We start from the raw sequence: 50,794 nt of genomic DNA on the forward strand, positions 1-50,794 counted from the left end.
GCGGCAACATCACCAACCTGTCGGGCAAGGCGCTGGTGATCAATGGCGGCAGCGGCTCTGCGGGTACCCTGACGGGTGGTTCGATCACCAGCACGGGCGCCAATGTGGTTCTGGCGTCGGGCAATCTGCTGCTGGGTGACGCTGTCAATGTCGGGTCGAACAGTCTGGTCAATAGCGGCGCCAGCGTGCAGCTGGCAGGGGCGCTGTCGGTCACCGGCAATTACAGCCAGACGGCGGGCGTGCTGAATGTCGGCAGCAATATCCTGTCGGTCAGCGGTGCGGCGAACATCACGGGCGGGACCATCGCGGCCAACCTGTCGGCGACGGGCAATTATCTGGTGGGCAGCGGCGGGACCCTGGTGTCGGCGGGCGCCGGGTCCAGCTATAGCGGGGCGAGTATCGTTGTCGGCGGTGTGACGGGCCTGAAGGCTGTCAGCACGGTGTCGGGCAACAGCCTTCTGATGTCGTTCGCCAACAATTATGTGGGCGGCAGCCTTTCCGCGATCAACAATACGGGCAGCCTGAGCGCGGCGACGGCGGTCTATATCGCCTCGACGGGTAATCTGGGGGCGCTGAACAATAGCGGGACGATCAGCGGCAACATCACCAACCTGTCGGGCCGGGCGCTGGTGATCAATGGCGGCATCGGCTCTGCGGGTACCCTGACGGGTGGTTCGATCACCAGCACGGGCGCCAATGTGGTTCTGGCGTCGGGCAATCTCTTGCTGGGCGACGCCGTCAATGTCGGGACGAACAGTCTGGTCAATAGCGGCGCCAGCGTGCAGCTGGCAGGGGCGCTGTCGGTCACCGGCAATTACAGCCAGACGGCCGGGCGCCTTGACGTCAATGGTAATGTCCTGTCGGTCAGCGGTGCGGCCAGCATCACGGGCGGCACGGTGGCAACCACCCTGTCAGCATCGGGTAATTATCTGGCGGGTTCACAGACCACGCTGGTCGCTGGCGGTGCGGGTTCCAGCTATGCGGGTGTTGCTGTCAGCGGCAGTGTGACCGGCCTGATTGCCAGCGGGGCCACAAGTGGCAACAATCTGGTCCTGGCCGCCGCCAACAACTATATCGGCGGCAGCCTGGGCAACCTGACGAACAGCGGCAGCCTGAGCGCGGCCACAGCCCTTTACATCGCTGCCAGTGGCAGTCTGGGCACCCTGACCAACTCTGGCACCATCGCCGGTGATATCCTCAACCTGTCATCGCGCGATCTTGCGATTGTCGGCGGGGCGTCGGCAGCGCCTGGGTTGCTCACTGGCCGGAACGGTGCGGTGGGCCGTATCGTCAACCGGTCGTCCGACCTGCGTTTCCTGTCGGGTGATATGCGCCTGAACAGCGCCATCGACGTCGGTACCGGCAATGTCGTGAATGCCGGGGCCACATTGCGGATCGACAGCCCCATCAGCATCACCGGCAATTTCACACAGACGGCCGGCGCGCTGGTCTTTGGCATAGGGTCCAGCACGACATATGGTTCCCTGTTGGTCAGCGGTACATCGGGTCTGTCGGGCGGCACTGTGACACTGACGCCGATTACCGGCACTCCCTTCACGTCGGGCCAAACCTATACAATCGTGCAGTCCGGCGGGGCCATCAGCCTGGGCAGCCTGAGCTTTACGGCGGGGGGCTTCAACATCACGCCCTCCATCGTATCGGCGGAAGGGGGCAACAACCTTATCGTGCAGTTACAATCCAACTTCACCGAGGTTGGTGTTGATACCGGCGGCGCGGCTGTCGGCACCGGCGCGGCGCTGGATCAGATCGCGGCCCTCACCTCCGGCAACACCGCAGCGGTGGCGGTGCAGACGCAGGTGTTGACGCCGTTGGCGCAGTTGAGCGCCAGCCAGCAGCAGGAAGCCATTACCCAGTTGTCACCCAACCAGCTTACGCCACAATTGTCTGTTGTCCTGCCGGCGCCCGCATCCGCTGCGGTGGCGCAACGTCAGCAGGTGACGTCCAACGCATTGGAATCCGGTGAACGTGGTCTGGCGGCCGGTGGTAGCGGGGAGAAAGGGGCCATTTGGGGCCAGCTTCTGGGCAATAATGTCTGGCGGGGTACCTCCGGCAACGCCGCCGGCTATAAGGGGGACACTGCCGGCTTGATCACCGGCGTCGATTGGTTCGCCACCGAGGAACTGGCCGTCGGTGCCGCGTTCAGCTGGATGCGCAGCGATACAGACGGCCGTGGTCCGATGACCGGCAGTTCGACCAAGATCAACTCCTATCAACTCACCACCTATGCCACCTGGCGGCCCGAATGGGCGAACGGACGCCTGTCCGCGGGTGCGCAAGTCGGGGCTGGATACAATGACTTCAACCAGAAGCGTTACATCCAGTTCCTGAACCGCGAGGCAAAGGCCGATTACGGTGGCAAGCAATATCTGGGCAAGGTTGATGTCGGTTATGACCTGATCAAATGGGGCGAACAGGTCATCACCCCGAAATGGAGCTTGCGGTCCGTGCGTCTGGTCAACAAAAGCTATACGGAGACGGGTGCCGGTGCCGCTGATCTGCGGGTGATGAGCGTGCATACCGACGCCCTGACCCAGGAATTGGGCTTCCAGGCCAAGACCGGTTTCAGCAGTGTCCTGGGGCCGACGACGCTGGACCTGGAGACTGCCTGGGTGCATGACTATTTGCAGGGGCCAATCGCCACGACCGGCGTTCTTGCCGGGGTTACCTTCTCCAGCATCAGCGAGCGGCCGGCCGCCGATGGCTTGGCGGTGCGGATTGGCGCCACAGTGGCGCATAGCGACGCGGTGGATTTCCGACTAGAATATGGTGGAGAATGGCGCCAGAAATTCCTCAGCAACACCATCATGACAAGGGCGACCATTCGTTTCTAATCCGGAGCCCAAAGCCTTGCGTTCCTGGTGCACGGCTTTGGTCTGCCGACTATCCAGATGCAACGGTTCCCGATGTCGGTGATCATTGCTCAGGCGGCGTATGAGGCGCGTACACTCATATCCAAGATTATTACTGGAAGAACCATGCTGACGAATCTGAAGTTGACAACGTCCAATCGCAAGCTGGCGATCACCGGGGCTTTGTTCCTGGGTATTGTCGCTGCGGCTATCGCCTTCTCCCTGGCGGCCACGAAGGACCGCGCACCGCCGCCTGCCGTCCCCGCCGCCGAAGGGGCGGCCGCCCCCGCGAATGCCGACCAACTCTGGTCAAAGGCCTGTGCCAAGGACCAGAACGGGGCAGACATCTGCTTTGTCGAACAGTTCGCCGTAGCGCAGCCCCAGAACGTCGTACTTCTGCATGTCCGGATCGGCTATATGGGTCCCGAGGGTAAGCCCCGGATGATCCTGGCCGCGCCGAATGGCGTGTTGCTTCCGGGTGGGTTAACCCTGACCCTTGATCAGAATAAGCCGATCCTGTTGCCGTTCAGCACGTGTGATGCCAGTGGCTGTCTGGCGGCGGTGGATATGGACCGGGATGCCCTTAATCAGTTCACGGCGGGCAGAATATTGATGGTCCGCTATGTGCAGGGAAACAACAGCCCCATTGATATTCCGATGCAGATGGCCAATCTCTCCAACGCATTGACAAATATCTCCGCGAAATAGGCTGGCGTCTCCATGAATACAACTCCTCCGCAGCAGCAGATATCCATGGAGCAGGCGCTGGCCCAGGCGCACGCGCATTGGAATGCCGGTCAGGCCGATCAGGCCGAGCGCCTGTGCCAGCATGTCCTGGCGATCTGGCCCGGACAGGCCGATGCTTCGCATCTGATGGGCCTGATGGCCCATGCCTATGGCAATCTGCCCGTCGCCATCGATCATTTGCAACGCGCTTGTCAAACCCCTCGCGCGCCCGCAACTTATCTAAGCAATCTGGCCGAAATGTGCCGCCAGGCGGGACGGCTTGCCGAAGCGGAGGCGGCGGGTCGGCGGGCCATCGCCATTGATCATGGCCTTGTTGCCGGATGGAACAATCTGGGCATCATCCTGCAGGAGGCCGGCAAGTTCGACGAAAGCCTGACCTGTCTGGAACAGGTTGTGGCGTTGAAACCAGACTATGCAGAGGCGCAGAATAACCTGGCCAACACGCTGAAGCGGCTGGGCCGTCTGGGCGAAGCCAGGCAGCATTATGAGGCGGCACTGCGTCTTGCGCCCAACTATGCCGAAGCCCTCTCCAACCTGTCCAATCTGGCGACGGATATGGGACAGGCCGAGGAGGCGCTGACCTATGCGCGTCAGGCGATCGACATCAATCCGCGCCTGGCCGATGCTTATATAAATGCCGCCGCCGCCGAACAGTCCCGTGGCAATGATGTGGAAACGCTGCGCTGGGTGGACAAGCTGCTGTCCTTCCATCCCCATCATATCGGCGGACTGTTGGTTCGTGCCGTGCCTTTGCGTCACCTGGATCGGCTGGATGAAGCCGTGGAGGCGGCGCGGCGGGCGGTAACGCTGGCCCCGGAGAATGGGGAGGCGCATGTGGCGATGGGGGAGGCCTTACAGGCACTGGGCCGAACCGACGATGCGCTGGCCGCGTATGAGCGTGCCGCCAAGCTGCCCGGACTGGCGCTTGAAAAAGCGATGGTCAATCGCGGCATCTGCCTGATGGAAATTGGAGAGACGGCGGCGGCACGGGTGGCCTTTGAGCAGGCATTGGCGCTGTTTCCCCGGTCGGTCTCGGCGCGGTTCAACCTGTCCGATATTGTTACTTTCCAAGCTGGCGACCCGGCCATTGCGGCGATGGAGGCGTTGTTGACGCCTGATGCGGTTCAGGGCCGCAACGACCGTATCGCCCTGCATTTCGCCCTGGCGAAGGCATGGCTGGACAGTGGCAATGACGAGCGGGCCTTCCATCATTTCAATGAGGGGAACCGTCAGAAACGCGCGACCTTCGCCTACGACGCCGACGCCGTGGAACGCTGGACACAATCCATCGTCCATGCCTTTCCGGCGTCGGTGTTCGCTGACCCGGACATCGGTGCGGGAGAGGCAGGTGATGACCTGCCCGTGTTCGTTGTTGGCATGCCGCGGTCTGGCACCACCCTTGTGGAACAGGTTCTGGCTTCGCATGGACACGTCCATGGTGGCGGGGAATTGTCGACGCTCAACCGCATCCTTGACCGGGTCGGCCCGTACCCGGCCATCGTCGAACAGTTGACCGCCGCTGGCTTCGCGGCCATTGGACGTCAATATATCGATCATGTGCGTCCCCTATCCAACGGCAAGCGCCGCTTTGTGGATAAGATGCCCTCGAACTTCCTCTATGCCGGTATGATCGTCCGATCCATGCCGCAGGCCCGCATCATCCACGTCCGGCGCAACCCGGCGGATACATGTTTTTCCTGCTATACCAAGCTGTTCACGCGCGAGCAGCTATTCTCTTATGACCTGACGGAGATTGGCCGTTTTTATCGTGCTTACGAAAGGCTGATGGCCCATTGGCGCAGCGTGCTGCCGCCCGACCGGTTCATCGAAGTGGATTATGAGGAACTGGTTGGCGATTTCGAGCCGCAGGCGCGGCGCCTGATCGACTTCCTGGGATTGGACTGGGATCCCGCCTGTACCGACTTCTACAAGACGAAGCGCATCATCCGCACAGCCAGCCTCAATCAGGCACGCGAGCCCTTGTTCACGCGCAGCATCGGCCGGGCCGGACGCTATGCTGCCTATCTGGGGCCGCTCTTGACCGCACTCGGCATTGAAGAGGTTCCCGTGATCACGGAGAAGCCGGCGAAGGCAGCCAAGCGGACCCCCCGGCCCGCAAAGGAACCGGTCCGCTCGGCATAGGGGCGTCTCCGTCTGCTTTCCAGCCGAATGACAAATTGCGCGCAGTAGAGATCACCTCATGGATAGTAAAGACATTGAGCTGAAGGTCCAACCCTTGCTGGCGGCTGGCCGAGGCGCGGAGGTGGAGGCCATGGTCGCGCCCATGTTGGCCAATGGCGGCGGACCGGCCCCTTTGTGGGCCATGCTGGCCCAGGCTTTCCGGGTTCAGGGGCGGATCGCCGATGCGGCCAAAATCCAGGAGATGCTGGTCGAAGCCCTGCCAGGGCATGTCTCCACCCGTTTCGATCTGGCCGAATCTCTGTTATTGATGGGGGAGTTCGAGAGGGGGTGGCGTGAATATAGCTACCGCTACAGCCTCAATCATACCTACCGGATCGAGCGCAAGGTGCAGCGTCCCCGGTGGGACGGTCGACCGATACCTGGCAAGGTCCTGCTGATCCATGATGAGCAGGGATATGGCGACACGTTCCAGTTCATGCGCATGGTCGCCTGGGCAAAAGCCCGCAGCGGGGCCCAGGTGATCCTGGAGGTCAATCACGAAACCCAAAGTCTGGCGTCCCGGATGGGTGGCTTCGATGCCTTGACCCTGCGCGGGGAGTTGCCGCCCGCCTTCGATCTGCATTGCGAGATGATGAGCTTGCCCATGGTGATGGGCCTGAAAATGTCGGACCTGCCGGGGACCATCCCCTACCTGTCCCCTGATCTTGATCGTGTGAAGCATTGGCGCAAGCGATTGGCGGGGGTGAAGGGGCTGAAGGTGGCCATGGTCTGGGCAGGGCGGCCCACCCATTTCAATGATGCGAACCGGTCCATGACGCTGGCGGGCCTGGCACCGCTCGCCCAGGAGGGGGTTAGCTTCCTGTCCATCCAGAAAGGGCCGAGCGAGGGAGACGTGGCCCGACCCCCGTCCGGCATGAACATCATCAGTTTGAGCCCCGAAATCAGGGATTTCGAGGATACGGCCGCCATTCTGACGGTCGCCGACCTGTTGATCTCCGTTGACAGTTCGCCCGTGCATCTGGCCGGGGCGCTGGGTCGGCCGGCCTGGGTGATGCTGCCCTTCCTGCCTGACTGGCGTTGGCTGTTGAACCGGGAGGATACGCCCTGGTACCCGTCTGTACGCCTGTTCCGGCAGCCTTCATGGGGGGATTGGCAGGGTCTGCTGCAGGGCATGGCGAAAGCATTGGTGCAGTTGCGTGCCGCCGGGCCGACAGGAAAACGCCCATGATCCGACGGGCGCACGGGCTGGCTATCCTGTGCCTGTGTCTTCTGATCGGGGGCTGCGCCATCCAGGACCGGCAACGGCAGGGACAGGGCCTGGCTTCGGCCGCTGGCTGGCAGTGGCGGACAATTCCGTCCGGCCCCTTTGATCTTGCCACCGCCAGCCGCCCGGCACACGCCCAGGCTGGCACTGCGGCACCGTTGGTCGTCTATATCGAAGGCGACGGCTTCGCCTATCTCAGCGCCACCCGGCCAGCACAAGACCCGACGCCAGTCGATCCCGTGGCCCTGCGTCTGGCTCTGGCGCACCCCGGTGACGGGCCGGTGGCCTGGCTGGCCCGACCTTGCCAATATACGGGCATCCGTCCCCCCTGCGCTTCCACCTATTGGACGGATGCCCGATGGGCGCCGGAGGTGATCGACAGTGCCGGAATGGCATTGGACCAGCTTAAACGCGATGCGGGTGCGGCAAGGCTGGTGCTGGTCGGATATTCCGGTGGCGGTGCCCTGGCGGCCTTGCTGGCCGAGCGGCGCGATGATGTTGTCGCCCTGGTAACCGTTGCCGCCAATCTGGACCTGGACAGTTGGGTGCGCGCCCATGATCTGGCCCCGCTGAGCCGGTCGGTCAATCCAGCGACCGCAGCCGCAGCGCTGGCGTCCTTGCCACAGATCCATATCAGTGGTGGCCGTGATATGGTGGTTGGCCGTGAGGTCTTGAGGGCCTTTATGGATCGGCTGCCGGCTACGGCCCCCGCCCATGTGCTGGATATTCCCGATCAGGATCATGGTGGCGGCTGGGCGGATATCTGGCCGACCCTGAGCCGGCGTTCAGAGTTCCAATCCCTTCCCGGATGGTCTACGCCGCCCGGCGGCGGTTGATCCGTTTCAGGCTGGTTTCTCCTGCCCCTGGATCAGAGCGGCGAAGCCAATAGCCATGAACGGGACCAGATCGAACAATACCCGGGTTTCCGACAGCACGCCGGCAATGGGCAGCGACAGCACGATCAGGCTGTGTGCCAACCCCAGGCCCAGATAGCGGCGCCCGAGCCGCCGGGCCAACAACCCCGTCAACACCAGCGGGGCCAGCAGCAGAACCACGATCAGAATATTGAACTCCATGGTCGGGTGCCGGAAGGCATCGATAAGATAGGTCATGTTGTCTTGCAGATGCGGATGGACACTCCGTCTCGCCATTTCCGGCATCCCGAACAGGTCTGGCCCGATCTCCCGTTGCAGCAAGGCAATCCGCAACCCCTGAACCAGCAAAGCTCCCCCGACCAGACAGGCCAGGCCCGCCAGCGCCATGGACAAACGGGGACGGGCGCGATCCAGGATGGCGACCTGGAATGGGTAAAGGATCATCCAGGCGGCAATGAAAAACGCACTTTCACGGTTCAGGATCGAGACGCAGAACAGCCCTGTCATCCACCGCCAATCCTTATCGGTCAGGACGAAATAGCAGAACAGGGTGAATGATAATAATTCGCCACCATCCCAAATATAATGCCAACGGCTGTTGATCAAGATCATGCAGAGAATGTGAAAGCACAGGAAGGCTATCCACGCCGTCCTCACACCATAAAGCCGGTATGCCGCGACCAGCATCGCCAGCCCGGCCAGGAAATACAGACCGATCGTGTAAAGAACATAGGCAGACTTGAAGCTGCCGATCGGTCCCGACAGCAACTGGACCGCCCACGGACCCAAGATGCGGCTTTGATAAACCTGCCAGTGCGGCATGCCCGCTACCACCCCTTGCGCGGCAGCGATGGAATCGCCGTAAGCGGCCCCGATGATGGTGACAATCATGCGGAACTGGGCGACAGCCCCCAACAATGCCGCCAGGGTCCAAGAAATGCCATGTGCCTCGACAATATGCAGAAAAAGCCGCCGATCCATTCTTCCTCCCGGGGCGCCGTTTTACGGTCGATGGCGCGCGCGAAATCATACCAACGGTGAAAATTTTTGGCCGTTCGTATCCGTGTCGACTGGCGCGGTGTCGGTATCAGATGCCCAAAAACACGCTACGCTATCTCCCTTGGTGTTGCCGTTCAACATCCAATGGTAGGCGATATGCTTGATCACGTCCCTTGCGGTGGTGTGGGAGCGGCGTGATCATCGCGCGATCCGGCTTATCTGGCCGGTTGCATCATGCAGCCACGGCGGACAGCATGATGATGGGATCATCGCTGAGTGGGGCGATTGTTTCCAGTGTCATGTAGCGGGCGCGCTGCAAGGTCCATTCATCGTTCTGTTCCAACAGGATAGCGCCAACAAGCCTTATGATGGCGTCCTCGTTTGGAAAGATGCCGACCACTTCGGTTCGGCGCTTTATCTCGCCGTTGAGCCGTTCGATGGGGGTGGTGCTGTGGATCTTGGCCCTGTGTTCGCGGGGAAAGGTCATGTAGGCCAGCACGTCATCCTCGGCCTCGTCCAGCAGGGTGGCCAGCTTGGGCACCTTTGGTCGGAGCTGGTCGGCGACCTGCCGCCATTGCGCCCTGGTCGCGGTGGCATCGTTCTGGGCAAAGGCGGTGCCGATAAAGGCTGCCACGACACGCCGGCCTTGATGCCCTCGTGGGCGTCAGAAATGACCAGCTTCACGCCCTTCAGGCCGCGCCGCTTCAGCTTGCGTAGGAAATCGGTCCAGAAGGTTTCGGCCTCTGACGCGCCGATATCCATGCCCAGAACTTCGCGCCGCCCGTCATTGTTGACGGCCATGGCGATGGTCACGGCCACCGAGACGGTGCGCTTGTCCTGGCGGACTTTCACGTAGGTGGCGTCGATCCACAGATACGGCCAATCACCCTCGATGGGCCGTTCCAGGAAGGCCTTCACCCGGTCGTCGATATCGGCGCACAGCCGGCTCACCTGGCTCTTGGAAATGCCCGACATGCCCATGGCCTGCACCAGATCATCGACGGAGCGGGTCGAGATGCCCTGGATATAGGCCTCTTGGATCACTGCCGTCAGCGCCTTCTCCGCCATGCGCCGGGGCTCCAGGAAGAACTGCCCTTGCGCAGCTTGGGGATGCGCAGTTCCACCGTTCCCGCCCTGGTTTCCCAGTCCCGCTCGCGGTAGCCGTTGCGCTGAACCAGCCGGTCCGCCGAGCGCTCGCCATGCCCGGCAGCGGTCAGCCCCTGGACTTCCAGCTCCATCAGCCGCTGCGCGGCAAAACCGATCATTTCCCGCAGAACATCCGCGTCAGCCCCTTTTTCCAGCATGCTGCGCAGTGCCATCATCTCTTCGGTCATCGTGGTCACCCTCGGTTGGGCTTGTGTTGTGGTGACCAGACTTTACCGAAGAACCACGATCACTGCCCGCCGGGGCAGACACTCTGGCCGGCTACACCGACCTCCAGGTCTGCCCCGGCGACAGCGCTCATACACCACCCAAAGGGACGTGATCGCCTGTGTGTTTTGATGTACATGAGAATGTGTTGCGTAAATGGGTACAGGAACTTGCATCCGACCCTGGGTTGCCTTTCCGGGCCAAGGCCAGATGAAGCCTTAGGAGTTGGAGATCCAACGTTTAGCGGGGCTGAAAGCGGAGCGCTACATCCTAAAAAATCGGCCGCCTGCTTCGCGAAGGACAATATATGAGGCTCGTCTTCATCGCAAAGTACCGAGGGATCTGCTGGAGGTATGGATGTGCGGGGCGCTCAGTATTTCGCGGAGTGGTTTCCATGCTTGGCTCGTCCCGGCGCGTCTGCGAGTATGACAGGATAGGAGCCAGAGTGCAGGCAAGCCATATCGGCATCGATAGGACTTATAGTGCCTACAGCGTCTGGCGGTACCTGTTGGCCGAGGGAATTGCCTGCTGCCTGCATCGGGTTGAACGACCGATGCAGGCAGCAGGGACTGCGTGCTAGGCCCCCGCGATCGAGGATTGCCGCAAGACCAGGGCGAGCGGACGGTCATTGCCTGCGACCGACCGGATCGCCAGTTTACGGCCGACCGGCCCAACCAGAAATGGGTGGCCGGTGCTGAGACTGGCGGGAATGTCCGGAATCTCAGTCGGTCAAATCCTGCCCCGCATCTAACACTTAAGCCACTGATTCCAAACAGGAATCAGCGGCTTTTTGCTGTCCGCAAAAAACACCCCAAAACATCGCCTAGCTACCATAGCGCACGGCCCGGCCCGAACGGGCGGGCTGGAAAGCTGCAGACAAGACGGCATGGGCATAATTCAATGCCTCCATGTCCAGCCCCAATCCGCCCGCCCAAGCTGCCGACACCTTGCCCGCCGATCTGGGGGCGGCCCATGCGCTGATCCTGACGTTGCAGGGGGAATTGGCGGCGTCGCGCCAACAGGCCGGCGAACGGGCGATCGAGATCGAACGGCTGCGCCTGGCCCTAGCCAAAGCCCGGCGGGAGCTTTACGGCCAATCCTCCGAGCGGGGCCGGCTGCTGATGGAGCAGTTGGAACTGCAACTGGAGGAGTTGGAGGAAACCAGCGCCGAGAATGAGGTGGCCGGCGAACTCAGCATGTCCATTTCCGTCCCCACCCCTGCCGGCACGCCGCGCAAGCCGGCCCGGCGACCGCTGCCGGAGGCGCTACCACGGGAACGGATCGTGCATCCGTGGCCTTGTGTCTGCGAGCGCTGCGGCGGCGATGCCTTACGCAAGATCGGCGAGGATGTGCTGGAAAGCCTGGAATGCGAACCCCGCCGCTGGAAGATCGTACAGCATGTGCGGGAGAAGTTCGCCTGCCGGTCCTGTGAGACGGTGAGCCAAACGCCGGCCCCATCCCATCCGATCCGGATCCCGCAAAGGCCATGGACTATGCCTTGAAACATTGGGGCGCCATGACCCGGTTCCTGGAGGATGGGCGCATCTGCATGTCGAATAATGCCGCCAAACGCGCCCTGCGCGGTATCGCCGTCGGACGCCGGTCGTAAAGTTTGCTGAGCAGAAGGACGCCATCATGGATTGATTTGCCCGGTCTAGCCAAGGGGCTAGGTCAGCCAACGATTGGCGCCGCCCCCTTTGCTGGTCAGGCCGTGAAGAAATCGGCCCGTGCCTGCCCCTGCGGGTCGTAGACCGGTTCGATCAGGTCGACGCGATATTTCCGCGCTTCGGCGGCCGTCATCCCGGCCCTTTGCAGCAAACCCACCATGGTGCTGTAGGCGGGGGCAGCGAAATGGGCACGCAGCGCCGCCTCGTCCCGCCATTCCTCAAACACGTTCACGCGGGCGGTGTTCTTGTGATCGGCACCCCAGCTATATTCCACGCATCCATCCTCCGCCAAGGCCTCCTGGATCAGAGGATCGGCATCGCTCAGGAACTGCGCGCGCAAAGAGGGATCCACGTCCAGCGTGGCCATGATGACAATCGGCATGATGATGTCCTTGATAGGGTGGTCAAAGGCTGGGTGGCGGGGCGGCGGGATCGTCCTTCAGGTAATGATCGACCCAGCGGTGGAAATACTGGTTGCCGCGTTCATTGCGGCCAAAGGTGACATGGTCCAGCGCGCCGGATTCCAGCCCCTTCTGGATGGACAGGCCCAGCACATAATCTTCCTGATTGGTCACATCGCCGAAGAAGCTGGCCATCATGGTCATCTTCTCCCGCTCCGCCTCATCCGCCGGGGCATTGGGCGTGACATAGGTCAGGATGGTGCGGTTCTGCCCTGGCGTTGACCCCGGCAGCAGCAGGGCGATCTGCGCGATCTCCGGGGCGACGAAGATTGACAAGTTGGGGAACAGGGTCCGCACGAAATCGTACCCGTCATTCTGATGCCGGTGCCACTCCTCCTGCGGCACCTCGCGCAGCTTGCCGATGCTGCGCTGGGGGAAGCCGATGCGCAGATGCGGCCCGAACCCCTCGAAATGCATGATGTTGGAAAAGGTGCGCGGATGCACCGTCTCCGGATGGGCGGTCGCGAAATGATAGCCCTCCAGATAGCCATCATAGGCGATTTTCCAGTTGGCCCCGAAAATGTCGCGGTTGCCGCAGAAATGCCAGTTGGCAAAGCCCAGGCTTTCCAGATCGTCCAGCATCCCGCCCAGATATGATTTCACATCGATATCCAAGCCCGGCGTCAGGATGACGAAGATCATCCCGGCCAGTTCCTGACAGGGCAGCTGTTTCAGGCGGTGGCAATTCTTGTCCACCTCCCCGAACTTCGCCCTTTCCGACACGGCGAACAGGCGCCCGTCATTATGGAAGGTCCAGGCATGATAAGGGCAGGAGAAACGGCTGGCCGTTCCCTGGCCCGGCTTGACCAGGGGCGACCCGCGATGGGTGCAGACATTCAGCATGGCGTGAACCTGACCGTCGCGGTCGCGGGTGATCAGGACGGGCACGTCCATCACCTCCATCGCCTTGTAGTCCCCCGGCTTCGGCAACTCTATCGACAAGGCCAGCATCTGGGGCAGGCGCTTGAAGATCAGCGCCATTTCCCGCTCGAACCGCGCGGGGTCCAGATAGTCGCTGGCCGGTACCTTCAGGATGTCCGCCGCCTGATCGGTGGTCTGCGTCTCCACATAGGTGAGCATCGCTTCCACCGACCGGTTGATCTGTTCCGCCAGCGCCGTCATTTCGCTCCCCATTGCGCGCGCCACAGATGGACAGGCAGGGCATGATCCGCCGCGCACGTCACCTGTGATGATTTATGATTCATACGTCATCGTCACCATCGCGGGTGCCCTTGTCAAGCCGGGTTTCGGGTGTTTCCGTGAAATTGCCGGATTGGTCGTAATCGCCCGCTTCGCGCTTGACAGGGCAGGGGTCCTGTGACGAATAATGACTGATGAATCATAAATCGCGTTAATGACTGTTCGTGGGGTCGAAGATGTCTGTCGGCCCCCGCCGGTCATGGCGCCTAAACCGGGAGGATGCCTAAAATGGGTCGTTTGCAGGGCAAGGTGGCACTTGTCACGGGTACGTCGTCAAACCCTGGCCTTGGCCATGCCACTGCCCGCCGGCTGGCGGCGGAGGGGGCGGCCCTGGTTGTCACCGACATGGATGGGGATGGGGCGGCCCGCTGTGCCGACGAAATCCGGGGCGCGGGTGGCGTTGCCATCGCCTTGCGCCATGATGTAGTGTCGGGGGACGATTGGGCCACCGTGATCGCGGAAACCGAAAGCCGCTTCCACCGTCTGGATATCCTGGTCAACAATGCCGGCATCCATCTGACCAAAAGCATTGATGATACCTCGCCGCAGGAATTCCAGCGGCAGCTGGATGTCAATCTGCTCGGCACTTTCCTGGGCGTGAAGACGGCCCTGCCCTTGATGCGGGGGTCGGGCGGCGGGTCGATCGTCAACCTGTCCTCCGTCGCGGGCACGTTGGGCATTCCGGGCCTGTCGGCCTATGCGGCGGCCAAGGGCGGGGTGCGCACCATGACCAAGACCATTGCGGTGGAAAATGCCAGCCATAATATCCGCTGCAACTCCATCCATCCGGGCATGATCTGGACCAACATGATGATGCAGGCAGCCTCCAGTGCGGAAGCGGTGAAGGATGCGCTGATGGCGGCGATCCCCCTGGGCCGCATGGGTGAACCCGATGATATCGCCAATGCCGTCCTGTTCCTGGCATCGGATGAAAGCCGGTACATCACGGGGATCGAGCTTTATGTCGATGGTGGCATGTGGGCGCAGTGACCGGGGGCCAAGATGTTTGATCGCGGATTGAAGGGTGCGCGGGTCCTGATCACAGGGGCCCTGCGCGGGATTGGGCTGGCCACGGCGGAACGGCTGGCGGCGGAAGGGGCGCAGGTGATCGCCACCGACCTTTCGCCGCCCGATGACCCGCTGGTGGGGCAGGTGATAGGCCGGCTGGGACCGGGTGCCACCTATCTGCGGCTGGATGTGACGTCGGAGGCGGATTGGGACTTGGCCCGCGGCTGGGTCGATAACCGCTGGGGTGCCTTGGACGTGCTGGTCAACAATGCCGGCACCGACATGGTCGGCCCGGTCGATCAGGCCAGCCTGGCCGCATGGCACCGGCTGATGGCCGTGAATGTCGACAGTGTGTTCCTGGGCGTACGGACCTTCACGGCGGCCCTGGCCGCCGGCGGGGAAAGGCGGGCGGGCGGGTCCAGCATCATCAATGTCGCCTCCATCATGGGGCTGGTGGGGTTTGCCGAAACCTCGGCCTACAACACCAGCAAGGGGGCGGTGCGTCTGTTCTCCAAGGCAGTAGCCATTGAGTTCGCGCAGGCGCAGAAGCCCATCCGCGTCAACTCCATCCATCCCGGCTTTGTGGAAACGCCCCTGTTGCATGTCGGCATGCAGCGCTGGGTGGATCAGGGCAAGGCGGCTCGGGCGCAGGATTTGATGGATGCGATGGCCGGCATGACGCCGGTCAAGCGTCTGGCCCAGCCGGCGGAGATCGCCTCTGCCATCGCCTTCCTGGCCAGCAGCGATGCCAGCTACATGACCGGGTCGGAACTGGTGGTCGATGGCGGCTGGACGGCACAATAGGGGAGATGTGGCATGAGCAAGGATCTGAATGGCGCCGTCGCCCTGGTCACCGGTGCCGGCGGCGGCATCGGACGGGCCATCTGTGCCGCCTTCACGGCGGCGGGTGCGCATGTGGTGGCGGCGGATCGCCATTGGCCCGCCGATGGTGGTGCCGTGGCCGGGGAAAGGGCCGTGCTGGATGTGCGCGATGCCGATGCCTGGGCGACCCTGATGCGGGATATCCGCAAACGCCATGGCAGGCTGGATGTGCTGGTCAATAATGCCGGCATCCCGCTGGTGGCCAGCATCGCGGAAACGACGCTGGAACAATGGCGGCTCTGTCAGGCGGTGAACGTGGAAGGCACCCTGCTGGGCATGCAGGCGGCCTTACCGCTGCTGCGTGAGGCCGGCGCCGACCGGCCGGGTGGTGCGTCCATCATCAACATCTCCTCCGTCGGGGGCCTGCGCGGCGCCGCGTTCAACGCCGCCTATTGCACGTCAAAGGCGGCGGTGCTGATGCTGACCAAGTCGGCGGCGCTGGAATTCTGCGCCCTGGGCTATCCGGTGCGGGTCAATTCCGTGCATCCGGGTGCCGTGGGCACGGGCATGATCCAGGAGATCATTGAACGGTATGTGGCGCTGGGCGCGATGGCGTCGGTCGAACAAGCAACACAGGCCGTCAACGCCATGCACCCGATCGGCCGTCAGGCCAAACCAGAGGAAATCGCCGCCGGCGTTCTGTTCCTGGCCTCGCCGGCCTCCAGCTATATGGTTGGGTCGGAACTGGTGATCGACGGCGGTTATACCAGCCGCTGAGGGGGATGGATTGGCCCGCCGTCAGGCGGGCCAATCCACGGCCAGCACGGTCTTTCCCACCGTTTGGCCGGTCATCAGACGGCAGAAGCTGTCGGGTGCGCTGGCGATGCCCCGGGTGACATTTTCCAGCGCCACCAGCTTTCCGTCGGCGGCCCATTGATGCAGGTCGTGACGGGCCTGGGGCAGCGTCTCCATATGGGAGAACAGAAGGAAACCGCGCAGGGTGAGCTGCTTGGCCACCACCTGCCACAGATTATGCACCGGCGTCGGGTTGGCCTGGTTGTTATAGTCAGAAATCATGCCGCAGCAGATGACGCGCCCGAAATCGCGCATGTGCGGCAACAGGGCGTCCAGCGTGCGGCCGCCGACATTGTCGAAATAGACATCCACCCCGCCGGGACAGGCCTGCCCGATGGCAGCGCCCAGATCCTCCACGGCGCGGTAATTGATGGCGGCGTGAAAGCCCAGCGTCTCGGTCAGGATGGCGGCCTTCTCCGCCGATCCCGCCAGACCGACCACCCGGCAGCCGCGCAGCCGGGCGATCTGTCCCGCCACACTGCCCACCGCACCGGCGGCGGCGGAGATGACGACGGTATCGCCCGCCTTGATCCGCCCTACATCATGCAGGCCGACATAGGCCGTCAGGCCCGACGGACCCAGGGCACCGACATAGTGCGACAGCGGGATATCAGGGCTGACAGTCAGCTTCTCCAGCAGGATCGTGTCGGCTGACAGGATTGAATAATCCTCCCAGTGGGTAAGCCCCCAGACATGATCACCGGGCGCGTGCCCGTCCAGGTTAGATACTTCCACCACGCCCAGCGACGGCCCCCGGATGACACCGCCCAGCGGGATGGCCTGGAAGTAATTATCCTTGCCGTCCAGCCAGCCGCGAATGGCCGGCTCCATCGAGAAATAAAGATTGCGGACCCGCATCTGGCCGGGGCCGGGCTGCGGGACCGCTTCCTCGATCAGGGCGAAATCGCTTGGGCGCGGATTGCCGGCGGGGTGCGCGCGCAGGGTGATGCGGCGGTTGACGGCCATCGGTCAGGCTCCCTCAAGAAAAGAAGAAACCCCGGCGGGACCGTGCGGCCCCGCCGGGATCGGCATCAGAACTCGTACCCGAGCGAGATGCCATAGGTCCGGGGCTCACGCCCGGAGGAGAAGGACCAGAGTCCGGCGACGGTGAAGGCGGCGTTGGGGCCACGGTCATCGAGCAGGTTGCGGCCATAGACCGTCAGCTTGCCCTTATTGTCGCCCATGTCGAAATTCAGCGTGGCCGAGGCATCGAACAGGTTCTGCTTGTCCGAGCGCACGCGCGGATCATTCGACAGGACCTTGACATTGCCCGACGCATCCACCTGCGTCGGCCCCAGCGAGATCTGCTGATCATAGGTGCCGATATAGCGGTAGCTGCCGCTGAACACCAGATCGCCCACGCTGACCGGTACCGTATATTCCGCCGTCAGCGAGCCCGTGATGTCGGGCGAATAGATCATCTTCACATCGGAATAATCGAACCGCACCAGCCGCCCGGCGGCATTGGGGGCCGATGTGATGAAGCCGTCGAAACCGCTATTCTGCAGACCCAGTGAGGCCGTGACCTTGAAATCATGGCTGACGCGGGCCGTGACATCCAGTTCAATACCCTTGATCTTGGCCTTGCCGACATTGGTCACGATGGTTTCGTTGCCGGTGCCGATGGTGGTGGGGATCGTGGTGTTCTGCTGCAGGTCGCTATAGTCGGAGACATAGCCGGCCAGGTTCACCTGAAGGCGGTTTTCCAGCAGCGCGCTTTTGATGCCCGCCTCATAGCTGTCGACCGTTTCGGGACCAAACGGTGTGGTGGAGGAAATCAGCGTCTGACCACGGCTGGAGAAACCGCCGGAGCGGTAGCCGCGTGACCAGGAGGCATAGAGCATGTTGTTGCTGTCGGGGCGGTAATCCAGCACCACCTTGGGCGTGAACTTGCTGCCGCTATATTTGGCGTTGGGATATTGCGCGGTGCCGACCTTGTTCACCTGCTGCTTTTCATCATGCGTCCAGCGGCCGCCACCCGACAGGCGCCACTGATCCGCGAACTTCCAGTTGAAGTCGCCGAACAGGGCGTAGGATTTGGCCCGGCCCGTATTGTACTGATCCGCCGCCGGGTTGACGGCGCCGAACAGGCGCGTGCCCTGGAACAGGTCGAACTTGCTCTGATAATAGAAGCCGCCGACCACGTAATCGAGGCTGTCGGTCAGATTGCCGGCCCCGCGCAGTTCCTGGCTGAACTGCCAGTAATCCTGGATACGGTTGGTATAGTAGAGGTCGGCGGATGACGCGTCGAAATCCTGGGTCTGCGCCTCGTCCGACGTGCGGTAGCCGGTGACGGAGGTGAGGTCGATGCCGTCGGTGTCCAGGTTCATCTCCAGCGTCGCCGCCGGGGATTTATAGTTGGAATGGGCCGGGCTGTTGAAGACGGTGTACAGGTCGCTGCGCGTGTTGCGGTTGCACTGATTGGCCGGCACGAAGGCGCAGAACACCTCTCCCGTCTTGGAGATGTTGGAATTGACGGGGTCGAAATCCTGCACCTGCTTTTCCAGCGTCAGCAGCGCTTCGAAATTGTCGGTCGGGGTAAGCAGGAAGCTGGCGCCGAAATTCTCGTTATTGTTGCCACCCACCCGCTTGCCGGTCAGGCCATTGCGGTAGTAGCCGTCGCTTTCATTGTGGAAATAGAAGAACTTGGCGGCCAGCTTGTCCTGCACCAGGCTGGTGTTCAGGATGGCGCGGGTGGCCCAGGTATTGTACTTGCCGTAGCTCAGTTCCACCTTGCCGCCATTTTCGCCCGTGGGGCGGGAGCGGCGGATATTGATGACGCCGCCGATGGTGTTGCGCCCGAACAAGGTGCCCTGCGGGCCACGCAGCACCTCGATGCTGTCAATATCGAAGAAGTCCAGGAAGGCGCCCGTGCTGGTGCCGATGAACACGCCATCCACGACGATGGCCACCGTCGGGTCGAACGATTTCTCCACATCCGCGAAGGACAGGCCGCGGATGGAGACATTGGCGGCGGCGGCGCCCGAATTCTGCTGTGTGATCAGCACGTTGGGGGCGGAACCCATCAGGTCGCCGATATTCAGCGTCGCCTTGCTTTCCAGCTGTGCCGGCGTGATGGCCGTGACGGACAGCGGCGTTTCCTGCAGGGTTTCAGACCGGCGTCGGGCGGTCACGATGATCTCTTCCAGCGCGTCAAGCTGGGCGCCGCCGGTAGCACCCGTGGCCTGTGCATGGGAAGGCGGGGCGCTGGTCAGCACCAGAGCTGCGGCCGCCAGCAACGTGGTACGCAAGGTGGGTGCGCAAGCCATGATGGATATCCTCCCTGTGGATGTCTTTTTTTGTGGGCTTGTTTGGCAGCGACTCTCATGGGCGGGGGCCGATTGCAGCCACGACATGCGGCGGTTCACTCCTGCCCGGAAGTCATGATTAGTGAGTCATTAATCACTATATTGGCACCCCCTGCGGGCGTCAATCCACCTTTATCGTGACGATGTCGTTTTCCGCATGATTTTTGATCCGATTTCGGTGGTGGTCCGCCGCCGCAGAAGATTGCAGGCCGGGCTTGACAGCCAGACTGCGCTTTCATCTAATGACTGTAGAATCATAAATCACAAAATGTGATGCCGGGGCGTGTTCGGCCATCCCGCGACCGCCTTGTAATCGACATGACAAAGGAGGAATACGTGACCCACACCGATGCTGCCGCCCGCAACATGGCCACCACCGAAGCGCTCTATGCGGCGACCGCCACCGGCAACTGGCCGCTGGCTGAAACCATGCTGTGCGACGATCTGGTGATAACGGAGGCCGAGACATTGCCCTTTGCCGGCACGTACAGCGGCAAGGGCGCGCTGCGGGAGCTGTATGCGAAAGTGCTTGGCACCTCGCTGGGGCAGGCGATGATTGAGGTGAAGAACAGGATGGCCGCCGGCAACAATGTCGTCTATCTGCTGCAACTGGTGCCGCCGGTGGGGGAGCCGCTGGAACTGGTGGAAGTGTTCCACTTCGCCGATGATGGCCGCGTGGCGGCGATCAAGCCCTACTATTACAACAGTGCCGCCGTGACGGCGGCGGTGGCGCGGGCAAAGGGCTGAAAGAAATCCGGGGCGGCCCTTTCGGTGCCGCCCCGGTTTCCATGGCCACCCGCTCAATCAGCCAGGTACTTATCCAGGGTGGCGTGTAGATGTCGTACCCGGATTTCCTGGTAATTGCCCAACTGCACCTGACCATTCTTGGAACATTTCAGGCCATCCTGCACAAAGGGCAGGTTCTCCATGTCCTGCTGGAACACATCGCCCAGCACGCCCAGTTCCTTGGCGTCGGTCCAGGGCTGATCCGCGCCCAGGAAGTTCATCTCCACCGGCGGCGACTTGGGCGCATCGGCGGGCAGGCGGACCAGGATGCGCACTTCCATCAGGGTCTTGTCCTGATCGGGCCAGGGCCGCCAGCGATAGACGATGTTGGGCATGAACCCGCCCCAGGGGGCAAAATTGGGGAACACGTTGTAAACGAAGGCGTCCAGCAGCTCGGCATCGGTCACATGGCTGTGATCATAGCCGCTGTCTGCCTGATATTTTTCCCGGTTGGCGGCTGCCATGGCGCGGCGGGCGGTCATGCCGTTGGGCACATCCACCGACATTTCAGCACCCCCGGCCCGGCCATTATATTTCAGGAACTCATCCACGATCCATTGCTGCGCCTTGCCCGCCGGATCAATGTGGGGAGACATGACGGCAAACGGGGTCAGCGCGGCATTCACATGGTCGCCATAGGTGGAATACTGGGTATTGGCGTCACCGGTGAAGGGCAGGATCTGCGGGTGGGTTTCCACCGTGTGCCAGGCCTCCATGAAGGCTTCGGCCACCACTTTCCAGTTGGCATTCACCACCTTGCCCACCCAGATGACGGTGGTGCATTCCTCATGCCGCCAGCGTTTGAAGAAGTCGGGCAGGGGGGCCAGATACTCATCCAGGCTGGGGCCTTCCGCCGCCTCGCGCAGGAAGATGTAGCCGGCCCAACGCCCGACCTGTGCCTCCGGCAGGGCCAGCTTCTCCTCCTGCAAATGCGGGAAGTCCCAGCGGCAGGGGATGTTCTTCAGGCTGCCGTCGGTATTCCAGGCAAAGCCATGGAAGGGGCATTTGAACTCCGCCGCCGATCCGCTTTCCAGCCGCAGCTTGCGCCCGCGATGCAGGCAGACATTGTGGAAGGCGCGGATGGACCCGTCGGGCTGCCGCGTCACCAGATAGGATCGTCCGGCATTCTCATACAGGGTGAAGTCGCCGGGTTCGGGTATGTCCTCTTCCCGCGCCGCGAATTGCCAGACGCGCGGCCACATCTTCTCCAACTCCTGCCGGAAAAAATCGGGGCTGGTGTAGCGATCGGCCTGCAACGGCGCGCTGCCCATATACTGGTAATTCTCGCGACGCAGGAAATCGGGCACGGGGTGCGTGTCCGTATCCATCAGGTCGTTCCACGAGGTGCCGGGACACCGGGCCTCGCCGGGTTTGGGCTGGGACGAAAGATCATCTGGCACGGCAACCTCCCTGAACCTGTTTGATTTTATGGACTTCAAACGCCAACCAGACCCGCCGTGGTGCCGCCATCGGCCACCAGTTCCGCCCCGTTGATGAGCGAGGATTCCTCACTGGCCAGGAAGCTGACCAGCGCCGCCACCTCCTCCACTCGACCCAGACGGCCAAGGGGGGAGATATTGCCCAGATAGGCCAGCGAGGCGGCGGGATCGGGCGTGTCGGCTACGGCGCGGCGGATGATGGGCGTGTCGATGATGCCGGGATGGACGGAGTTGCAGCGGATATTGGTTTTGGTCCGCGCACAATGCACGGCCACCGACTTGGCCAGCAGGCGGACGGCCCCCTTGGATGTCGTATAGGCGATGTTGGCGGGCAGTCCGACCAGACCGTTGATGGAGGAATTGATGATGATCGACCCGCCCGACCCGCCGGGATTGGCCTTCATGGCGGCAACCGAATGCTGACAGGTCAGCATGGTGCCCGTGACATTGACGGCCATGATGCGGTTCCAGGCGGCAAGGCCGACCGTTTCGATGCTGCCATCCCCGGTTTCAATCCCGGCATTGGCAAAGGTGATGTCCAGTCGCCCGAAACGGTCGGCGATGGCCTGCATCAGGGCGGGCCACGCCGCTTCGTCCGTCACGTCATGGGCGTGGAAATGGGCGCCCGTCTCATCACAGACGGCCTCGGCTGCGGCGGCATTGGAACCGGTGAAGACCACCTTGGCCCCGTCTGCTGTCAGTCGCCGGACGGTCGCCGCCCCGATGCCCGCCGTGCCACCGGTGATCAGCGCCACCTTGCCATCAAGCCTTGCCATTCACGCCTCCCTGTTCCTCTGCGATCTGTGCCGCGATCCGTTGGCGCAGAATGTCCTTGCGCACCTTGCCCGATGGGGTGCGGGGCAGGTCGGGGACCAGTTCCACCCGCTCGGGGAATTTCTGTCTGGCCAGACCGGTCGCCGCGACATGCCCGGTGATGCTGTCCAGGTCGGGCGCCATGCCCGGCTGTGGCACCACATAGACACACACGGTCTCCCCCAGCCTTGCATGAGGCATGGACACCGCCGCCACCTCCTGCACGCCGGGATGACGGTGCAGCACATCCTCGATATCCTTGGCGGACAGGTTCTCCCCGCCTCGGATGATCAGGTCCTTCTTGCGACCGGTGATGACGATGGCGCCGGCATCGGTCAGGTGACCGATATCGCCGGTGCGGAAAAATCCGTCGCCGTCCAGCGCCTCCCGCGTCTGCCCGGCATCGGCATAGCCCATGAACAGCGACGGGCCGCGCACCAGGATTTCCCCATCCTGGCCCCGGTCCAGAACCGTTCCCGCCTCATCCACGATGCGGATATCGTAATCGATGACCTTGCCGTCGGTGGTGGCCGCCATCTCCAACTCGTCCGCGCCCATGCAGCCCTGGGTGATCAGCGGGGCTTCGGTACTGCCATAGACGCGGAAGGCCCGGCCATGGGCGAACAGGGCATTGGCCCGGCGGATCAGGTCGGGCGGAACGGCGGCCCCGCCGCAGGCGAAGATTTTCAAGGATGACAGGCGCGACCCCGCCCGTTCCGCCGCTTCCAGCAGTTCCTGCAAAAAAGGCGTGGCCCCGATGGTGATGTTCACCCCGTGCCGGTCAATCAGCGCCACCGCCTCATCCGCGTTCCAGCGCTCCATGAACAGGGTGCGCGTGCCTTCGGTAAAGGGCAGCTCGATCCCGTTGGAATAGCCGGTGATATGGGTGACGGGCGAGGGCATTAGCATCAGATCACCCGGCGCCAACCCCCAATAGCCCATATAGATGCAGGAAACCCGCGCGATGGAGCGGTGATCATGCATCACGGCCTTGGGCCGGCCCGTGGTACCCGACGTGTACATCACCAGTTTCAGCGATGTGGGCGTGATGGTCGGCCAGTCGATGCGCCGGCCCCGTCCCGCCGTGATCAGCGCCTCCAGCGTCAGCGGCGCGCCGGGTGCCCGTACCAGCACGACATGGCGCAGGTCGGGCAGGGCAGGGCGCAGGTTGTCCAGCATGCCCCGATAGTCAAAGCCGCGATAGGTATCGGGAATGAAGATCAGCCGGCTTTTGCAGTCGGCCAGGATCAACCCTACCTCCGCCCCGCGATAGATCGGTACGATGGGGTTGCAAACCAGACCCAGCAGGCCGGCGGCCATATCCACCAGCACCGCTTCCATCCAGTTGGGCAACTGGAAACTGACCACATCGCCCGGACGCAGACCCAGGTCCCAGAGACCGACCGCCAGCGCCTCGGCATCGGTCAGCAGGCTGGCATAGGTGCAGGCATGCTGATCCTGGTTCAGGAAGGCGACGGTGTCGGGTGCGCGTTCGGCATGCCGGCGGGCCAGAACGGCCAGCGGCTGTGCCGTCCACTCATCGCGCACCGGGGCCAGGGCTGTCACCATCAGAGGCATCCTTCCGTCATGCCAGCGGCTGTCCAGCCACCCAACCGGTCCAGATGCCAGCCAGCCCCCCCGAACAGGCTTTCCAGCAGCATCAGGCGCCGATAGTAATGCCCGATGACATACTCCTCTGTCATGCCGATCCCGCCATGCAGCTGTATGGATTGTTCGCCGATCAACCTGGCGGCGGCGGCACTGCGTGCCTTGGCGGCGGCGGTCAGCAGGGCAGTGTCGGGGGCATTGATGCAGGCGGCCCCGATGGCGGCCCAGGTGATTGCCGACGCCTCCTGTGCGGCCAGCGTCATATCGACCATCCGATGCTGCGGCACCTGGAAACTGCCGATGGTGGTACCGAACTGGGTACGGGTCTTCAGGTAATCCAGTGTCAGGCGGTTGGCCATTTCCATGGCGCCCACCGCCTCCGCACAGACGGCCAGGGCCGCCATCTGGTTCAGACGGTCCAGCAGGGCCGCATCACCGCCGGGCAACCGGTCGCAGGCCGCGACCAGCGCCTTGTCCAGTGACAAGTCGCAAACCGGTCGGTCATCAATGCTGCGCGCATGGGCCAGGGTGACGCCGACCGTACCGGGCGCGACCAGGAACAATGCCGTTTCACCCGCCAGATCGGCCTTGACGATGATACGGTCGGCAATGGCGCCATACAGAACGAAGCCTCGCTGCCCGGACAGTCGCCAGCCTTCGCCATCGGGTGTGGCGGTCACGGGCGCTGCCGTCTGCGCCGCCTCATCCTGGGCGAAGGCCATGATGGCGCGCCCTTCGGCGATGGCGGGTAACCAGTGTGCTTTCTGCTCCGCACTGCCGCCCAGGCTCAGCGCGCTTGCCGCCTGCACCAGGGTGGGCAGCAGCGGTTCCATCAGCAGCCCCCGGCCTGCCGCCCGCAGCAGTACCGCCAGTTCCGCCAGTCCGCCGCCCGACCCGCCATGTTCCTCGGCGATGGCGATGCCCAGCCAGCCCAGTTCGGCATAGGTGGCCCATTCGGTCCGACCAAAACCGTCATCAGATTTTAGGATCGCGAACCGCCGTTCCGGGCCATAGGCATCATCCACGAAGCGGGTGATGCTGTCGGCCAGCAGGCTGCGATCTTCTTGGGTGAATGCCGACATGATGCTCCCTAGAGGCCGAGCACGGCCTTCGCCAGGATGTTGCGTTGGATCTCATTAGCCCCACCATAGATCGTGGTGGCGCGGTCATGCAGATGTTCGCGGACCATTCCGGGGGCGCCCGGCACACCCACCAGGGGCGCCTGCCAGCCGGGTTCCAGTGCCGCTGTCTGATAGACAAGCCCTTTGACGGCCAGCGCATCGACCATGGCGCCGGTGATCCCCTGGATCAATTCCGATCCCATGATTTTCAGCGCGGATACTTCCAGCCCCGGCGTCGACCCGGCCTCCGCCGCTGCCAGATATTCGTTGCACACGGCCTCAAGCGCCAGCAGCCGGGCGCGCAACTCCCCCAGCCGTCGCCGCCAATGCGGATCATCCGACAGGGGACGACCACCATCATGGAGATCGGCCAGGGTCTGGCGCAACTGATGCAGCAGGCGGGTGGATTTGCCGACCTCCGCGCCCAGCAGGCGTTCATTGTTCAAAAGGAACTTCGCATAGGTCCAGCCGCGACCTTCCTCTCCTACCAGATTTTCCACCGGCACCCGGACATCGTCCAGGAACACTTCGTTCAGGTGGTGGCATTTATCAATGCTGATGATGGGGCGCACGCTGACGCCCGGACTGTTCATATCAATCAGCAGGAAGGAGATGCCGCTCTGCGGCTTGCCGTCATTGCTGGTGCGGACCAGGGCAAACATCATGTCGGCCCATTGCGCCATGGTGGTCCAGGTCTTCTGGCCATTGACGACATAGTGGTCGCCATCACGCACGGCGCGGGTCTTGATATTGGCCAGGTCCGACCCGGCCCCCGGTTCGGAATAACCCTGGCACCACCAGGTATCGGTGCTGCGGATGCCGGGCAGGAACCGGTCCTTTTGCGCCGGGCTGCCAAAGGTATAGATCACCGGCCCGGCATAGCAGACACCAAACGGCGTCAGCCAGGGCGCGCCCGCCTTGCTGGTTTCATCATCGAAAATCGCCCGTTGCAGGGGGGTCCAATCCTGTCCGCCATACTGGCGCGGCCAGTGACCGACAATCCAGCCCTTTTCGAACAGGATTTTCTGCCAGCGCACATAGTCGGATTTATCCAGATGCTGGCCGGCCAGTACCTTGTCACGGATATCCTGGGGCAGGCTCTCTGTGCAGAAACGCTGCACCTCCGCCCGGAACGCCTGGATGGCCGGGTCGCGCATGAGGTCGATCCCCAACATGGCCTTCCTCCGGTTTTTGTTATGATTGGTGAGTCACAAATCAGACTAGTGCGATGTCGGGGCTTCGTCAACGGTCTGCGGAGGCCTTGCTATGATTTTTACGTTGACTGATGATTCAATGATCAACGAAACTTCCCTTCGGAAGCTCTTGTTCCAAACCGCTTTCGCGTAAGGTGTGATGATGCAGAGTGAGACTTTGCCCCAGGATCTGACCTTCCATGACGTGACCTCTATGGATGATCTGCCGTCTGGCCAGATGCGGCTGTTCACGGTGGCGGGGGAGGAGGTTCTGTTGTGCAGTGCGCCGGGCGGCCTGTTTGCGCTGCGTAACCGCTGCCCCCACGCCGAATCCCCCCTGCATGAGGGGCGCTTGCGTCAGAACAGTATCTCCTGCCCCCTGCATGGCGCCCGTTTCGATCTGGTCACCGGTCGCGCCCTGGGCGGTACCGGTTACCGCCCGCTCACCTGCTTCCCGGTCAGGGTGGAGAATGGGCGGGTCCAGGTGGGGATGAAAGGGTAGGGGGTCAGAACGCGGGCTCGCCCGTTCCGCCACCGATTGCCCAGCGGATGCCCCGGCGCAGCAGCTCATAAAAGACCGGGCTTTGCCATGAACAGCGCTCATTATGGGGGTGCTCCTCCATCAGCGGGCGCAGGTCATGTTTACCCCGGCAATGGCCCAGCACCAGATACAGGACCTGACCCTGCCCATGATCGCGCAGGTAAAGGACGGGATGGTCAGCTTCCCGCCAGTCCTCCTGCACGAAGGGCGCGCAATTGCCGCCCCAGCGTGTATGCAGCAGGGTGTGGTTGCCGGGGCTGTAGGTCCCCAGATACAATTCATCCTCCACCCAGAAATTCTTCAGGCCGCGCACCAACGGATGGTTGCTGTCCGTCACCTGGATTTCATAGCGGCAGATAGGTGGATGGGCGCGGAACTGGCTGCCCAGCATATCGGACAGATCGGCATCCAGGTCCGGGCAGTCGATGCGCCCATCATCCAGGAATTTGATGACGGAGTTGGTGCCATGCAGGGCGAACCATTTCCCCCCCTTGGCCAGGAACCGGCGCAGGCCGGCCTGCTGTTCAGGCGTGGGTGTCACATCGCAGGTATAGGTGACCAGGATATCCGCCGCCTCGATCTCATCGATACAGCTGTAATCCGGCCCCACCTCCACCCTTATATCCTCATGCTCGGCCAGCAGCTTCAGCAGCTCCAGCCGGGCGAAATTGATGTCATGGTATTTGCCGCCGGCCACCAGATAGACGTCGATCCTGCTGGACATGTCGGTTCCCCCACCGGTCGTTACAACTGCACGCGCTTGGTATAGCCGCCATCAACCACCAGATTGACGCCGGTCACCCAGCTGGCGACCGGACTGGACAGGAAGGCGACGCAGGCCGCCACTTCCTCTGGGGTGCCTAGGCGTCCGGATGGTTGGGCTGCAACGGTGGCGGCATACAGATCCGGTGCCCCTTGCCTGATCCCTTCCCAGGCGCCGCCGGGAAATTCAATGGGGCCGGGGGAGACGACATTGACACGGATGCCGCGGGGAAGCAGTGTCTGCGACAATTGCTTGGCATGCACGATCAAGGCACCCTTCATGGCATTATAGGCCATGGGCGCCATGAAGGTTTCCACCGCCGCCGTGGTCCCGGTGATGGTGATGGCGCCGTGGCCCGATGCCTCCAGCGCCGGCAGAGCGGCCTCAATGGCGCGCAAGGTGCCCAGCACATCAATCTGGTAGGCGTCGTTCCAACTCTGCTCCCCGTTCATGCCGCCGCCGGCAGAGACATTGGGGACCAGGATGTCGATCCCGCCCAGGGCCCCGCCCATGCGCGTGACCCAGGACTTCACCGATTCTGCATCGGCGGCATCCATGGCGGCACCCACCACTTTTACGCCCAAGTTAGACAGATCGGCCACCGCCGCTTCTACCTCCTCCATCTTGCGCGCTCCGATGGCGACGGCACAGCCCTCGTGCGCCAGTGCTTCGGCAATGCGCCGCCCGATGCCGCGCGTGGAGCCGGTGATCAGCGCCTTGCGCCCTTTCAGCCGAAGGTCCATCGAAACTCCTCCCGTCCTGTCCGTGATGCCAGATTTTGATTATTGCGGGTCAGGCTGCAGAACCCTGCATGATTGACAAGCACCCGCGTCACCGCCATTATCATGACTGATGAATCAAAAGTCAACGCACCGGCGTGGCCGTGCTGTTGATCATTCCCGAAAATGGCAAAGGAACGGAGGAACCATCATGGCGATGGAGGGCAGGCCGCTTGCCGACAATGTCTTCACCTGGCCCAGCGATGATCCGGCTCTGATCGGCGGTATCGACGGGCGGGGCCGCATCCGCTTTCCCTTCATGGGACGTCCGGGGGAGGAACCGGTCGAACTGGCCCGCGAAGGGGTGCTGTGGAGTTGGACCGTTCAGCGTTTCCTGCCCAAGCAGCCCCCCTATCTGGGCCGGGAGACAAAGGCGGAGTTCCAGCCTTTTCCCGTGGGCTATGTCGAGTTGCCGGGGCAGGTGCGGGTGGAGACGCGGCTGGTCGATTGCGCGCCGGAGGATTTGCGCATCGGCATGCGCCTGCGTCTGACCATCCGGCCGCTGTTCCGCGATGAACAGGGCCGGGACCTGCTGATGTACGCGTTCCAGCCGGCAATTTGAAAAAAAGCGGAAAAGGGAGGGTTGGTCCATGTCGGATGTGGCGATTGTCGGGATCGGAATTCACCCGTTCGGGCGGACACCGGACCGCACAGGGTTGGAACAGGGCGCCTTTGCCGTGCGTGCGGCGCTGGCCGATGCCGATATCGGCTGGGGCGATGTGCAATTCGCTTATGGCGGCAGTCAGGATGGCGGCAATGCCGACACGATGGTGGAAGAGCTGGGACTGACCGGCCTGCAATTCATCAATGTCGCCAATGGCTGTGCCACGGGCGGTTCCGCCCTGATTTCCGCCTATGGCGCCATCCGGTCGGGCCAGTATGATCTGGGCTTGGTAGTCGGGTTTGACAAGCATGAACAGGGGTCGTTCCGGGTACGGCCCGCCGACTGGGGCCTGCCGGAATGGTATGGGGAGGTCGGGTTTGCGCTCACCACCCAGTTCTTTGCCATGAAGATCCAACGTTACATGGCGTTGCATGGGATCACCGACGATGCCCTGATCCGGGTGGCCGAGAAAGCCTTCGCCAACGGGGCGCTGAATCCCCATGCCTGGCGTCGCCGCGCACTTTCTTATGAAGAGATTGCGCAGTCGACCATGATCAGCGATCCGCTGCGCCAATATATGTTCTGTTCCCCCGGCGAAGGGGCAGTGGCCCTGATCCTGGCCAGCCCGAAAAAGGCAGCGCAACTGAGCCGCCATCCGGTCTGGCTGAAAGCCGCCGCCATGCGGACCCGCGGGGCCGGCTCGTTCGAGGTGTTCAGCCCCAGCCTGTCGGTGGAGGATGGGGAGGGGGCAACCCCTATCGCCGCCCGCAGTGCCTTTGCCATGGCCGGGATCGGCCCGGAAGAGATCGACATTGCCCAGCTTCAGGATACCGAAAGCGGGGCGGAGATCATGCATATGGCTGAAAACGGCTTCTGCAAGGATGGGGAGCAGGAGAAATGGCTGCGTGACGGCATGACCCGTCTCGACGGTAAACTGCCGGTCAATACCGATGGCGGTTGCCTGGCCAACGGCGAACCGATCGGCGCATCCGGCCTGCGACAGGTCTATGAGACAGCGCTGCAACTGCGCGGTGACGCCGGTGCGCGGCAGGTGCCGAAAAAGGTCTGCACCGGCTATACCCATGTCTATGGTGCGCCCGGCGTGTCGGCAGTGACCATCCTGGCGCGGTAGGGGAAAGTCTTCCGTCTTCCTCGCCGTTTGCGGCTGGGAAGACGGAATAGGTTGATCTGGGCGGTCAAGCCTGGGTCACCTGTGGACCGCCCGGATTCATGAATTCCACAATGCATAGACCGCGTCGCCGGGTGCATGCCCACCCCGATGTTTCATCAGTGCGAACACCCCCTGGTCCCAGGACAGGCTGCGTGGCGGGCTGGCATTCCAGTCCATCAGATAGTGTCGATAGCTGAATTTCCAGACACCGTTCCGCCGTTCATACCGGTCCAGATACCGGCCAAACAGCATGCTGTCCGTATCGGCCCCGGATGCGGCGGCGAGTGTAAGGCTATAGACCTCACCCACCGCCTGGTTCCCCCGCACATCGAACCATTCATTGCCGGCCATATGGAAGGACCGGGCCAGACCGCCGGTTGCCCCCACGGCCAACCCACAGAATTCCGCCGCCGATCCCGCGAAATAGCCGAAATCAACGGTGGCGTCGGGGTGCCAGACACTGCGCAGCAAGGCCTCATCCGCGCGGTCCACCCCCCGGTTATAGGCCATGTTCAGTTCATGTAGCGCCTGTTTGGCCAGAAGGGTCTCCATCTCACTCATCATCACACCCTCCTCAGCTCAACAAGCCCAAGGGCTGTTCCAGGTGTTGGCGCAGCGCGGACAGGAAGCGGGCGCCAACGGCACCATCAATGGCGCGGTGGTCACAGGACAGGGTGACCGACAGAACCGATCGGAACTGCACGCCGCCGTCGCTGTTTTCCTGCGCTTCCCGCCGCGTGGCGCCGACGGCCAGGATGGCGGCCTGCGGTGGGGCGATGATCGCCTGGAAATCCCGGATGCCAAACATCCCCAGGTTGGAGATGGCGAAGGTGCCATCGGACAGGTCCTGCTGCGTCAGGCGGCGGTCGCGGGCCCGACCGGCCAGCGCCACTGCTTCCGCCGCGATACTGCGCAGCGGCTTGGCGCCGGCATCACGCAGCACCGGCGTGACCAGTCCCCCATCGATCGTCACGGCAATGGCGATATTGGCCTGGGCGAACCGGCGCATGCCTTCTGCCGTGAACTGTACATTCACATCCGGCACATCGCGCAGGGCCAGGGCCGATGCGCGGATGATGAAGTCATTGACGGAGATTTTCTGCCCCGGCAGGCCGTTCAACTGCCCGCGCAGGGCCAGCAGATCATCCATCAGAATGTCGGCGGTCAGGTAGAAATGCGGCACGTCCCGCTTGGCTGCCGTCAGGGCTGTGGCGATGGCGCGCCGCATGGCGCTGTGCGGGACCAGATCGTCACCGGACCCCATGGCGCTGGCGGCGGGTGCTGCGGCGGCGTTGCGCACATCCTCCTTCGTGGCGTGGCCCTTCGGCCCCGTCGGCGTCACGGCGGAAAGCGACACGCCCAGATCGGCGGCCAGCTTGCGTGCTGCCGGACCTGCGGGGGGGCTGGCGCCTGCCACGGGGGCCGGGGCCAGACCGTTGGCGGCGGCAAACCGCTCCACATCGTCCACATTTACCCGGCCATGGCGGCCCGTCCCCGACAGCCGGGTCAGGTCGATGCCCAGCCGGTTGGCCAGCCGCTTGGCATGCGACGTGGCATGGACGTCACTATTCTTCTCCACCACCGACGCGGCCTGTGGGATGGGCGCGGTGGACGTTGCGGCGGGTGCCGGGGCAGGGTGGATGGCTAGAAACGCCTCTACATCCTCCTGATTGACCCGCCCATTGCGGCCTGTACCCGTCACGCGCGACAGGTCCAGCCCATGGCGGTTGGCGATGCGCCGGGCGATGGGCGTGGCAGCCACTTTGTCGTTACGGCCTTCCAGATCGGGATCGCTGGCGGCCACAGGTTCGCTCACGACCTCGGCTGGCGTCGCCGTAGCCGTCACCGGTCCGGCTGTCGGCTCTGGGGCGGGGCCGCCCTTGATAAACCGGTCGATCTCCGCATCCGTGACGCCGGCATCGGCGACGATGGCGATCAGGGCGCCGACAGGCAGCGTCTGCCCCACCGGGGCAACCAGCCGGCGGATCACCCCTTCCAGATCGGATTCCAGCGTATTGACGATCTTGGCGGTTTCGATATCGACTATTTCCATGCCACGCAACAGGGTTTGTCCCTCCGTCACGCGCCAGTTGGAAATCGTCCCTTCCGACATTTCCAGGCCCCATTTGGGCATGATGATCGGGGTGATGGCGTTCATCGCGTCGTAACCCCTTGGCTCAGCGGCTTTTCAGAACTTTGCGGATTGCCGCTTCGATCTTCTCGGGCGAGGGCAGGTAGGCCGCCTCCAACTCCCGCGCAAACGGCACGGGGGTGTGGGGGGCGGTCACCTGAATGATCGGGGCCCTCAGATGGTGGAAGGCCTTTTCCGCCACCATGCCGGCGATATCTGCGGCAACGGAGCAGCGCGGTGGGCTTTCATCCACCACCACCAGCCGACCCGTGGCCCGCACGCTTTCCAGGATGGTTTCCTCATCCAGCGGGCTGGTCGTGCGCGGGTCGATCAGGTCGCAACTGATCCCCTCCGCCGCCAGCCGGTCCACCACGCCAATGGCCAGCGGCACCATGCGGGCCAGGGCCACGACGGTGACATGCTCGCCTTCGCGCACCATGGCAGCCTCGCCAAACGGGATCGTGTAGTCCCCGTCCGGCACCTCGCATTCATCCATATACAACGATTTATGCTCGAAGAAGATCACCGGATCATCATCGCGGATGGCGGTCAGCAGCAGGCCCTTGGCGTCATAGGCATTGGACGGGACCACGATTTTCAGGCCCGGAATGGCGGTCAGCATGGGATAGATCGTCTGCGAATGCTGGGCCGCCGCATTCATGCCCCCACCACAGGTCATGCGGATGACCAGCGGGGTGCGCGCCTTGCCGCCGAACATATAGCGGAACTTGGCCGCCTGGTTCAGCAACTGGTCCAGACAGACGCCGACAAAATCGGCGAACATGATCTCTGCCACGGGGCGCAGGCCAGTCAGCGCCGCGCCATTGGCGGCGCCCACGATGCAGCTTTCAGAAATCGGCGTGTCGATCACCCGATCCTCGCCGAACCGGGGCAGCAGCCCCTTGGTCAGACCAAAAACACCGCCGGCGGCCTCGCGCTCACCCGATGTGCCGCCGGCCCCGCCGGACACATCCTCCCCCAACACGATCACACGGGGATCACGTTCCATTTCAAGATGCAGGGCGTCATTGATCGCCTGGCGCATGGAAATTTTGGGCATGGGTCAGGTTCCCGCTCAATAGCTGATATAGACGTCGGACAGCACGTCGGCTGCTGTGGGGGCGGGGGCGGCCACCGCCTCACGCACGGCGCGGTCGATCAGGTCGCGGACCTCGTCCTCCACCTGATCCAGATCGCTGCCGGGCAGCAGACCAGCCTCCGTCACCCGCTGGCGGAAGATCTTCAGGCTGTCATTCTCGGCCCGCAGCCGCGCCACCTCATCCTTGGCGCGATAAAGCTGCGGATCACCTTCGAAATGGCCGAAGAAACGGGTGCATTCGGCATAGACGGCGCACGGCCCGCCGCCATTGCGCGACAGGTCGGTCGCCTGGCGCATCGCCTCATGGACGGAAAAGAAATCAAAGCCGTCGGCCTTGAACACCGGGATGCCGAACCCTTCGGTGCGGCGCACGATATCCTTGCTGCCGACCGCATAACTGAAGCCGGTATGTTCGCTATAGCCGTTGTTTTCAAACACAAAAATCTTGGGCACTTTCAGGACCACGGCCATGTTCATGGCCTCGAACACCGTGCCCTGGTTGCTGGCCCCGTCACCGCTGAACGATACGGCGACACCGCCGGTCTTCAGCACCTTGGCCGTGATGGCGGCGCCCACGGCGATGGGGGGGCCGCCCCCGACAATGCCATTGGCACCCAGCATGCCCTTGTCCAGATCGGCAATATGCATGGATCCGCCCTTGCCCTTGCACAACCCACCCTGCCGGCCATAAATCTCCTTCATCATGCCGATGACGTCACAGCCCTTGGCGATACAGTGGCCATGGCCGCGATGGGTGCTGATGATCTTGTCCTTCTCCGTCAGGTGTTCGCACACGCCGACGGCGACGGCTTCCTGGCCGGCATAAAGATGGGTGAAGCCGGCAATGCCGCCGCGTTGGATATCGACATGGATCCGTTCCTCAAATTCCCGGATCGTCACCATCTGGCGGTAGGCGCGCAGCATCTGCTCGCGGCTGATCTGCATGGAAATCTCCCTGTTGCGTCAGGCAGGTGTCAGGATGCCACGCTGGCGGGCCATGATCGGCCCGGTCTGGCGCGCGGCACTGGGCTGTTGCCCTGACCCTCCCAACAATGATTTTTGATTCATTAGTCAATGTATCTCTGCATCCCCTTGCCGTCAACGGCCCATCCGGTGGCGTTGCGGAATTTTGCGGCGGACAAGGCGGTGGATTGCGGTGGGGTGGATTATGTGACAAAATGATTTTAGAATCATAAGTCATTAATTTTGTAGGACGGGGTGAATACGTGCCGCCGCGAAAGCCGAAACCGAACGCCATTGCCGCCGACACTGATCCCAACGCCGAACCTGCCCCCGGCCGACGTCGCCGGTCGGAGGCGCAGCAGCAGAAGAATGAAGAGACGCGGATGCGGCTGCTGAATGCAGCGGCGCGCGTCATCGGCAAATACGGCTATGCCGGCTGTTCCATCGCGCGGGTGGCTGCCCGGGCCAAGGTGGCGCATGGCACCTTCTACCTGCATTTCAAATCACAGCAGGATTTGTTCGACCAGCTTTTGCCGGCGCTGGGCACGGAGATGCTGGAGGTGATCGGCAAGGCCGTGCGCGACAGCAAAAGCCTGATCGAGCTGGAACATCGCGGGCTGGTGGCCAATTTCGAGTATCTGGTGCAGCATCCCTATCTGCACCGCGTGACCTCAGAGGCAGAGCTTTACGCCCCCGTCGCCTATCGCCAGTATTTTGAGGAACTGGCCAAGCCCTACAAAAAATCCCTGCGCCGCTCCATGGCGGCGCAAAGCGCACCCGCCTTCACCGAAGACCAGTTGGACGCGGTGATCTCCATGCTGCTGGGCGCACGCTACTATCTGCTGACCCGTTTCTGTGTTCAGGGCAACAGCCTGAAACCGCTGACACCAGAACTGACCGAAACCTACCTGCGCTTCGTGGCTGAAGGGCTGGGCGCGAAGCTGGAAATGCCCGCCAAGGAGATGGCGGCGCCGACGGCAGAGGTAGTAACCCTGACGCCGCGCCGCAAACGCAAACTGGCAGGGGACTAGGGGGGCTTATCCCCCCGCCGCCTGGGCAATGGACGCCGCTACTTCTTCTCGCGTCGGGTTGCGGCGCAGGGTCAGGCCGCCATTGACCTGCAAATTCTCCCCCGTCATGAAACATTCGTCCGAGGCCAGCCAGATTGCAGCGGCGGCAATATCCTCTGACGTGCCGATGCGGCCCAGCGGATACTCCGGCAGGAACGCCTCTGTCAGGCCGGGAATGGCCATGTGGCCCGCCGTCATCGGTGTGGCGGTCAGGCCGGGGGAGATGGAATTGGCGCGGATGCCGCGTTGCCCGAATTCATGGGCCACGACACGGATGAGGTGATCGGTCCCGGCCTTGGCCCCCATATAGGCGGCATGGTCGTTCAGCATGATGGTCGCGGTGGCGGAACTGATCTGGATGATCGACCCGCCCCGGTCCATGGCGCCGATCACCGCCTGATAGAACATGAACGGCCCCTTGAACTGCAGCGCGCTCATCTGGTCAAACTCTTCCTCGGTCGTTTCCAGGAAGGGTTTCAGCAGGCCCCAGCCCGTGGCGTTCAGGGCGATATCGACATGGCCGAGCTTTTCCTTGGCGAAATCGGCCAGGGCAAACACCTCCGCCCGGCTGGTGATGTCGCAGGTCGCGGCATGCCCGCCAATCTCAGCGGCCAGCCGCTCCAACTCATCCCGCTTGCGACCGGCGACCAGGACGGTCGCCCCCTCGGCGGCGAAACGGCGGGCGATGACCTGGCCCATATTGTCACGATTGGCAGCCCCGATGACGATGGCGCCCTTGCCGGCAAGACGTCCCATGATGCCCCCTCAGACCCAATAGCGGACGGAAAAGGTGCGGGATTTGAAGGCCCAGCGGCCATCGATCTTCACCAGAATGTCGTCATATTGGCCATGGGTGCGGCGCGCCACGCCCTCGCTGTCCGTATAGGATTCAGCTGTGTACATGCGCGCTGTCGCCTGATCGCCCTCCACCACAATGGAACCCGGCAACACCAGGAACACGATGTCGGGGTAATGTTTCATCGCCGCCACCCAGGCATCGACAATGGTCTGCTTGCCCGACAATTTTTCCATGCCCGGCACATGCGGCAGGCACCAGAAGCTGTCCTCGGCCCAGGTCGAGGCCCAATCCTCAGCATTGTGCTGGTTGACGGCATCCGCATAGGTTTCGTTCAACTCGCGGATGGCCAGACGGTCCTCCACCGGTCCCGTGAACGGCATCGTTTCCTCCCGATTTCTGTGTGATTTCTGATCTGTGCCGGGCCGGTTTATGCGGCGATCGGCGCGTCATTTATGAATAATGATCCGGCAGTCACAATGTGTGATGTGCCTCGGCTTGTCAAGCACCGCTGCCCACGAAATCCGGCGGGCGTTTGGCCAGGAAGGCGCGCAGTCCCTCGGCGAATTCGGCACTGTCGGCGCGGGCGGCGAACTGTTCCTTTTCGGCGAGAAGCTGTGCCATGAAAGCGGCGGTCAGCGGCCCGCGCAGCAACGCCTTCGCCGCTGCGTGCGCGCCCATTGGGCCATTGGCCAGACGCTGGGCCAGATCCTCGACCGTGGCGGGCAGGGCCTCTGCCGTCACGACCTGGTTGAGCAGGCCCAGATCCCGCGCGTCGATGGCACTGATCCGGTCGCCCAGCATCACCAGTTCGCTGGCCCGTTTCAGTCCGCACAGATGCGGCAGGGTCATAGTGGCGCCGCCGTCGGGTGTGGCGCCCAGATGGCAATAGGCCAGCGACAGGGCGGCCCCTTCTGCCGCGATGGACATGTCACATGCTGCCGCCAGCCCGATGCCAAACCCGGCAACCGGCCCGTTGATGGCGGCGATCACCGGCTTGGGCATACGCCAGATGCGCTGTACCGCGCCATGGGCGTGGTCAATCAGGCGGTTGAAATAGGACCGGCGTTCCAGGGCGGGTGCGTCTAGCGTCTGTGCGAATTCCCGCACGTCACCGCCGGCCATGAAGGCCCGTCCCGAACCGGTCAGGATGATGGCACGCACAGTTGCATCAGCCTCCAGCCCCGCCAGGGCCTGGTCCAGCGCTTGGGCCAGAGCCATGTTCAAGGCATTCAGCGCCGCCGGTCGGTCAAAGGTGACCTGTGCCACCGCGCCCCGTCGTTCAATGCTGACCATTCCTGTCCCGGTCATGCGTCCCCCCTGTCCATCCCGTTCGCCCCGGCATCAACCGGGGGCTTGACGTCGCCGTTGGGTTGCATAATTGTGATCAATGAATCATAAGTCAATATAGGAAGCGCCATGACCCTGATCCAGGTGACCGACCGCGACGGAACCCAGCACAATCTTGACGCCCCCGATGGCGACAGCCTGATGGTCGCCCTGCGCGATGCCGGCTTGTCGGTGGCGGGGATTTGCGGGGGCAACATGGCGTGTGGCACCTGTCACATCCATGTGCTGAATGCCGGCCCCGACCAGCTTCCGCCCATCAGCGCGGATGAGGCGGCGTTGCTGGCCGATTTGCCTGACGTGGCGGCGCAATCGCGTCTGGCCTGTCAGATCCCCGTGGTAGCGGCGCTGGCCGGCCTGTCCATCGTTGTTGCCCCGGATGATTGAACCCTTGCCCCAACCGTTGCTATCATTACCTTGAAGGGGAGCAGGGCCGGTATCCGGCCCGTGATCGGTTCAGGGGCAGGGAGTATTGACGGTGGGGGCAAGCGCACAGGTCCGGAAACGCAAGCCGTCTGTTGAGAAGGCGGAGCGGAATGAAGCCACGCGTCTGGCCTTGATCGAGGCGGCGGCCAAGATTGTGGGACGCTACGGTTATTCCGGCTGTTCCATCGCGCGGGTTACGGCCAAGGCCAAGGTGGCGCACGGCACCTTCTATCTGCATTTCAAGTCGCAGCAGGAATTGTTCGATCTGTTGCTGCCGACGCTGGGTGCGCGCATGCTGGACAAGATCAGCGATGCTGTGCGCAACGCCACCTCGCTGCTGGAGGTGGAGCGTCGGGGGCTGGAGGCGAATTTCGCCTATCTGGTGGCCCATCCCTATATGTACCGGCTGATGATGGAGGCGGAGCTGTTTGCGCCCGCCGCCTTCCGCGCCCATATCGACATGCTGGTGGAACGTTATGTCCGTTCGCTGCGCCGCAGCCTGAAGGATCAGGACCCGCCGCTGTATAGTGATCAGGAGTTGGAACGGGTGGCGAGCATGCTGATGGGCGCGCGGTCATATCTGTTGATGCGATTCTGCGCCGTCGACGGCAAGATCAAGCCCTTGTCACCGGAAATCCTGGACACCTATCTGCGCTTTGTCGCCAACGGGCTGAAGGCCGGCCCGTTGGCCCCGTTCCTGGCGGCCCAGGAGCAGGTACCCGCGCCGGAACCGGCGGCCAAACCTGCTGCCCGCCGCCGCACCAAAGCGGTGGCAGAGGCGTGAACGTCACCGGCGCCCCTCGATATAGTCATTGATCATCTCGTGGAACCGGCGCACCCGCGCCTCCTGTCCTGTCAGATAGGCGTCCTTGAACCCACGTGAGCGTAGGCCCAACTGCTGCCCCACCGCGATGGACAGGTCCTGATCGGCGACAAAACCCAGTGTTTGGTCGCCATGCTTGAAGATTTCATGTTCTGCTTCCGCCAGGGGGCGGGGGCCGACGGGGGTCATTGCCTCCGTCTGCCCCGGCACGGCGGGGACCATGAACCAATGGTCGAAGATGCATTTTTCCGGGTCCGTCGGGTGCGGCTGCGGACGCAGCAGCTGGAACCCATCCGCGCTCATGGTCAAGGAGACATTGGGGAAAAGCGTATAATGGTGATAATCGGTCAGCTGGTCATCATCCAGCAGATCATAATGGGCAAAGCCACGTTCTGTGCCCAGGCGGCGTTTCTGTTTCTGCAAGGCCTGGCGGGCATCACGGGCATGGCCCTGGAATGCGGCAGGGTCCAGGTCCCAGGCCCGCAGGATATCATCCAGCGGTTGCGCCACATCCGTGACACTCTGTGCCCGCTTTGATGGCAGCCCGCCCTTCATCCGCATCCGGTTATGGCCAGATGCATAAAGGTCGAACATTGTGTCCTGGTACGCATCCTCAATAAAGGTCGACAGTTCAGGGTGCAGCGTCGGCAGGTGGTAACTTTCATTGAAATTATCGTGGATGATCTTCCAGTTACAATTCACCTCTGCCGTCAGATACAGCACGCGCACCTGACCATCCATGCTGTATTTTTCAAACTGGGGGGCAATAGGGTCCAGGAACTGGCGCAGCGGCGGCGCGTTGGGGTCCATATTGAACCAGACGAACCCGCCCCAGACCTCGCACTGGATGGCCGACAGCTTGACCTTGCCACAGGGGTTTCCCTGCGGAAAATCATCCGGATCCTGCACGCGGCAGGTGGTTCCCGCCCGGTCGAACTGCCAGGAATGGTAAGAACAGGTGAAAATCTTGGCATGGCCCAGATCGCCATGCACCAGCCGGTTACCCCGGTGCGGGCAGACATTATAGAAAGCCGCGACCGACCCATCCTCCTGCCGGACCATCAGGATACTCTCGCGTCCGATCTCATGGGTGATGTAATCGCCCGGTTCCGGCAGGTCCGCCGCCCAGCCCCCGATATGCCAGACGCGGGTCCACATCCGCTCCCATTCCAGCGCCATGAATTCCCGGCTGGTATAGCGGTTGCCCGTGATCGGGTCACCGCGCAGGCTCGGCGGTGGCGGAGAGGGCTCTGCGGCGGCACGGGGCGGCTGGTTGTTGATCAGGGACATGGCTTGCATCCTCCGCTGTTCCATCAGGCGGCCTGTTGCCGCATATTTTTTATGATTGGTGAGTCATTGATCATTCTATGGCCAATGGCCGGCTGCCGTCAACGGGTCAGCAGGGTGTATCAGGCCAGGGCCTTTGGATTATCGACCGACAACCGCGCGCGGGTGATGGACAACAGGGACTGACGCAGGATGGCATCACGGTCGGGCGCGTCAAAATCACCTGCTCGGATGGAAGCACAAAGCGCCGCCGCATCCTCTCGCCCGGTCAGATGGCGGATCTGCTCCGCGATCCCGGCCCGCACCGCATCGGCCCGCCAGTCGCGCAGGGCGATGGACAGGGCGTTGGCCACCATCAGGCCGGTATAGCGGGCTTGATCGGGTAGATGCGGCAACAGTTCGTCCCGCAGGCTGCGCAGCGCGGTTTCCAGCAGGTTGGGGCCATCGGGCAGGTCAGGGATCATGGGGCCGCCTCCATCCGTGTGATCTGTTGCAGCATGTCGTAACTGATTTCCGGCAGCATTCGCCCGGTCAGCGCCAGTTCCAGCGAGGGTTCAGCGCCGAAGACATGCCGCATCGCCTGCTGTACCGCGATGGCGACCCAGCGCAGATGGGCCATCACTTCCCACCATCCGACCGCAGCATGGTTGATGGTTCGGCCCGAGGCCTGTTCATATCCGGCATAGAAATTGGCCCGGTCGCCGATGCCGCCGGCCTCCCGATCGCGGTGGCCGAAGCGCCAGCAGGCAGCACAGAACCAGCCGATATCTTCCATCGCGTCCGACCATCCGGCAAATTCCCAGTCGATGATGGCCGTCAACCGCCCCTCATCCACCATATAATTGCCGGTACGATAATCACGGTGCGACAGAACCAGATCGCCCGTGACAGGTCGCCGCCGGTCAAGCCAGCGCAGGGCATAGGCGATGGTCGGGTCACGATCCGCCACCTCACCCAGCCACCCACGATAGGCCGTGAGACATTCATCGACGATACCGCCTGTGGGCAAGGGCAGGAAATCCAGCCCAGCCGCACTCCCCGCCACATTGGGCCGGATGGCATGCAGCCGGCCCAACTGTGTGCCCAGATCATGCGCCAGGGCGGCATTGGGCGGAGCCTTGACCAGCCGATGACCCGCTGCCACACCCTTGGCCCGGCGCATGATGTAGAAGGGCGTGCCCAGCAGGCTGCCGGTTTCTTCTACGAACAGGGGTTCGGGGGCCGTGACCCCGGCGGCGAACGCGGCCTGCAGCACGACCGCCTCCTGTGCCTTGCTGAGGCTGGCTGAAACCCCGCTGGGCGAACCGGCGCGGAACACGGTGGCATGGGTGCCAGCCAGAGTGCCTCCCGCGATCGTCAGGTCCATTGCCAGATTGATGGATATAGCGCCGCCCGACAGGCGCCGCAGGTCGCTCACCCGCACCGACCCCGCCTCCGCCTGACGAACCAGCCAGTCGGACAGGTGCGCCACCTGCTCCGGCGTCAGGGGGGCGGTCACGCCCACCCCCAGAACCCGTCGCCCTCCGCTAGGTACGACCGGCTCAACACCATCTTGTGAACTTCTGACGCGCCGTCAACCAGCCGGGATTGCCTTGCATAGCGGTATATCCATTCCAGCACCGTGTCGCGGGAATAGCCGCGGGCACCGCACAGCTGAATGGCGGTATCGACGGCGCGGGACAGGGTGTCGGCCACCTGCACCTTGGCCATCGACACTTCCTTGCGGGCAAAATGGCCCCGGTCCAGTTCTGCGGCCGCCCGCATGGTTAGCAGACGACCAATCTCGATCTGCATGGCCGCTTCGCCCAGCATCCACTGCACCCCTTCATGGTCGGCCAGAGGCATGCCGAAGCTGTGGCGTTCCTTGACATAGGCGCCGGCGATTTCCAGGCAGCGTTTGGCCAGGCCCGTCCAGCGCATGCAATGGGTCAGCCGGGCGGGTCCCAGACGGATCTGCGTCGCCTTCAGCCCATCGCCGACATTCATCAGCACGTTTTCATCCGCGACCTCCAACCCGTCGAAAATCAGCTCGCAATGGCCGCCATGTTCTTCCGGTCCCATGATGGGGATGCGGCGTTCAATGCGCCATCCGGGCTGGTCCCGGTCGAACAGGAAGGCAGTCAGACCCTTGCGCGGGTCGTCGGATGTGCGGGCCAGCAGGATGAAATGCTGGGCGACGCCGGCCCCGGTGATGAACCATTTATGGCCATGGATGACCCAGCGCCCGTCGCGACGTTCGGCCCGCGTGCGCATCATGGTCGGGTCGGAACCGCCACCGGGATGCGGCTCCGTCATGGCAAAGGCCGACCGTACCTGCCCCGACACGATGGGGTCCAGCCAGCGCCGTTTCTGCGCTTGGGTCCCCACCTGGTGCAGCAGGCGCATATTGCCGTCATCCGGGGCGGCGGCGTTGAAGCAGACAGGGCCAAAGATCGACCGGTTCATCTCTTCATAACAGGCGGCAATCCCCACGAAGGGCAATCCCTGGCCGCCGGCGTCCTGGGGCAGTTGCAGGGTCCACAGACCTGCCGCCTTGGCCTTGGCACGCAAAGATGCCAGCGGCTTTTCGGCGATGTTCTCATGCTCATCCCAATTGGCGCGGTCGGCTTCCACCGGCAGGATCTCGGTTTCAACAAAGTCACGGATGCGCTGGCGATATTCGTCCAGCGCGGGCGGCAGCATGAAATCCATTTCCGACCCTTTCATAAAAACGAGCGAGCGCTCGCTCTATATCCTGTTTCGGCTTCGCGGGCAATGCGGTCCATGTTATGCGATGGCGGTGAAGGGGGAGGGCATGGACAGTTACCAGACGTTCCAGCAGGAATTTGACCTGTCGATGGAGGCGCTGTGCCGGCGCATCCTGGACCGGCACCAGGCAACCATCCGGGTGCGCCGGCCCGATACGGCCATCACCAATCTGGGCCGCATCATCGACACGACCTTGACGCTGGCCAACCGCAAGGGCTTTCATTCCACCTCGCTGCGCGACCTGTCGGAACAATCGGGCCTGTCGATGGGCGCGCTGTATAGCTATTTCGACAGCAAGGACACGCTGCTGCTGATGATCCTGGGGCAGGTGGTGGATGCCATCCAACAGGTGCTGACCACCCCGGACGTGACCAAGGGGGAGGCGGGATTGCGTCTGCGCGCCCTGATCGCGCGGCATGTCTATTTGACCGAACGCATGGGCCCCTGGTTTGTCTTCGCTTTCATGGAAGCCAAGGCCTTCAGCAAGCAGGGCCGCGACATGGCGATTGAAAGTGAGTTGTGGACGGAGGCGCAATTGCGCGATGTCATTGCCGATGGCATCCAGACGGGCAGCTTCCGGTCGCAGGACCCGACCATGGCCGCAGCACTGATCAAGCCCATGCTGCAGGACTGGTATGTCAAGCGCGGCAAATACCGCCGTCGCGGTGTCGATCCCGACGCCTTCGTTACCGCCCTTGTCCAGGCGGTGGGGGCGATGCTGCGTTGACCATGATGTGGGGCGGTGATCACTTTGATACTTGGGATTTCGACGCCAGAACGCAGATCATGATCGACAGGGGATGTCGCGAGATGGTGCAATTCATGGTCGCTCGTCTGAGCGTGCCTGCCCTGCCGGCGGCGGAACCGCCGAAGCGCACCCGCCGTCGGGTTTGAATTTTATACAGATGACTGAATTTTAGGGCATGGGCCTTTGCCGGGCCGTGATGTCGAACGCCACCGTCACGGCGTCGGCGACGATGTCGGTGGCTGCCCAATCCCCCTGGCTGATGCCGAATGCCAGGCGGGACAGCGGCACCGACCCGGCGGCATGGGCCACCCCGTCGCGGATGGTCATGGTGAAGGGCAGTGTCAGCGGCCGGTCGGTACCGCGCAGCCGCAGCGTGCCCTTGGCCTCAAACCGGTCGCCCCCCAGCGGCGTGAAGCCCGTGGCCTGGAACCGCGCCATGGCTGCCACTCCGGCGGGGACGGCCCCGGCCAGCGACAGGATGACCAGGGCGGTACGGGTGAAACGGTGCAGATGCGTCATCGCATCCTCCTGGTGATGAATGGGGAGTGATGCCAATCAGCCTGCTGATTGGAGGCCGGCGACTGCCGGCCCGGCGCTCATGCGCCGTAAGCCCAAGGGCACGGATATGCCCGCCCGGCGTTTGAGGGACCGTGTCGGTCTCAACCCGCGACCATGTGCTGGCTGATGCTGCCGAACGGGATGCTTCCATCGGGTGCCAGGGCGGTGATGCGCACCTTGTCGCCGAAGCGCATGTAGGGGCTGGGGGAACGGCCGGCGATCACGTCGATGGCGCGGCGTTCGGCGATGCAGGCCGATCCCGCGTCGGGATCGGCGTTGGAGATGGTGCCGGAGCCGATGATGGTGCCAGCCGACAGCTTGCGCGTGCGGGCGGCATGTTCGATCAGGCGGTGGAAGCTGAAATCCATCTCCCCGCCATGGGGATGGCCGAACCATTCGTCGTTCCATTCCACGCGCAGGCGCAGATGGACGCGCCCGTCGCGCCAGTGCGGGCCCAACTCGTCGGGCGTGACGGCGACGGGGGCGAAGGCGGTGCTGGGCTTGGCCTGGATGAAGCCGAAGCCGCCCTCCATCTCGCGCGGGCCGAAGGCGCGCAGGCTGACATCATTGACCATGGTCACCAGCCTTATGTGCCGCTCCGCCTCCTGCGCCTTGCAGCCCATGGGGACGGGGCCGGTGATGATGGCGAACTCGCCCTCGAAATCGATGCCATCATCCTCGCTGGGCAGGGGGCTGTCGTCGCAGGCACCCAGGAAATCGTCCGACGCGCCCTGATAGACCAGGGGCGTGTTCGTATCGACATCGCGGTCCAGCTTGAAGGCCCGGGCCATCAGGCGCCCATGGTTCAGGAAGCAGGACCCGTCCAGCCATTGCGGTGCGCGGGGCAGCGGGGCCATGGCCTGGCCGGGATCGAAGGCGAAGCCGCCCGCCCCGCCGCTGTTCAGGGATTGGTAGAGACGCCGCAGCGGCGCCTCCGACGCACCCCAGCTGCGCAGCGCGTCAAGCATGGTCGGGGCGACATGGCGGGCGCTGACGGCATGGTGCAGGTCGCGCGACACCACGACCAGGGTGCCGTGCATGGTGCCGTCCTTGAGGGTGGCGAGTTTCACTGGCTTTCTCCCGGCAGCAGGGCGACCGCGCGGCACCAGCCGGCGCTGGCGCGGGTGATCTTCACGGGAAAGCAGATCAGGGTGAAGCCGGTGGCGGGCAGGGCCTCCAGATTGTGCAGCTTCTCCATCTGGAAATAGCCGGTCTCCCGCCCCGCCTTGTGGCCTTCCCAGACGATGGAGGCATCGCCGGTCTGGGCAAAGCGCCGGGCCGTATGGCTGAACGGTGCATCCCAGGACCAGGCGTCGGTACCCACCACGCGCACGCCGCGTCTGGTCAGGAACAATGTCGCCTCCCGCCCCATGCCGCAGCCGCTATCCACGTAGTCCGGCCCGCCATAGGCGGCGCCGGCGCGGGTATTGACGATGACGATGTCCAGCGGGCGCAGGGCATGGCCGATCCGGTCCAGTTCGGCCGCCACCTCCGCCGCGGTGACGACATGCCCATCCGGCAGGTGCCGGAAATCCAGCTTCACGCCCGGTCGGTGGCACCAGTCCAGCGGCACCTGATCGATGGTCGGCGATGGCAGGCCGCCGGCCGTCGAATGGTAATGCCACGGGGCATCCATATGGGTGCCGCTATGGGTGGTCAGCGCCACATCCTCCACCGCCCAGCCCTCGCCATCCGGCAGGTCGGACGGTTTCAGGCCCGGAAAGAAGGCGGCCAGCGCGCCGGCCGTCTGCTCATGGGTCTGGTAAGTGATCCGCGGTCGCAGGGGCGGCGGATCGGTAACCAAATCATTGTCGATGGGGATCGACAGGTCGATGAAGGTCGGGCGCATGCCGGGCCTCAATATTTCCAGTTGACCTGAACCCCGATCTTGCGCGGTTCGTTCAGGGCGCCGTTGGGCAGACCGAAGAAGGAGGTGATCTGGGAGAAATGCCGCTCATCCGTGATGTTCTGGACGAAGGCCGCCACCTCCCACGTGCCGTCACCCGGCTTCAGCGCGATGCGGGCATCCCAGTTGGACCAGGCGTCGCCGCGATATGTGCTCTTGTCCTGCTGCGTCTCCAGGAAGAACACGCTGCTATGGTGGCGATAGCCGACCTGGGCCGACAGGGTGCCGAATGCCAGCTCCCATTCCTGGCGGGCCTGCAGGCTGAGCTGCCATTTGGGTGCACGGGTCAGGCGGTTGCCGCTGATGTCCTCCTGTACTACGGCGGGGTTGGTGCCGAACACGAAGCTGGCCACCTGCACTGCCGATACCGCCCCCCGGTCGAAAGTGGCGTCCAGATAGGCCAGGTTGGCGTCCAGGCGCAGCCCGTCCAGCGGATACCAGGTCGTCTCCACCTCGAACCCGCGCGAGGTGGCGGCATCCGCCGTCTGGATGCCGACGCCGCCCGTGGGCACCGGCGTGCGGACCTGCAAATTGCGGTAATCATAGTGGAAGGCGGCAAGGTTCAGCCGGGCGGCCCCGTCCAGCAGGGTGGATTTCACCCCGCCCTCGAACGCCTCGATGGTTTCCGGCTTGAAGGCCGACGCCAGACCGAAGGCGTTGAAGCCGCCGCTCTTGAACCCCTTGGAATAGCTGGCATAGGCCATGACATCGTCGCTGAACTTGTATTGCGCGACGGCACGGGGGGAGAAATTGTTCCAGCTTTGCGTGGCCGTATAGACGGGAGGGGCGGCCAGCAGGGTGCCGGCGGCGAAGAAGGTGGGGCCGGGCGGGTCGAACTGGTTGATCGTCACCACCGTCTGCCGGTTGGTGAAATCCTTTTCCTCATGGCTGTAACGCCCGCCCAGTTTCACCGTGAAGGAAGGGGTCAGGTCATAGCTGGCATCGGCGAACAGCGCCCAGCTGTCGGTCTTCTGGTGTGCGTTGAAACTGACCTCCGTGCCCGCACCACCGGGCCCGGCCAGCCAGTTGCGGATGCGGATCGGGTCGATCCGGTTATCCTCGTGATAGAGGAAGGCACCCAGGATCCAGTCGATGGCGCTGTCGGCACCCGACGACAGGCGCAGTTCCTGCGACCATTGGCTGTCGACCAGATGGCCGTCATTCTCCCCGATATTGGGGACATTGCCGGTGACGAAGGCGGGGGTGGGCGGGTCGATGGCGGTACCGTCACTGTCCTGCGATCCCGTCAGTTCCCATTCGCGATAATTGGAGATGCTGTTCAGGACGACCCCGTCCAGGTCCCATTCCAGCTTCAATGTGGCGTTGTGGCCGGTGACGTCGGAATAGGTGGGATAATTCTGCGCGAACCGGTCATGGTCGACCAACGCGTCCAGGCCGGGGCGGGGGGTATAAGGGTATACGGTATTGGTGCCGGTCGGATTGGTGGCGGCATCGCGGAAGGCCGAGACGTCGGCCACGGCGATGGTCGCCGGCTCGACATGGCTGTCGATATATTCGCCGATCAGGTCGACCACCAGCCCTTCCACCGGCTTGGCGCGAAAGGACAGGCGTCCGGTGAAGCTGTCGCCACCACCCAGACGGCCACCGGCGCTGTTCTTGGCCCAGCCGTCGCGGTCGGACCAACCGAAGGCGGCGCGGGCCAGCAGCGTGGCATCCTCGTTCAGGGCGCCGGACACCGCACCCGACAGCTTCTTCTCATCGAAGCTGGCATAGGAGCTGTTGATATAGGCCTCGGTGCGTTCCGTGGGCGCGGCGGAGCGCAGCAGCACCGCGCCGGCTGTGGCGTTGCGGCCGAACAGCGTGCCCTGCGGCCCGCGCAGCACCTCCACCGACCCGACATCGACCAGATCGGCGGTGGACATGCGCAGCCGGCCGACGAAGGCGTCATCGACATAGGTGGCCACCGGTTCATCGGCGAAGACGTTGCCGCCGCCATTGGCCCCGCCGACGCCACGGATCGACATCGGTGCCGACCCGTAATTGACATTGGCCGCCACGGTGAAGCCCGGCACGCTGGCCGACAAATCCTGCAGGGTGCGGACATTGTTCTCCGCCAGCCCCTCGCCAGTCAGGGCCGACACGGCGACGGGCACGTCCTGGATATTCTCCCGGCGCTTCTGGGCGGTGACCACGATCTCTTCCAGCGGGCCAGCACCGGCCTGCTCCTGGGCCAGGGCCGGCAGGGTCGCAAGGATGAAAGCCGATGCCGTGGTGGCGTAGAAAGCCGTCCGCTGCCGCGAACGGCACGGTGAAACGCTGCGCATATTGTCCTCCCCTGAAGCTGATCATTTAGGTTGTCAGCTAGATAATGATATTATGTCATTATAATTTTATGTCAATAAACTTCTGGCGCCAAATGTATCCAGGGTGTAAGTCCTTGTCGGGGAATGACGATGGCGCTATCGAAGGATCGCGTAGGGCTTCAACGGGGAGGGGCGGATGGCCAAGGCGGGAACGATGCCTGGCGGCGAGGAGCCGCTGGCCAGGGTGGAGGCCCTGCGGCCGGCACAGTTGGATCAGACGCTGGGCTTCCTGATCAGCCTAGCCAGGCAATATATCCATCGCGGCTTCGTCCAGCGCTTCGCCGAAATGGACCTGACGCCGAACCTCTATTCGATCCTGGCGCTGCTGGAGGCCAATGGCACCTGCCGTCTGACCGATATCGGGGAGGCGCTGGGCATTCTCCAGACCAACCTGGTCAAGCGCGTCGATGATCTGGTGGCGCGGGGATATGTATCGCGTGACGCCGATCCCGCCGACCGGCGGGCCAAGGTTCTGGCGCTGACCCCGGCGGGGCGGACGGCCCTGGTGCGGTTGCACGCTATCCATGATGAATGGGCTGCGACACTGGTGGACCGGTTGGGCACCGACGACCATGCGACGCTGGTGCGGTTGCTGCAAAAGCTGCTGTTCGCCGATGGGGCGGGTTTGCAGCCGGGTATGGATGACGAATAAAAAATGCCCGCCGGCATCATCGCCGGCGGGCATTCCAGCTTCAGGTGCTTACCGATATTCCGCCAGGAGCGGGTTGAACCCCTGGGCGGCGATGGGCGAAAGGCCAGCGGTATCCACCGCAGCCAGGGCCTGGGCGATGATGGGGTCCGACGCACCGCTGCAATACCCGTAGCTGCTTGCCGATACGGTCGCTAATGTTCTTGGGCGGCAGGCCGTTGGCGACATAAGCCTTTTCCGTCGTGGCGACCAGGGCGGTTACCCGTGCCGTCAGTTTCGGCGCCGTGGGTGGGCGACCTTAACCGACGGCATCAAGCTCGTCGGGCGGATGCAAACTGAACCGCGCCTGGATTGTCGGCGGCTCCAACTCCTGAGAGGATGGGGCTACGATGAGCAAGACACCGAACAAATTTTCAGCCGAGGTCCGTGAGCAGGCTGTTCAGCTGGTTCTGGATCATGAGAAGGATCACCCGTCGCGATGGGCGGCGGTGTCGTCCATGGCGTCCAAGATTTGCAGTTCGGCGCGAATGGGTCAAGAAGGCTGAGGTTGAAAGCGGCAGCCGGGCAGGCGTTCCGCTGGATGTGCTGGAGAAGCTGAAGGCCCAGGAGCGGGAGATCCGGGAGTTGCGCCAGGCGAATGAGATTCTGCGCAAGGCGTCGGCTTATTTCGCGATGGCTGAGCTCGACCGCCGATTCCGAAATGATGCTGGGTTTTGTTGATGCCCACGGCCAGGAATACGGGGTCGAGCCGATTTGCGATGTTTTGCCAATCGCCCCGTCAACTGTGCGCCTGCATGCGGCTCTCAAGGCTGATCCGGCCAAACTGTCGGCGCGTGCACAGCGCGATGTTGGGCTGAAAGCCGATATCCGGCAGGTGTTCGACGAGAATTTTCAGGTCTATGGAGTGCGTAAAGTGTGGCGGCAGTTGCAGCGCGAGGGCATCGAGGTGGCGCGCTGTACGGTCGCGCGGCTGATGCGGGAGATGGGGGGACTATCAGGAATTCCGTGCTCGGCTGGGCCATACTGAAGCGAAAGGAGCTTCACGATGGCACGACGCAAGGACCCTATTATCCCCGATGCCCTCCTGGACCAGTTGCTGGCTGGCGGAGACGCGAAAGCGGCTTTTGACCAGAATGGCCTGCTTGATCAGCTGAAGAAGGCGCTGGCGGAGCGGGTGTTGAAGGCGGAGATGGATCACCATCTTGGCGGTGACGAGAGCGGTAACCGGCGCCACGGCTATGGCCGCAAGACGGTGCTGACGGATACGGGCTCGGTTGAGCTGTCGATCCCGCGCGACCGGGCATCAACGTTCGATCCGCAGTTGATCGGCAAGTACCAGCGGCGGTTCCCCGGCTTTGATGAGAAAATCATCTCGATGTATGCGCGGGGTATGTCGACGCGGGAAATCACCGGTCACCTGCGGGAACTGTACGGGATCGAGGTGTCGGCGGACCTAGCAGGGTGCGGGAAAACCCCCTTCCGTCGGGCTGGCTGTCGTGATTCGATCCTGGG

General features: G+C 63.2%; 46 protein-coding genes, 4 pseudogenes and 1 other annotated feature. Of the genes and pseudogenes, 22 read left to right on the plus strand and 28 right to left on the minus strand.

All coding sequences use genetic code 11. The features are described 5' to 3' along the window. The 5 genes from ACODSP_RS24655 to ACODSP_RS24675 form a co-directional block, all read left to right on the plus strand. A partial coding sequence (locus tag ACODSP_RS24655; protein WP_488968183.1) for an autotransporter outer membrane beta-barrel domain-containing protein occupies positions 1-2,852 on the plus strand: 2,852 nt, incomplete at its 5' end. Positions 2,853-2,924: 72 nt separating this feature from the next. Continuing rightward, entirely contained in the window at positions 2,925-3,578 is a 654-nt protein-coding gene (locus ACODSP_RS24660) for an invasion associated locus B family protein (protein ID WP_488968184.1), read from the plus strand. A gap of 12 nt (positions 3,579-3,590) precedes the next feature. Beyond that, positions 3,591-5,759: a tetratricopeptide repeat-containing sulfotransferase family protein gene (locus ACODSP_RS24665; RefSeq protein WP_488968185.1), complete on the plus strand. Its 2,169-nt coding sequence runs from the start codon at positions 3,591-3,593 to the stop codon at positions 5,757-5,759. 58 nt (positions 5,760-5,817) lie between these two features. Next, positions 5,818-6,987, plus strand: a complete 1,170-nt coding sequence (locus ACODSP_RS24670) for a glycosyltransferase family 9 protein (RefSeq protein ID WP_488968186.1) — start codon at positions 5,818-5,820, stop codon at positions 6,985-6,987. Then, positions 6,984-7,859 carry an alpha/beta hydrolase gene (locus ACODSP_RS24675; protein WP_488968187.1) on the plus strand — a complete coding sequence of 292 codons (876 nt, stop codon included), beginning with the start codon at positions 6,984-6,986 and terminating at the stop codon, positions 7,857-7,859. The genes ACODSP_RS24670 and ACODSP_RS24675 overlap by 4 nt, the downstream gene beginning before the upstream one ends. Positions 7,860-7,865: 6 nt before the next feature. Here the strand turns inward: ACODSP_RS24675 and ACODSP_RS24680 are convergent, their stop codons facing one another. Both ACODSP_RS24680 and ACODSP_RS24685 read right to left on the minus strand, forming a co-directional pair. Further along, the gene (locus tag ACODSP_RS24680) at positions 7,866-8,879 is read right to left on the minus strand and encodes a hypothetical protein (RefSeq protein WP_488968188.1); all 1,014 of its coding nucleotides are present in this window, start codon (positions 8,877-8,879) and stop codon (positions 7,866-7,868) included. Positions 8,880-9,129: 250 nt separating this feature from the next. Then, positions 9,130-10,231 (minus strand): annotated as a pseudogene (locus tag ACODSP_RS24685) (IS256 family transposase). Positions 10,232-10,398: 167 nt separating this feature from the next. Between ACODSP_RS24685 and ACODSP_RS24690 the strand changes: the two are divergent. From ACODSP_RS24690 to ACODSP_RS24700, 3 genes and pseudogenes are all read left to right on the plus strand, one after another. Continuing rightward, positions 10,399-10,958, plus strand: a pseudogene (locus tag ACODSP_RS24690) (IS3 family transposase); the annotation flags it as partial. 218 nt (positions 10,959-11,176) lie between these two features. After that, on the plus strand, positions 11,177-11,770 hold the full coding sequence (locus ACODSP_RS24695; protein ID WP_488968189.1) for a transposase domain-containing protein: 594 nt from the start codon (positions 11,177-11,179) through the stop codon (positions 11,768-11,770). Then, a pseudogene (locus tag ACODSP_RS24700) lies at positions 11,746-11,874 on the plus strand (IS66 family transposase); the annotation flags it as partial. The gene ACODSP_RS24695 and the pseudogene ACODSP_RS24700, both read left to right, overlap by 25 nt. A 98-nt stretch (positions 11,875-11,972) precedes the next feature. On the opposite strand, the gene ACODSP_RS24705 reads toward ACODSP_RS24700, so the two are convergent. Both ACODSP_RS24705 and ACODSP_RS24710 read right to left on the minus strand, forming a co-directional pair. Then, entirely contained in the window at positions 11,973-12,317 is a 345-nt protein-coding gene (locus ACODSP_RS24705) for a putative quinol monooxygenase (RefSeq protein WP_488968190.1), read from the minus strand. Between the two features lie 22 nt (positions 12,318-12,339). After that, the gene (locus tag ACODSP_RS24710; RefSeq protein ID WP_488968191.1) at positions 12,340-13,518 is read right to left on the minus strand and encodes an aromatic ring-hydroxylating oxygenase subunit alpha; all 1,179 of its coding nucleotides are present in this window, start codon (positions 13,516-13,518) and stop codon (positions 12,340-12,342) included. A 306-nt stretch (positions 13,519-13,824) separates the two neighbouring features. On the opposite strand from ACODSP_RS24710, the gene ACODSP_RS24715 reads away from it, so the two are divergent. The 3 genes from ACODSP_RS24715 to ACODSP_RS24725 are packed head-to-tail and all read left to right on the plus strand — an operon-like array spanning position 13,825 to position 16,203. Beyond that, positions 13,825-14,586: an SDR family NAD(P)-dependent oxidoreductase gene (locus ACODSP_RS24715; protein WP_488968192.1), complete on the plus strand. Its 762-nt coding sequence runs from the start codon at positions 13,825-13,827 to the stop codon at positions 14,584-14,586. Between the two features lie 12 nt (positions 14,587-14,598). Beyond that, the gene (locus ACODSP_RS24720; protein ID WP_488968193.1) at positions 14,599-15,408 is read left to right on the plus strand and encodes an SDR family NAD(P)-dependent oxidoreductase; all 810 of its coding nucleotides are present in this window, start codon (positions 14,599-14,601) and stop codon (positions 15,406-15,408) included. 12 nt (positions 15,409-15,420) lie between these two features. Beyond that, entirely contained in the window at positions 15,421-16,203 is a 783-nt protein-coding gene (locus ACODSP_RS24725) for an SDR family oxidoreductase (protein WP_488968194.1), read from the plus strand. A 21-nt stretch (positions 16,204-16,224) separates the two neighbouring features. Here the strand turns inward: ACODSP_RS24725 and ACODSP_RS24730 are convergent, their stop codons facing one another. Further along, positions 16,225-17,247, minus strand: coding sequence for an NADP-dependent oxidoreductase (locus ACODSP_RS24730; protein ID WP_488968195.1), 1,023 nt, complete (start codon positions 17,245-17,247; stop codon positions 16,225-16,227). A 65-nt stretch (positions 17,248-17,312) separates the two neighbouring features. After that, positions 17,313-19,550 (minus strand): TonB-dependent receptor, encoded by a 2,238-nt coding sequence (locus ACODSP_RS24735; protein ID WP_488968196.1) that lies wholly within the window; start codon positions 19,548-19,550, stop codon positions 17,313-17,315. Positions 19,551-19,925: 375 nt separating this feature from the next. Between ACODSP_RS24735 and ACODSP_RS24740 the strand changes: the two genes are divergently transcribed. Then, positions 19,926-20,336 (plus strand): nuclear transport factor 2 family protein, encoded by a 411-nt coding sequence (locus ACODSP_RS24740; RefSeq protein ID WP_488968197.1) that lies wholly within the window; start codon positions 19,926-19,928, stop codon positions 20,334-20,336. Between the two features lie 53 nt (positions 20,337-20,389). Here ACODSP_RS24740 and ACODSP_RS24745 read toward each other — a convergent pair whose 3' ends face one another. The 5 genes from ACODSP_RS24745 to ACODSP_RS24765 are packed head-to-tail and all read right to left on the minus strand — an operon-like array spanning position 20,390 to position 26,531. After that, positions 20,390-21,775, minus strand: a complete 1,386-nt coding sequence (locus tag ACODSP_RS24745) for an aromatic ring-hydroxylating oxygenase subunit alpha (protein ID WP_488968198.1) — start codon at positions 21,773-21,775, stop codon at positions 20,390-20,392. Between the two features lie 35 nt (positions 21,776-21,810). Beyond that, positions 21,811-22,590: an SDR family NAD(P)-dependent oxidoreductase gene (locus tag ACODSP_RS24750; RefSeq protein WP_488968199.1), complete on the minus strand. Its 780-nt coding sequence runs from the start codon at positions 22,588-22,590 to the stop codon at positions 21,811-21,813. Then, positions 22,577-24,196, minus strand: coding sequence for an AMP-binding protein (locus ACODSP_RS24755; protein ID WP_488968200.1), 1,620 nt, complete (start codon positions 24,194-24,196; stop codon positions 22,577-22,579). Before ACODSP_RS24755 ends, ACODSP_RS24750 begins: the two co-directional genes overlap by 14 nt. Beyond that, on the minus strand, positions 24,196-25,317 hold the full coding sequence (locus ACODSP_RS24760) for an acyl-CoA dehydrogenase family protein (protein ID WP_488968201.1): 1,122 nt from the start codon (positions 25,315-25,317) through the stop codon (positions 24,196-24,198). The genes ACODSP_RS24755 and ACODSP_RS24760 overlap by 1 nt, the downstream gene beginning before the upstream one ends. Positions 25,318-25,325: 8 nt before the next feature. Next, entirely contained in the window at positions 25,326-26,531 is a 1,206-nt protein-coding gene (locus ACODSP_RS24765; protein ID WP_488968202.1) for an acyl-CoA dehydrogenase family protein, read from the minus strand. Positions 26,532-26,709: 178 nt separating this feature from the next. Here ACODSP_RS24765 and ACODSP_RS24770 point away from each other — a divergent pair, with 178 nt between their 5' ends. Further along, positions 26,710-27,051, plus strand: a complete 342-nt coding sequence (locus tag ACODSP_RS24770) for a Rieske (2Fe-2S) protein (protein WP_488968203.1) — start codon at positions 26,710-26,712, stop codon at positions 27,049-27,051. Positions 27,052-27,055: 4 nt separating this feature from the next. Here ACODSP_RS24770 and ACODSP_RS24775 read toward each other — a convergent pair whose 3' ends face one another. Then, positions 27,056-27,814, minus strand: a complete 759-nt coding sequence (locus tag ACODSP_RS24775; RefSeq protein WP_488968204.1) for a ThuA domain-containing protein — start codon at positions 27,812-27,814, stop codon at positions 27,056-27,058. 20 nt (positions 27,815-27,834) lie between these two features. Then, positions 27,835-28,596 (minus strand): SDR family NAD(P)-dependent oxidoreductase, encoded by a 762-nt coding sequence (locus tag ACODSP_RS24780; RefSeq protein WP_488968205.1) that lies wholly within the window; start codon positions 28,594-28,596, stop codon positions 27,835-27,837. Between the two features lie 187 nt (positions 28,597-28,783). Between ACODSP_RS24780 and ACODSP_RS24785 the strand changes: the two genes are divergently transcribed. Together ACODSP_RS24785 and ACODSP_RS24790 are read left to right on the plus strand one after the other, a co-directional pair. Beyond that, complete coding sequence (locus ACODSP_RS24785; RefSeq protein WP_488968206.1) at positions 28,784-29,194, plus strand: Zn-ribbon domain-containing OB-fold protein; 411 nt, start codon at positions 28,784-28,786, stop codon at positions 29,192-29,194. Between the two features lie 28 nt (positions 29,195-29,222). Continuing rightward, positions 29,223-30,368 carry a thiolase family protein gene (locus ACODSP_RS24790; protein ID WP_488968207.1) on the plus strand — a complete coding sequence of 382 codons (1,146 nt, stop codon included), beginning with the start codon at positions 29,223-29,225 and terminating at the stop codon, positions 30,366-30,368. A gap of 96 nt (positions 30,369-30,464) precedes the next feature. On the opposite strand, the gene ACODSP_RS24795 is transcribed toward ACODSP_RS24790, so the two are convergent. The 4 genes from ACODSP_RS24795 to ACODSP_RS24810 are packed head-to-tail and all read right to left on the minus strand — an operon-like array spanning position 30,465 to position 34,582. Continuing rightward, entirely contained in the window at positions 30,465-30,971 is a 507-nt protein-coding gene (locus ACODSP_RS24795; RefSeq protein ID WP_488968208.1) for a nuclear transport factor 2 family protein, read from the minus strand. A gap of 10 nt (positions 30,972-30,981) precedes the next feature. After that, complete coding sequence (locus tag ACODSP_RS24800; protein WP_488968209.1) at positions 30,982-32,565, minus strand: dihydrolipoamide acetyltransferase family protein; 1,584 nt, start codon at positions 32,563-32,565, stop codon at positions 30,982-30,984. Between the two features lie 19 nt (positions 32,566-32,584). After that, positions 32,585-33,598 carry an alpha-ketoacid dehydrogenase subunit beta gene (locus tag ACODSP_RS24805; RefSeq protein WP_488968210.1) on the minus strand — a complete coding sequence of 338 codons (1,014 nt, stop codon included), beginning with the start codon at positions 33,596-33,598 and terminating at the stop codon, positions 32,585-32,587. A gap of 15 nt (positions 33,599-33,613) precedes the next feature. Continuing rightward, positions 33,614-34,582 carry a thiamine pyrophosphate-dependent dehydrogenase E1 component subunit alpha gene (locus ACODSP_RS24810; protein WP_488968211.1) on the minus strand — a complete coding sequence of 323 codons (969 nt, stop codon included), beginning with the start codon at positions 34,580-34,582 and terminating at the stop codon, positions 33,614-33,616. 281 nt (positions 34,583-34,863) lie between these two features. Here ACODSP_RS24810 and ACODSP_RS24815 point away from each other — a divergent pair, with 281 nt between their 5' ends. After that, positions 34,864-35,631, plus strand: a complete 768-nt coding sequence (locus ACODSP_RS24815; protein ID WP_488968212.1) for a TetR/AcrR family transcriptional regulator — start codon at positions 34,864-34,866, stop codon at positions 35,629-35,631. 6 nt (positions 35,632-35,637) lie between these two features. Here the strand turns inward: ACODSP_RS24815 and ACODSP_RS24820 are convergent, their stop codons facing one another. From ACODSP_RS24820 to ACODSP_RS24830, 3 genes are all read right to left on the minus strand, one after another. After that, positions 35,638-36,426 (minus strand): SDR family oxidoreductase, encoded by a 789-nt coding sequence (locus ACODSP_RS24820; RefSeq protein WP_488968213.1) that lies wholly within the window; start codon positions 36,424-36,426, stop codon positions 35,638-35,640. Positions 36,427-36,435: 9 nt separating this feature from the next. Continuing rightward, the gene (locus ACODSP_RS24825) at positions 36,436-36,849 is read right to left on the minus strand and encodes a nuclear transport factor 2 family protein (RefSeq protein ID WP_488968214.1); all 414 of its coding nucleotides are present in this window, start codon (positions 36,847-36,849) and stop codon (positions 36,436-36,438) included. Between the two features lie 118 nt (positions 36,850-36,967). Continuing rightward, the gene (locus ACODSP_RS24830) at positions 36,968-37,777 is read right to left on the minus strand and encodes an enoyl-CoA hydratase/isomerase family protein (RefSeq protein ID WP_488968215.1); all 810 of its coding nucleotides are present in this window, start codon (positions 37,775-37,777) and stop codon (positions 36,968-36,970) included. 108 nt (positions 37,778-37,885) lie between these two features. Between ACODSP_RS24830 and ACODSP_RS24835 the strand changes: the two genes are divergently transcribed. Together ACODSP_RS24835 and ACODSP_RS24840 are read left to right on the plus strand one after the other, a co-directional pair. After that, positions 37,886-38,200 carry a 2Fe-2S iron-sulfur cluster-binding protein gene (locus ACODSP_RS24835; RefSeq protein ID WP_488968216.1) on the plus strand — a complete coding sequence of 105 codons (315 nt, stop codon included), beginning with the start codon at positions 37,886-37,888 and terminating at the stop codon, positions 38,198-38,200. 91 nt (positions 38,201-38,291) lie between these two features. Further along, positions 38,292-39,023 carry a TetR/AcrR family transcriptional regulator gene (locus ACODSP_RS24840; protein WP_488968217.1) on the plus strand — a complete coding sequence of 244 codons (732 nt, stop codon included), beginning with the start codon at positions 38,292-38,294 and terminating at the stop codon, positions 39,021-39,023. Between the two features lie 3 nt (positions 39,024-39,026). Here the strand turns inward: ACODSP_RS24840 and ACODSP_RS24845 are convergent, their stop codons facing one another. The 4 genes from ACODSP_RS24845 to ACODSP_RS24860 form a co-directional block, all read right to left on the minus strand. Next, positions 39,027-40,352: an aromatic ring-hydroxylating oxygenase subunit alpha gene (locus tag ACODSP_RS24845; RefSeq protein WP_488968218.1), complete on the minus strand. Its 1,326-nt coding sequence runs from the start codon at positions 40,350-40,352 to the stop codon at positions 39,027-39,029. A gap of 119 nt (positions 40,353-40,471) precedes the next feature. Continuing rightward, positions 40,472-40,813, minus strand: a complete 342-nt coding sequence (locus tag ACODSP_RS24850) for a DUF6285 domain-containing protein (protein WP_488968219.1) — start codon at positions 40,811-40,813, stop codon at positions 40,472-40,474. Then, positions 40,810-41,847 carry a phosphotransferase family protein gene (locus tag ACODSP_RS24855; RefSeq protein ID WP_488968220.1) on the minus strand — a complete coding sequence of 346 codons (1,038 nt, stop codon included), beginning with the start codon at positions 41,845-41,847 and terminating at the stop codon, positions 40,810-40,812. The genes ACODSP_RS24850 and ACODSP_RS24855 overlap by 4 nt, the downstream gene beginning before the upstream one ends. Continuing rightward, positions 41,844-43,031, minus strand: a complete 1,188-nt coding sequence (locus tag ACODSP_RS24860) for an acyl-CoA dehydrogenase family protein (RefSeq protein ID WP_488968221.1) — start codon at positions 43,029-43,031, stop codon at positions 41,844-41,846. The genes ACODSP_RS24855 and ACODSP_RS24860 overlap by 4 nt, the downstream gene beginning before the upstream one ends. 112 nt (positions 43,032-43,143) lie before the next feature. Here ACODSP_RS24860 and ACODSP_RS24865 point away from each other — a divergent pair, with 112 nt between their 5' ends. Further along, positions 43,144-43,824 (plus strand): TetR/AcrR family transcriptional regulator, encoded by a 681-nt coding sequence (locus tag ACODSP_RS24865; RefSeq protein WP_488968222.1) that lies wholly within the window; start codon positions 43,144-43,146, stop codon positions 43,822-43,824. 189 nt (positions 43,825-44,013) lie between these two features. On the opposite strand, the gene ACODSP_RS24870 is transcribed toward ACODSP_RS24865, so the two are convergent. The 4 genes from ACODSP_RS24870 to ACODSP_RS24885 form a co-directional block, all read right to left on the minus strand. After that, positions 44,014-44,364 (minus strand): YceI family protein, encoded by a 351-nt coding sequence (locus ACODSP_RS24870; protein WP_488968223.1) that lies wholly within the window; start codon positions 44,362-44,364, stop codon positions 44,014-44,016. A 140-nt stretch (positions 44,365-44,504) separates the two neighbouring features. Next, entirely contained in the window at positions 44,505-45,473 is a 969-nt protein-coding gene (locus tag ACODSP_RS24875; RefSeq protein WP_488968224.1) for a fumarylacetoacetate hydrolase family protein, read from the minus strand. Further along, positions 45,470-46,252, minus strand: a complete 783-nt coding sequence (locus tag ACODSP_RS24880) for a cyclase family protein (protein ID WP_488968225.1) — start codon at positions 46,250-46,252, stop codon at positions 45,470-45,472. Before ACODSP_RS24880 ends, ACODSP_RS24875 begins: the two co-directional genes overlap by 4 nt. A gap of 8 nt (positions 46,253-46,260) precedes the next feature. Continuing rightward, positions 46,261-48,594 (minus strand): TonB-dependent receptor, encoded by a 2,334-nt coding sequence (locus ACODSP_RS24885; RefSeq protein ID WP_488968226.1) that lies wholly within the window; start codon positions 48,592-48,594, stop codon positions 46,261-46,263. Between the two features lie 175 nt (positions 48,595-48,769). On the opposite strand from ACODSP_RS24885, the gene ACODSP_RS24890 reads away from it, so the two are divergent. The 3 genes and pseudogenes from ACODSP_RS24890 to ACODSP_RS24900 all read left to right on the plus strand — a co-directional run. Then, on the plus strand, positions 48,770-49,285 hold the full coding sequence (locus ACODSP_RS24890) for a MarR family winged helix-turn-helix transcriptional regulator (protein WP_488968227.1): 516 nt from the start codon (positions 48,770-48,772) through the stop codon (positions 49,283-49,285). Between the two features lie 386 nt (positions 49,286-49,671). After that, positions 49,672-50,285: pseudogene (locus ACODSP_RS24895) on the plus strand (IS3 family transposase); the annotation flags it as partial. Then, positions 49,942-50,060 (plus strand) — a sequence feature (AL1L pseudoknot). (Overlaps the previous pseudogene by 119 nt.) Positions 50,286-50,327: 42 nt before the next feature. Further along, a partial coding sequence (locus ACODSP_RS24900) for a transposase (RefSeq protein WP_488968228.1) occupies positions 50,328-50,794 on the plus strand: 467 nt, incomplete at its 3' end.

The sequence above is a fragment of the Niveispirillum sp. FG156 genome, assembly GCF_057809555.1.

Coding starts and splice junctions, on each gene's coding strand:
- ACODSP_RS24810 (WP_488968211.1), bottom strand. CDS start 34,582: ATGCAGATCAGCCGCGAGCAGATGCTGCGCGCCTACCGCCAGATGGTG.
- ACODSP_RS24800 (WP_488968209.1), bottom strand. CDS start 32,565: ATGAACGCCATCACCCCGATCATCATGCCCAAATGGGGCCTGGAAATG.
- ACODSP_RS24850 (WP_488968219.1), bottom strand. CDS start 40,813: ATGATCCCTGACCTGCCCGATGGCCCCAACCTGCTGGAAACCGCGCTG.
- ACODSP_RS24790 (WP_488968207.1), top strand. CDS start 29,223: ATGTCGGATGTGGCGATTGTCGGGATCGGAATTCACCCGTTCGGGCGG.
- ACODSP_RS24695 (WP_488968189.1), top strand. CDS start 11,177: ATGTCCAGCCCCAATCCGCCCGCCCAAGCTGCCGACACCTTGCCCGCC.
- ACODSP_RS24825 (WP_488968214.1), bottom strand. CDS start 36,849: ATGCCGTTCACGGGACCGGTGGAGGACCGTCTGGCCATCCGCGAGTTG.
- ACODSP_RS24670 (WP_488968186.1), top strand. CDS start 5,818: ATGGATAGTAAAGACATTGAGCTGAAGGTCCAACCCTTGCTGGCGGCT.
- ACODSP_RS24715 (WP_488968192.1), top strand. CDS start 13,825: ATGGGTCGTTTGCAGGGCAAGGTGGCACTTGTCACGGGTACGTCGTCA.
- ACODSP_RS24735 (WP_488968196.1), bottom strand. CDS start 19,550: ATGGCTTGCGCACCCACCTTGCGTACCACGTTGCTGGCGGCCGCAGCT.
- ACODSP_RS24710 (WP_488968191.1), bottom strand. CDS start 13,518: ATGACGGCGCTGGCGGAACAGATCAACCGGTCGGTGGAAGCGATGCTC.
- ACODSP_RS24680 (WP_488968188.1), bottom strand. CDS start 8,879: ATGGATCGGCGGCTTTTTCTGCATATTGTCGAGGCACATGGCATTTCT.
- ACODSP_RS24890 (WP_488968227.1), top strand. CDS start 48,770: ATGGCCAAGGCGGGAACGATGCCTGGCGGCGAGGAGCCGCTGGCCAGG.
- ACODSP_RS24760 (WP_488968201.1), bottom strand. CDS start 25,317: ATGTCGGCATTCACCCAAGAAGATCGCAGCCTGCTGGCCGACAGCATC.
- ACODSP_RS24770 (WP_488968203.1), top strand. CDS start 26,710: ATGATGCAGAGTGAGACTTTGCCCCAGGATCTGACCTTCCATGACGTG.
- ACODSP_RS24765 (WP_488968202.1), bottom strand. CDS start 26,531: ATGTTGGGGATCGACCTCATGCGCGACCCGGCCATCCAGGCGTTCCGG.
- ACODSP_RS24870 (WP_488968223.1), bottom strand. CDS start 44,364: ATGACGCATCTGCACCGTTTCACCCGTACCGCCCTGGTCATCCTGTCG.
- ACODSP_RS24885 (WP_488968226.1), bottom strand. CDS start 48,594: ATGCGCAGCGTTTCACCGTGCCGTTCGCGGCAGCGGACGGCTTTCTAC.
- ACODSP_RS24860 (WP_488968221.1), bottom strand. CDS start 43,031: ATGCTGCCGCCCGCGCTGGACGAATATCGCCAGCGCATCCGTGACTTT.
- ACODSP_RS24720 (WP_488968193.1), top strand. CDS start 14,599: ATGTTTGATCGCGGATTGAAGGGTGCGCGGGTCCTGATCACAGGGGCC.
- ACODSP_RS24805 (WP_488968210.1), bottom strand. CDS start 33,598: ATGCCCAAAATTTCCATGCGCCAGGCGATCAATGACGCCCTGCATCTT.
- ACODSP_RS24705 (WP_488968190.1), bottom strand. CDS start 12,317: ATGCCGATTGTCATCATGGCCACGCTGGACGTGGATCCCTCTTTGCGC.
- ACODSP_RS24785 (WP_488968206.1), top strand. CDS start 28,784: ATGGCGATGGAGGGCAGGCCGCTTGCCGACAATGTCTTCACCTGGCCC.
- ACODSP_RS24865 (WP_488968222.1), top strand. CDS start 43,144: ATGGACAGTTACCAGACGTTCCAGCAGGAATTTGACCTGTCGATGGAG.
- ACODSP_RS24880 (WP_488968225.1), bottom strand. CDS start 46,252: ATGCGCCCGACCTTCATCGACCTGTCGATCCCCATCGACAATGATTTG.
- ACODSP_RS24665 (WP_488968185.1), top strand. CDS start 3,591: ATGAATACAACTCCTCCGCAGCAGCAGATATCCATGGAGCAGGCGCTG.
- ACODSP_RS24675 (WP_488968187.1), top strand. CDS start 6,984: ATGATCCGACGGGCGCACGGGCTGGCTATCCTGTGCCTGTGTCTTCTG.
- ACODSP_RS24845 (WP_488968218.1), bottom strand. CDS start 40,352: ATGTCCCTGATCAACAACCAGCCGCCCCGTGCCGCCGCAGAGCCCTCT.
- ACODSP_RS24725 (WP_488968194.1), top strand. CDS start 15,421: ATGAGCAAGGATCTGAATGGCGCCGTCGCCCTGGTCACCGGTGCCGGC.
- ACODSP_RS24730 (WP_488968195.1), bottom strand. CDS start 17,247: ATGGCCGTCAACCGCCGCATCACCCTGCGCGCGCACCCCGCCGGCAAT.
- ACODSP_RS24820 (WP_488968213.1), bottom strand. CDS start 36,426: ATGGGACGTCTTGCCGGCAAGGGCGCCATCGTCATCGGGGCTGCCAAT.
- ACODSP_RS24780 (WP_488968205.1), bottom strand. CDS start 28,596: ATGGACCTTCGGCTGAAAGGGCGCAAGGCGCTGATCACCGGCTCCACG.
- ACODSP_RS24830 (WP_488968215.1), bottom strand. CDS start 37,777: ATGACCGGGACAGGAATGGTCAGCATTGAACGACGGGGCGCGGTGGCA.
- ACODSP_RS24755 (WP_488968200.1), bottom strand. CDS start 24,196: ATGGTGACAGCCCTGGCCCCGGTGCGCGATGAGTGGACGGCACAGCCG.
- ACODSP_RS24750 (WP_488968199.1), bottom strand. CDS start 22,590: ATGGCAAGGCTTGATGGCAAGGTGGCGCTGATCACCGGTGGCACGGCG.
- ACODSP_RS24835 (WP_488968216.1), top strand. CDS start 37,886: ATGACCCTGATCCAGGTGACCGACCGCGACGGAACCCAGCACAATCTT.
- ACODSP_RS24775 (WP_488968204.1), bottom strand. CDS start 27,814: ATGTCCAGCAGGATCGACGTCTATCTGGTGGCCGGCGGCAAATACCAT.
- ACODSP_RS24795 (WP_488968208.1), bottom strand. CDS start 30,971: ATGATGAGTGAGATGGAGACCCTTCTGGCCAAACAGGCGCTACATGAA.
- ACODSP_RS24660 (WP_488968184.1), top strand. CDS start 2,925: ATGTCGGTGATCATTGCTCAGGCGGCGTATGAGGCGCGTACACTCATA.